Source organism: Halomonas sp. LBP4, assembly GCF_003202205.1.
Lineage (GTDB): Bacteria > Pseudomonadota > Gammaproteobacteria > Pseudomonadales > Halomonadaceae > Halomonas > Halomonas flagellata.
The window spans coordinates 1,058,112-1,114,600 of record NZ_PDOG01000001.1 but is presented as its reverse complement, the minus strand read 5'-3'; the positions used below and the strand labels follow the sequence as shown (position 1 = coordinate 1,114,600).

General features: G+C 64.8%; 53 protein-coding genes and 1 pseudogene (1 of these 54 only partly in view). 19 read left to right on the top strand and 35 right to left on the bottom strand.

From position 1 onward, the window contains the following. From CR157_RS05145 to CR157_RS05130, 5 genes are all read right to left on the bottom strand, one after another. Positions 1-214 carry the 5' portion of an ABC transporter permease gene (locus CR157_RS05145; protein WP_110282423.1) on the bottom strand. 491 nt of this gene lie to the left of the window's left edge, so 214 of the gene's 705 nt are visible here — the first part of the coding sequence; its start codon is at positions 212-214; its stop codon lies beyond the left edge, outside the window. A 24-nt stretch (positions 215-238) separates the two neighbouring features. After that, entirely contained in the window at positions 239-1,009 is a 771-nt protein-coding gene (locus CR157_RS05140) for an ABC transporter ATP-binding protein (protein WP_110282422.1), read from the bottom strand. 244 nt (positions 1,010-1,253) lie between these two features. Next, complete coding sequence (locus CR157_RS05135) at positions 1,254-2,243, bottom strand: succinylglutamate desuccinylase (protein ID WP_110282421.1); 990 nt, start codon at positions 2,241-2,243, stop codon at positions 1,254-1,256. Then, positions 2,233-2,370, bottom strand: a complete 138-nt coding sequence (locus CR157_RS22510; protein ID WP_181421967.1) for a hypothetical protein — start codon at positions 2,368-2,370, stop codon at positions 2,233-2,235. The genes CR157_RS05135 and CR157_RS22510 overlap by 11 nt, the downstream gene beginning before the upstream one ends. Positions 2,371-2,632: 262 nt before the next feature. After that, positions 2,633-3,709 (bottom strand): tartrate dehydrogenase, encoded by a 1,077-nt coding sequence (locus CR157_RS05130; RefSeq protein ID WP_110282420.1) that lies wholly within the window; start codon positions 3,707-3,709, stop codon positions 2,633-2,635. A 131-nt stretch (positions 3,710-3,840) separates the two neighbouring features. Here CR157_RS05130 and CR157_RS05125 point away from each other — a divergent pair, with 131 nt between their 5' ends. Together CR157_RS05125 and CR157_RS05120 are read left to right on the top strand one after the other, a co-directional pair. Then, positions 3,841-4,788, top strand: coding sequence for a LysR family transcriptional regulator (locus CR157_RS05125; RefSeq protein WP_110282419.1), 948 nt, complete (start codon positions 3,841-3,843; stop codon positions 4,786-4,788). Further along, positions 4,785-6,098, top strand: coding sequence for a glycosyltransferase (locus CR157_RS05120; RefSeq protein ID WP_110282418.1), 1,314 nt, complete (start codon positions 4,785-4,787; stop codon positions 6,096-6,098). The genes CR157_RS05125 and CR157_RS05120 overlap by 4 nt, the downstream gene beginning before the upstream one ends. A 7-nt stretch (positions 6,099-6,105) precedes the next feature. Here CR157_RS05120 and CR157_RS05115 read toward each other — a convergent pair whose 3' ends face one another. Genes CR157_RS05115 through CR157_RS05105 form a run of 3 tightly spaced genes read right to left on the bottom strand, consistent with a single transcriptional unit; the run spans position 6,106 to position 9,180 of the window. Then, positions 6,106-6,792, bottom strand: coding sequence for a TVP38/TMEM64 family protein (locus CR157_RS05115; RefSeq protein WP_110282417.1), 687 nt, complete (start codon positions 6,790-6,792; stop codon positions 6,106-6,108). Beyond that, positions 6,789-7,604, bottom strand: a complete 816-nt coding sequence (locus tag CR157_RS05110; protein WP_110282416.1) for a zinc-dependent peptidase — start codon at positions 7,602-7,604, stop codon at positions 6,789-6,791. The genes CR157_RS05115 and CR157_RS05110 overlap by 4 nt, the downstream gene beginning before the upstream one ends. A gap of 4 nt (positions 7,605-7,608) precedes the next feature. Beyond that, positions 7,609-9,180, bottom strand: a complete 1,572-nt coding sequence (locus tag CR157_RS05105) for a bifunctional GNAT family N-acetyltransferase/carbon-nitrogen hydrolase family protein (protein WP_110282415.1) — start codon at positions 9,178-9,180, stop codon at positions 7,609-7,611. 214 nt (positions 9,181-9,394) lie between these two features. Between CR157_RS05105 and CR157_RS05100 the strand changes: the two genes are divergently transcribed. The 4 genes from CR157_RS05100 (at position 9,395) to CR157_RS05085 (ending at position 13,782) form a co-directional block, all read left to right on the top strand. Further along, positions 9,395-10,588 (top strand): ABC transporter ATP-binding protein, encoded by a 1,194-nt coding sequence (locus tag CR157_RS05100; protein ID WP_110282414.1) that lies wholly within the window; start codon positions 9,395-9,397, stop codon positions 10,586-10,588. After that, a complete protein-coding gene (locus CR157_RS05095; protein ID WP_110282413.1) occupies positions 10,585-11,877 on the top strand; it encodes an ABC transporter substrate-binding protein in 1,293 nt (430 codons plus the stop codon). Before CR157_RS05100 ends, CR157_RS05095 begins: the two co-directional genes overlap by 4 nt. Before the next feature lie 146 nt (positions 11,878-12,023). Further along, on the top strand, positions 12,024-12,911 hold the full coding sequence (locus tag CR157_RS05090) for a carbohydrate ABC transporter permease (protein WP_110282412.1): 888 nt from the start codon (positions 12,024-12,026) through the stop codon (positions 12,909-12,911). 19 nt (positions 12,912-12,930) lie between these two features. Next, positions 12,931-13,782: a carbohydrate ABC transporter permease gene (locus CR157_RS05085; RefSeq protein WP_110282411.1), complete on the top strand. Its 852-nt coding sequence runs from the start codon at positions 12,931-12,933 to the stop codon at positions 13,780-13,782. On the opposite strand, the pseudogene CR157_RS05080 reads toward CR157_RS05085, so the two are convergent. Further along, positions 13,779-13,955 (bottom strand): annotated as a pseudogene (locus CR157_RS05080) (EamA family transporter); the annotation flags it as partial. The gene CR157_RS05085 and the pseudogene CR157_RS05080 sit on opposite strands and share 4 nt — an antisense overlap. Before the next feature lie 23 nt (positions 13,956-13,978). Further along, positions 13,979-14,245, bottom strand: coding sequence for a DksA/TraR family C4-type zinc finger protein (locus CR157_RS05075; RefSeq protein ID WP_110282410.1), 267 nt, complete (start codon positions 14,243-14,245; stop codon positions 13,979-13,981). Positions 14,246-14,563: 318 nt separating this feature from the next. Here CR157_RS05075 and CR157_RS05070 point away from each other — a divergent pair, with 318 nt between their 5' ends. Next, on the top strand, positions 14,564-16,195 hold the full coding sequence (locus tag CR157_RS05070) for a BCCT family transporter (protein ID WP_258364067.1): 1,632 nt from the start codon (positions 14,564-14,566) through the stop codon (positions 16,193-16,195). Between the two features lie 92 nt (positions 16,196-16,287). On the opposite strand, the gene betT is transcribed toward CR157_RS05070, so the two are convergent. From betT to betC, 3 genes are read right to left on the bottom strand one after another with little or no spacing between them, the layout of a single operon-like run. Continuing rightward, positions 16,288-18,342: a choline BCCT transporter BetT gene (betT, locus tag CR157_RS05065; protein WP_110282409.1), complete on the bottom strand. Its 2,055-nt coding sequence runs from the start codon at positions 18,340-18,342 to the stop codon at positions 16,288-16,290. A 12-nt stretch (positions 18,343-18,354) separates the two neighbouring features. Then, complete coding sequence (locus CR157_RS05060) at positions 18,355-20,004, bottom strand: SulP family inorganic anion transporter (RefSeq protein WP_258364066.1); 1,650 nt, start codon at positions 20,002-20,004, stop codon at positions 18,355-18,357. Beyond that, entirely contained in the window at positions 20,001-21,533 is a 1,533-nt protein-coding gene (gene betC, locus CR157_RS05055) for a choline-sulfatase (protein WP_110282408.1), read from the bottom strand. Before betC ends, CR157_RS05060 begins: the two co-directional genes overlap by 4 nt. Before the next feature lie 113 nt (positions 21,534-21,646). Here betC and CR157_RS05050 point away from each other — a divergent pair, with 113 nt between their 5' ends. Together CR157_RS05050 and metX are read left to right on the top strand one after the other, a co-directional pair. Then, complete coding sequence (locus tag CR157_RS05050; protein ID WP_110282407.1) at positions 21,647-22,564, top strand: choline sulfate utilization transcriptional regulator; 918 nt, start codon at positions 21,647-21,649, stop codon at positions 22,562-22,564. A 98-nt stretch (positions 22,565-22,662) separates the two neighbouring features. Then, positions 22,663-23,772: a homoserine O-acetyltransferase MetX gene (gene metX, locus CR157_RS05045; RefSeq protein WP_110282406.1), complete on the top strand. Its 1,110-nt coding sequence runs from the start codon at positions 22,663-22,665 to the stop codon at positions 23,770-23,772. Positions 23,773-23,783: 11 nt separating this feature from the next. Here metX and CR157_RS05040 read toward each other — a convergent pair whose 3' ends face one another. From CR157_RS05040 to glcD, 5 genes are all read right to left on the bottom strand, one after another. Then, the gene (locus tag CR157_RS05040; protein WP_110282405.1) at positions 23,784-24,893 is read right to left on the bottom strand and encodes a cobalamin-independent methionine synthase II family protein; all 1,110 of its coding nucleotides are present in this window, start codon (positions 24,891-24,893) and stop codon (positions 23,784-23,786) included. A 43-nt stretch (positions 24,894-24,936) separates the two neighbouring features. Beyond that, the gene (locus CR157_RS05035; protein ID WP_110282404.1) at positions 24,937-25,338 is read right to left on the bottom strand and encodes a GlcG/HbpS family heme-binding protein; all 402 of its coding nucleotides are present in this window, start codon (positions 25,336-25,338) and stop codon (positions 24,937-24,939) included. A gap of 193 nt (positions 25,339-25,531) precedes the next feature. Continuing rightward, positions 25,532-26,815 (bottom strand): glycolate oxidase subunit GlcF, encoded by a 1,284-nt coding sequence (gene glcF / locus CR157_RS05030; RefSeq protein WP_110282403.1) that lies wholly within the window; start codon positions 26,813-26,815, stop codon positions 25,532-25,534. Position 26,816: 1 nt separating this feature from the next. Then, entirely contained in the window at positions 26,817-27,938 is a 1,122-nt protein-coding gene (gene glcE, locus CR157_RS05025; protein ID WP_110282402.1) for a glycolate oxidase subunit GlcE, read from the bottom strand. Positions 27,939-27,956: 18 nt separating this feature from the next. After that, the gene (gene glcD / locus CR157_RS05020; protein WP_110282401.1) at positions 27,957-29,456 is read right to left on the bottom strand and encodes a glycolate oxidase subunit GlcD; all 1,500 of its coding nucleotides are present in this window, start codon (positions 29,454-29,456) and stop codon (positions 27,957-27,959) included. Between the two features lie 218 nt (positions 29,457-29,674). Here glcD and glcC point away from each other — a divergent pair, with 218 nt between their 5' ends. Next, positions 29,675-30,454 (top strand): transcriptional regulator GlcC, encoded by a 780-nt coding sequence (gene glcC, locus CR157_RS05015; RefSeq protein ID WP_110282400.1) that lies wholly within the window; start codon positions 29,675-29,677, stop codon positions 30,452-30,454. Positions 30,455-30,527: 73 nt separating this feature from the next. Further along, a complete protein-coding gene (locus CR157_RS05010; protein ID WP_110282399.1) occupies positions 30,528-31,052 on the top strand; it encodes a gamma carbonic anhydrase family protein in 525 nt (174 codons plus the stop codon). A gap of 81 nt (positions 31,053-31,133) precedes the next feature. Here CR157_RS05010 and CR157_RS05005 read toward each other — a convergent pair whose 3' ends face one another. Then, complete coding sequence (locus CR157_RS05005) at positions 31,134-32,834, bottom strand: L-lactate permease (protein ID WP_110282398.1); 1,701 nt, start codon at positions 32,832-32,834, stop codon at positions 31,134-31,136. Positions 32,835-33,198: 364 nt separating this feature from the next. Here CR157_RS05005 and CR157_RS05000 point away from each other — a divergent pair, with 364 nt between their 5' ends. The 3 genes from CR157_RS05000 to CR157_RS04990 all read left to right on the top strand — a co-directional run bounded on the left by CR157_RS05000 (position 33,199) and on the right by CR157_RS04990 (position 35,175). Further along, on the top strand, positions 33,199-33,906 hold the full coding sequence (locus CR157_RS05000) for a glutathione S-transferase N-terminal domain-containing protein (protein ID WP_110282397.1): 708 nt from the start codon (positions 33,199-33,201) through the stop codon (positions 33,904-33,906). Between the two features lie 48 nt (positions 33,907-33,954). Continuing rightward, entirely contained in the window at positions 33,955-34,644 is a 690-nt protein-coding gene (locus CR157_RS04995; RefSeq protein ID WP_110282396.1) for a glutathione S-transferase N-terminal domain-containing protein, read from the top strand. Positions 34,645-34,818: 174 nt separating this feature from the next. Further along, positions 34,819-35,175, top strand: coding sequence for a phasin family protein (locus tag CR157_RS04990; RefSeq protein ID WP_110282395.1), 357 nt, complete (start codon positions 34,819-34,821; stop codon positions 35,173-35,175). Between the two features lie 91 nt (positions 35,176-35,266). Here the strand turns inward: CR157_RS04990 and CR157_RS04985 are convergent, their stop codons facing one another. Then, positions 35,267-35,890, bottom strand: a complete 624-nt coding sequence (locus CR157_RS04985) for a phosphoribosyltransferase (protein ID WP_110282394.1) — start codon at positions 35,888-35,890, stop codon at positions 35,267-35,269. 188 nt (positions 35,891-36,078) lie between these two features. Beyond that, entirely contained in the window at positions 36,079-36,606 is a 528-nt protein-coding gene (uraD, locus tag CR157_RS04980) for a 2-oxo-4-hydroxy-4-carboxy-5-ureidoimidazoline decarboxylase (protein WP_110282393.1), read from the bottom strand. Between the two features lie 146 nt (positions 36,607-36,752). On the opposite strand from uraD, the gene uraH reads away from it, so the two are divergent. The 3 genes from uraH to CR157_RS04965 all read left to right on the top strand — a co-directional run bounded on the left by uraH (position 36,753) and on the right by CR157_RS04965 (position 39,232). Continuing rightward, the gene (gene uraH, locus CR157_RS04975) at positions 36,753-37,106 is read left to right on the top strand and encodes a hydroxyisourate hydrolase (RefSeq protein ID WP_110282392.1); all 354 of its coding nucleotides are present in this window, start codon (positions 36,753-36,755) and stop codon (positions 37,104-37,106) included. A gap of 61 nt (positions 37,107-37,167) precedes the next feature. Further along, positions 37,168-38,373 carry a urate hydroxylase PuuD gene (locus CR157_RS04970; RefSeq protein WP_110282391.1) on the top strand — a complete coding sequence of 402 codons (1,206 nt, stop codon included), beginning with the start codon at positions 37,168-37,170 and terminating at the stop codon, positions 38,371-38,373. 124 nt (positions 38,374-38,497) lie between these two features. Continuing rightward, a complete protein-coding gene (locus tag CR157_RS04965; protein ID WP_110282390.1) occupies positions 38,498-39,232 on the top strand; it encodes a GntR family transcriptional regulator in 735 nt (244 codons plus the stop codon). A gap of 73 nt (positions 39,233-39,305) precedes the next feature. On the opposite strand, the gene CR157_RS04960 is transcribed toward CR157_RS04965, so the two are convergent. The 3 genes from CR157_RS04960 to CR157_RS04950 form a co-directional block, all read right to left on the bottom strand. Beyond that, a complete protein-coding gene (locus CR157_RS04960; protein ID WP_110282389.1) occupies positions 39,306-40,352 on the bottom strand; it encodes a TRAP transporter substrate-binding protein in 1,047 nt (348 codons plus the stop codon). 82 nt (positions 40,353-40,434) lie between these two features. Then, positions 40,435-41,721: a TRAP transporter large permease gene (locus CR157_RS04955; protein WP_181421966.1), complete on the bottom strand. Its 1,287-nt coding sequence runs from the start codon at positions 41,719-41,721 to the stop codon at positions 40,435-40,437. Positions 41,722-41,730: 9 nt separating this feature from the next. Then, positions 41,731-42,243 carry a TRAP transporter small permease gene (locus tag CR157_RS04950; RefSeq protein WP_219999875.1) on the bottom strand — a complete coding sequence of 171 codons (513 nt, stop codon included), beginning with the start codon at positions 42,241-42,243 and terminating at the stop codon, positions 41,731-41,733. 513 nt (positions 42,244-42,756) lie between these two features. On the opposite strand from CR157_RS04950, the gene CR157_RS04945 reads away from it, so the two are divergent. Continuing rightward, positions 42,757-43,623 (top strand): DMT family transporter, encoded by an 867-nt coding sequence (locus tag CR157_RS04945; RefSeq protein WP_181421965.1) that lies wholly within the window; start codon positions 42,757-42,759, stop codon positions 43,621-43,623. Positions 43,624-43,635: 12 nt separating this feature from the next. Here CR157_RS04945 and CR157_RS04940 read toward each other — a convergent pair whose 3' ends face one another. The 10 genes from CR157_RS04940 to CR157_RS04895 all read right to left on the bottom strand — a co-directional run bounded on the left by CR157_RS04940 (position 43,636) and on the right by CR157_RS04895 (position 54,175). Continuing rightward, the gene (locus CR157_RS04940; protein ID WP_181421964.1) at positions 43,636-44,514 is read right to left on the bottom strand and encodes a MurR/RpiR family transcriptional regulator; all 879 of its coding nucleotides are present in this window, start codon (positions 44,512-44,514) and stop codon (positions 43,636-43,638) included. A gap of 183 nt (positions 44,515-44,697) precedes the next feature. After that, complete coding sequence (locus CR157_RS04935) at positions 44,698-44,949, bottom strand: hypothetical protein (RefSeq protein WP_110282386.1); 252 nt, start codon at positions 44,947-44,949, stop codon at positions 44,698-44,700. A gap of 80 nt (positions 44,950-45,029) precedes the next feature. Then, complete coding sequence (locus CR157_RS04930; RefSeq protein WP_110282385.1) at positions 45,030-46,505, bottom strand: amidohydrolase family protein; 1,476 nt, start codon at positions 46,503-46,505, stop codon at positions 45,030-45,032. Positions 46,506-46,520: 15 nt separating this feature from the next. Beyond that, positions 46,521-47,708, bottom strand: a complete 1,188-nt coding sequence (locus tag CR157_RS04925) for an amidohydrolase family protein (protein WP_110282384.1) — start codon at positions 47,706-47,708, stop codon at positions 46,521-46,523. A 17-nt stretch (positions 47,709-47,725) separates the two neighbouring features. Then, positions 47,726-48,397 carry a flavin reductase family protein gene (locus tag CR157_RS04920; protein ID WP_110282383.1) on the bottom strand — a complete coding sequence of 224 codons (672 nt, stop codon included), beginning with the start codon at positions 48,395-48,397 and terminating at the stop codon, positions 47,726-47,728. A gap of 33 nt (positions 48,398-48,430) precedes the next feature. Then, the gene (locus CR157_RS04915; protein ID WP_306766759.1) at positions 48,431-49,513 is read right to left on the bottom strand and encodes an ABC transporter ATP-binding protein; all 1,083 of its coding nucleotides are present in this window, start codon (positions 49,511-49,513) and stop codon (positions 48,431-48,433) included. Further along, complete coding sequence (locus tag CR157_RS04910; RefSeq protein WP_110282382.1) at positions 49,510-50,568, bottom strand: ABC transporter ATP-binding protein; 1,059 nt, start codon at positions 50,566-50,568, stop codon at positions 49,510-49,512. The genes CR157_RS04915 and CR157_RS04910 overlap by 4 nt, the downstream gene beginning before the upstream one ends. 11 nt (positions 50,569-50,579) lie before the next feature. Further along, the gene (locus CR157_RS04905; RefSeq protein WP_110282381.1) at positions 50,580-51,515 is read right to left on the bottom strand and encodes an ABC transporter permease; all 936 of its coding nucleotides are present in this window, start codon (positions 51,513-51,515) and stop codon (positions 50,580-50,582) included. Positions 51,516-51,526: 11 nt separating this feature from the next. Then, on the bottom strand, positions 51,527-52,516 hold the full coding sequence (locus CR157_RS04900) for an ABC transporter permease (protein WP_110282380.1): 990 nt from the start codon (positions 52,514-52,516) through the stop codon (positions 51,527-51,529). An 84-nt stretch (positions 52,517-52,600) separates the two neighbouring features. After that, complete coding sequence (locus tag CR157_RS04895) at positions 52,601-54,175, bottom strand: ABC transporter substrate-binding protein (RefSeq protein ID WP_110282379.1); 1,575 nt, start codon at positions 54,173-54,175, stop codon at positions 52,601-52,603. A 1,197-nt stretch (positions 54,176-55,372) separates the two neighbouring features. Between CR157_RS04895 and CR157_RS04890 the strand changes: the two genes are divergently transcribed. After that, positions 55,373-55,951 (top strand): hypothetical protein, encoded by a 579-nt coding sequence (locus CR157_RS04890; RefSeq protein ID WP_110282378.1) that lies wholly within the window; start codon positions 55,373-55,375, stop codon positions 55,949-55,951. A 78-nt stretch (positions 55,952-56,029) separates the two neighbouring features. On the opposite strand, the gene CR157_RS04885 is transcribed toward CR157_RS04890, so the two are convergent. Further along, positions 56,030-56,489 (bottom strand): cytosine permease (locus CR157_RS04885; protein WP_181421963.1); only part of this gene is annotated, 460 nt, incomplete at its 5' end.

The following is a 56,489-nucleotide window of genomic DNA, read 5'->3' as shown; positions in this document are numbered from 1 at the left end:
AGAACATCAGCATCATCAGTACCAGGTCGGGCACGCCGCGGATGACGGTGGTGTAGAGGGTACCGGTGCGGTGCAGCAACCAGTTGCGCGACATCTTGGCGCTGGCGGTCGCGAGCCCCAACACAATGGCCAGGATCAGCGACAGCACCGCCAGTTCGATGGTGATCAGCGCCCCTTCCAGCAGGCGCGGGCCGTAGCCATGGAGGTCGATCATGGAGTTCTCCTCATCCGGGCCGCCTCAGTGCTTGGGCGCCAGGAACTGCCTGAGACGCTCGGAGCGTGGGTTGCCCAGCACCTCGCCGGGAGGGCCGGCCTCTTCCACCCGGCCCTGATGCAGATAGATCACCTGGGAGGAAACATCGCGGGCGAAGGCCATCTCGTGGGTGACCACGATCATGGTGCGCCCCTCCTCGGCCAGGTCGCGCATGACCTTGAGCACGTCGCCGACCAGTTCCGGGTCGAGCGCCGAGGTGGGCTCATCGAACAGCATCACCTCCGGGTCCATGGCCAGCGCCCGGGCGATGGCGCCACGCTGCTGCTGGCCGCCGGACATCTGGGCGGGGTAGGCGTCGGCGCGTGCGCTCAGGCCGACGCGCTCGAGTAGCGCCCGGGCCTGCTCGACGGCCTCCTTCTTCGGCTTGCCGAGCACATGGACCGGGGCCTCGATGACGTTCTCGAGCAGGGTCATGTGGGCCCAGAGGTTGAAGCTCTGGAATACCATGGAGAGCTTGGCCCGCATGCGTACCACCTGCTTCCAGTCGGCGGGCTCGCGCCCATGCCGCGTCTGCTTGAAGTGGATCTTCTCGCCGTGGACGATCAGGTCGCCCTCGTCGGGCTGCTCGAGCAGGTTCATGCAGCGCAGGAAGGTGCTCTTGCCGGAACCCGAGGCTCCGATCAGGGTGATGACGTCCCCCTTGTGGGCCTTGAGCGACAGGCCCTTGAGGACTTCGGTGTCGCCGAAGCGCTTCTTGATGTCGTGCACTTCCAGCGGAATCGGGGTATCGGCCATGGAACGGGCTCCAGGTCAGGTAAGGTCGCCACGGGCGACGCGCCGCCAGGGGTGAGTGGCGCGAAAAGGGAGCGATTCTAACAGTCCGTCGGGCTTTCGGCAGCGGAGCGCTGAGGAACAGGTGTTCGACTTTGGTATGACTTTTGATGGATCATCATCATGATGTTGTCTCCGGTTTGTTGTAGTTTTGCCATGTTTTCGTCTGTGGATTCGTGTTTTTGCCACTGGATCCTGTGCGGCGCGATCAGGTCTCGGGTGCCGACGCGGGGCTGACCAGCAGGGCCGCCCGGGCTCCCGGCTCGACCTGGGCATTGGGAAAGACCACCCGCAGGGGCGTCGCGCCGACCCGGTAGTCGCCGGCCTTGCCATCCTCGGCCAGCAGGGTGCCGGGGGCGAACTCGGTGAAGTTGGGCGTGTCGTCGGGAAAGCAGAGCCGGAACGCCTCGGCCTCGCGCATCAACTCGTGCTCGACCTGGAAGAAGGCCATCCGCCCGGGGTCGCCGGCGGCCGGCTCGCGTCCGGCGATCAGCGACTCGAGCAGCCGCCCCATGGGGGCCAGGGCCGCCAGGTCGTTGTGGCCGAAGGGCAGGGCACGCCCGAGCTCGAGGGTGAAGGCCTGGGCGCCGTGATAGTGCTTCGAGTAGTGGGAGAAGGTCCAGCTGTGGCGGTGCTGGTGGAGCACCGCCTGGATGCCGGCGGCGGCGAACCAGCGCCACTGCTCGGGGGCCACGGCGGTCGCGGCGTAGGGGCTGACCACGAAGCATGGGTAGCGGCTGTCGCGGATCGCCGTATGCAGGTCATAGTGGAGTCGCGAGTGTGCCGGGTGGCGGGCATGGAAGCCGTCCACGGCGGCCATCAGCTCACGGGCCCGGTCGGGCTCCATCCCCACCTCATCGATATCGCGTCGGAACAGCCGGTTGAGGTTGGTGCTCACGTAGCGCTCGGCACGGCGGATCGCCTCGAGGTTGCCGAGGATCACCAGCACCGGCGCGCCCAGCCGGGTGAGACCCGCCTCGAGGCGTGCCAGGCACTCGCCGAGCAGTTCGATGGGGGCGGTCTCGTTGCCGTGGATGCCGGCCGAGAGCACGGTGGCGCGGGGCGCCTCGCCTGGCTGATCGGGGATGAGTTCGAGCAGCCCGGGGCCGAGCAGCCGGTAGCGCCCGCCGGGGATGCGACCTTCCGGACGCTCCGGGGTACGCGCCTCGAGGCTCAGCGTCAGCCACTCAGACAGCATGATCGCGGCGTACCTCGGTGATCTCGAGGCCCGGGTCGGCCTGCCGGGCGCCGTGGTGGTGGGTCATGGCGGTGTCGCGGTTCAGCAGGCGGGTGCAGTGCTGCGCGAGACTCGTGTCGAAGGGCATGGGGCCACCTTGGGGTCGGGTTGTCGGGCCGGTCGAGGAACACCTTCCATTGCCGGGTCCCGTGTCTCAAGGGGCGACGTCGGCCCGATGAAAGTGCCGGGTGCGATATTGAAACTCGGTGGATCGCGCCGTGACCTTGGCACGATGGGCGAGCATGTGGCGCGGATCGCCGCCCGCCTCGCGGGGTGATCGACCGCCTCCCCGAACGCACAGCGCCCCGCCCGGTTTCCCGGGCGGGGCGCTGTCGGTGACGGGGCGGGAATCAGCCGGCTGCCAGGCGCTCGGCGATGGCCCGGCCCAGGGTCTCGGTCGTTCCGTGGCCGCCGGCATCCGCGGTCAGCACCGCCGGGTCGGCCTCGGCCAGAACGGCCTCGAAGGCATCGACGATCGCCTTGCCGGCTTCCTTGTGGCCCAGGTGCTCAAGCATCATGGCGGCCGACCAGATCTGGCCGATGGGGTTGGCGATGCCCTTGCCGGCGATGTCCGGGGCGCTGCCGTGGACCGGCTCGAACAGGCTCGGGAACTTGCCTTCCGGGTTGATGTTGGCCGAGGGCGCCACGCCGATGGTGCCGGTGCAGGCCGGGCCCAGGTCGGAGAGGATGTCGCCGAACAGGTTGCTGGCCACCACCACGTCGAACCAGTCGGGGTGCATGACGAAGTTGGCGGTCAGGATATCGATATGGAACGCATCGACGCTGACGTCGGGATAGTTCGTGCTCATCGCCTTCACCCGCTCGTCCCACCAGGGCATGGTGATGGCGATGCCGTTGGACTTGGTGGCCGAGGTGAGCTTTTTCCGGGGGCGGGTGGCCGCCAGGTCGAAGGCGTATTTCAGCACCCGGTCGACGCCCACCCGGGTCATCACCGTCTCCTGGATCACCACCTCGCGCTCGGTGCCCTCGAACATCCTGCCGCCGACACTGGAGTATTCGCCCTCGGTGTTCTCGCGCACCACGTAGAAGTCGATGTCGCCGGGCCGGCGGTCGGCCAGGGGGCTCTTGATGCCCGGCAGCAGCTTGCAGGGCCGCAGGTTGATGTACTGGTCGAACTGGCGGCGGAACTGCAGCAGCGAACCCCACAGCGAGATGTGGTCCGGCACCTTCTCCGGCCAGCCCACGGCGCCGTAGAAGATGGCGTCGAAGTCCTTGAGCCGGTCGAACCAGTCGTCGGGGAGCATCTGGCCGTGCTCGAGGTAGTAGTCGCAGCAGGCGAAATCGAAGTGCTCGAGGGTCAGGTCGAGGTCGAAGCGCCTGGCGGCGGCCTCGAGAACCCGCAGGCCTTCCGGCATCACTTCGGTGCCGATGCCGTCGCCGGGGATGACCGCGATGCGATGGGACATGGAACTCCTCCTGGGGCAGGGACATGATCGAGTCAGTCCAGTCTAGTCTGTGACCATGACGAGATAATCGGGGTACAATGCAATTTATTGTTGAGTGAAAGTGGAGAGTGTCTTGATCGGGGGGAACGCTGATGGCCCAGTTCGACGACCTGGCCTTCTTCCAGCGCCTGGCCCATGCCGGCAGCCTCACCGCCACGGCGCGTGAGCTGGGGGTGTCGCTGTCGGCGGTGAGCAAGCGCCTCAAGCAGCTCGAGGGGCGGCTCGGGGTGGCGCTCGCCAGCCGCACCACCCGGCGCCTGACCCTGACCACCGAAGGTGAGCTCTATCTGGCTCGCGGGGCGGCGATCCTCGAGGAGCTGCACGAGCTCGAGGAGACCTTGGGCGAGCATCAGGCCGAGCTCTCCGGCCCCCTGCGGATCCACTCCACCTTCGGCTTCGGTCGCCGCCATGTGGCGCCGCTGCTCTCGGCGTTCTGCCGCGAGCATCCCGGCATCGAGGGGGTACTGGAGCTCTCCAACTTCCCGCTCAGCCTGGGCGACCAGGGCTTCGATATCGGCATCCGGGTGGGCGAGCCGCCGGACTCGCGGCTGGTGGCCCGGCGGATCCTCGCCAGCCGGCGGATACTCTGCGCCTCCCCGACCCTGGCGGCGACCCTCCCCCCGCTGCGCGCGCCGACCGACCTGACCCGACATGCCTGCCTGCTGCTGCGCGAGAACGACAGCGACTTCGCCGTGTGGCGTTTCCAGAAGCGCGGTCGCCCGGCGGAGGAGCAGGCGGTGAAGGTCGCCGGCCCGCTCGCCAGCAACGATGGCGAGGTGATCGTCGGCCTGGCGCTGGACGGCCACGGTATTGCCCTGCGCTCCTGGTGGGACGTGCACCGGCACCTGGCCAGCGGCGCCCTGGTCGAGCTGCTGCCGGACTGGCAGGGGGTGCGGGCCGACTTCCATGCGATCTACCAGCAGCGGCGCCATGTGCCGGCGCGCATCCGGGCGTTTGTCGCCTATCTTGAACAGGAGATGGTCAAGCGGGTGCCGCCTCTGCAGCCTGGCCCGCTTACCGGGAGTGGGGAGTCGCCGTGAATGTGCTGATGTTCACCAATACCTACCTGCCCATCGTCGGCGGGGTCAGCGAGTCGGTGCAGCGGTTGAAGCGCCGATTGCAGGCCGTCGGGCACCGGGTGCTGGTCGTGGCACCGAGGCTCGCAGGGCAGCCCGAGCACGAAACGGATGTGGTGCGAGTGGCGGCGGTACAGCATTTCAATGGCAGCGACTTCTCGTTGCCGGTCCCGATCCCGGGACAGCTCATCGATGCCATCGAGACCTTCGCACCGGACATCGTGCACTCCCATCATCCCTTCCTGCTCGGCGATACCGCGGCCCGGGCGGCGGAGACCTACGGCCTGCCATTGGTGTTCACCCATCACACACTCTACGAGCATTACACCCACTATGTGCCCGGCGACTCGCCGCGCATGCAGCGCTTCGCCATTGCCCTGGCCACCCAGTACACCTGGCTGTGCGACGAGGTGATCGCCCCGAGCGAAAGCATCCGCGACCTGCTTCGCGAGCGCGAGGCCAACCCGGCGCTCAGCGTGGTGCCCAGCGGGGTCGACACGCTAGGCTTCGTCCTGGGTGACGGTCGTGGCTGGCGGGAATGGCTGGGGATTCCGGCCGATGCCTATGTGGTCGGCCACCTGGGGCGCCTGGCCAGGGAGAAGAACCTGACCCTGCTGGCCGAAGCGGTCGCCAGGGCCCTGGCCGAGTTGCCCGAGGCGCATTTCCTGGTGGTTGGCGAGGGAGAGGCCCGTCACGCCATGTCGGCCATCGCCGCCGACCATGACGTGGCCGAGCGCTTCCACTTCACGGGAAGGCTGCACGGTCAGGCGCTGATCGATGCCTACCACGCCATGGACCTCTTCGCCTTCGCCTCGCACAGCGAGACCCAGGGGATGGTGATTGCGGAGGCGATGGCCGCGGGACTGCCGGTGGTGGCGATCTCCGCCCCGGGAGTACGGGAGGTGGTGCGCGATGGCTACAACGGACGCCTGCTGATCGGGGACGATGACGAGGCCATGGCCGAGGCCATCATCGAGCTGGCCCCGCCAGCGCGGCGCGAGCTGTTGCGCCGGGCGGCCCTGGCCACGGCAGAGGCCTTTGATGAGCGCCACTGCGCTGAGCGTTGCCTGGCGGTCTACCGGCGGGCGATTGCCCGGGGTGGCCCCTTCACCCACGCCGATGACGGCGGCTGGGAGTGGGTGCGGGGGCGCCTCGGTGCCGAGTGGCAGATGCTTCGCTATCGGGGACGCCTGCTGCGCCATCTGGTGCATGAGGAGTGGGAGCAGGAGCGCCCCTCCTGGTGGCCGGGCGGGCCCGGGCCGCCGCCGAAGTAGGGCCGGGTCAGGGATGGTCCCGACGACGCCGACGGTCGGCCCAGCGCTTGAGCCCGACCAGCAGCAGGACGCCGACGAGCAGTCCCCCCGCCGCCCACAGCAGTTCGCCGCGGCTCTCGGCGGTGGCCAGCTGCCCGAGCTGGCTGCCGAGCAGCGTGACCCCGGCCAGCCCCGGAATGATGCCGAGGGTCGAGCCGATCATGTAGTCGCGGAAGCGCAGGTGGAAGGCGCCGGCCATCAGGTTGGTCAGGGTGAAGGGGGCCAGCGGCAGCAGGTTCACCAGGGTCATGGTGCGGATGCCGCGGCCGGCAAGGTAGCGGGACAGGCCGTGCAGGCGGTGCCCGCCATGGCGCAGCAGGGCGTCCCGCCCCAGCCGGCGCCCCACCCACCAGGTCAGCATCGAGGCCGCCAGGGTGCCGGCCAGGGCGTAGGCGAAGCCCCACCAGGGGCCGAACAGCAGGCCGGTCAGGGCCACCAGCAGGCTCAGCGGGAACATCACCAGCGATGCCCCGGCATAGAGGCCCATGACCACCAGCACCGCCCAGGGGGCATCGCGCCAGGCCACCGAGCCCTTCACCAGCCTCATCAGGCTCTCCACCGTCAGCAGGTCCTGCATGGCCAGCCACTGCCACAGCACGCCCAGGGCTATCAGTCCCAGGACCAGCAGGAGGGGGATCGCCAGGCGTCGGCTCATGGTGTCGGTTCGCTCCGGGCGGGCTGCCGGGCCAGCGGATCCTGCCGGAAGTAGCGCACCAGCAGCGCATGGAGCTCGGGATAGGCCCGGTGGAGCACATCGGGGGCGGTGAAGAAGTGCTCGCAACACACCGCGAAGCACTCGCCCGGGTGGCTGGCGGCGTAGTCGTCGATGGGGGTGGCCTCGCCGTGCTCGAGCCGCGCCCGGAGATCCTGCCATACGCCCATGAACACCCGGTGCCATTCCCTGGGGTCGATCTCGCGAGGCAGCGGCGGAAAGCCGTCCACGTCGAGCGAGTTGCCCAGGTCGAGCTTGTGGGCCAGCTCGTGGATCACCACGTTGAAGCCGCTCCAGTCGCCGCTCTCCATCAGGTCGGGGAAGGCGACCACCACCGGGCCCTGGGAGGAGGTCTCGCCGGCTCGCTCGTCGACGTATTCGTGCATCACGCCAAACTCGTCCATCTCCTCGACCTGGCGCTGGAAGGCGTCGGGCAGTATCAGGATCTCGTGGACCCCGGCGAAGGCCTCTTCGTGTTCCGTTTCGCTCCAACCCAGGGTCAGCAGGCAGGCCTGGGCGGCCAGCGCCAGCTGCGCCGGCAGGTCGAAGGGAGTGGTCTCGACCAGCGCGGGATGCAGGCTGACCCGCTTGGCGTGCAGGAAGCGCCAGGCACGGCGCCCCAGTCGCCCCGCATCGTCGTCGCCGAGCGTCGCCAGCAGCGGCAGGCGCGAGCGGGCTTCCCGCCAGGCCTCCTCGGGGAAGGGGTGGCGGGCCTCGAAGCTCTTCGCCCGCCAGCGGCGCAGGTGGCCCAGCATGGCGTCAGCTCTCTTCCAGGTTCGCCCCGGACTTCCACGACCAGTCGCGCCAGCGCAGGTCGAAGAGGTCCTTGCGGCGATCCTTGAGGTTGGTCACCGAGCCTTCGGCACGCACCACCGTCAGCCGGGTCAGGTCCAGGTCCGAGAACATGATCATCTCGGTGTTGGGCGTGGTCTCGGAGAGCACCGCATCGTGGGGGAAGGCGAAGTCCGAGGGTGAGAAGACCGACGACTGGGCGTACTGGATGTCCAGGTTCTCGATGGACGGCACGTTGCCGACGCTGCCGCACAGCACCACGTAGCACTCGTTCTCGATGGCTCGGGCCTGGGCGCAGTGGCGCACCCGCAGGTAGCCGTTCTTGGTGTCGGTCCAGAAGGGCACGAAGAGGATGTCCATGTCCTGGTCGGCGAGCAGGCGCGAGAGTTCCGGGAACTCCACGTCGTAGCAGATCTGGATGCCCACTCGGCCGGCATCGGTCTGGAACACCAGCAGCTCGTCGCCCCCCTCGATCACCCAGTCGCGCCGCTCCTGGGGGGTGATGTGCAGCTTGGCCTGGCGCTCGATGCTGCCGTCGCGATGGCAGAGGTAGGCGATGTTGTAGAGGCGGTCGTCCTCGCCCACCTCGATCATCGAGCCGGCGACGATGTTGATGTTGTAGGAGACCGCCATGCGCGACAGCTCGGTCTTGAACTGGTCGGTGAAGCCGGCCAGGAAGCGCACGGCGGCCATCTGGTCCTGCTGGGCGGCGCGGTCCTGCAGGCCCATCAGCGGGGCGTTGAAGAGCTCGGGAAAGACTGCGAAGTCGCTCTGGTAGTCGGCCAGGGCATCGACGAAGTACTCGATCTGCTGCAGCACCGCCTCGACCGAGGCGAACTCGCGCATCTGCCACTGCACCGCGCCGACCCGCACCTGGGTGGGACGGTTCTCCAGCACCCGCTCGGCGGGCTCGAAGAGGATGTTGTTCCACTCGAGCAGGGTGGCATAGCCCTGGGACTTCTCGTCCTCCGGCAGGTACTTGCGCAGCAGGCGCTTGACCTGGAAGTCGTTGGCAAGCTGGAAGGAGAGGATGGGGTCGTGGATCTCCTTGCGCGCCACCTTGTCGAGGTATTCGGCCGGCGAGAGTTCGTGGGCGTGCTCGTGGTACTGGGGAATCCGCCCGCCGGCGAGTATCGCCCGCAGGTTCATCGAGCGGCACAGCTCCTTGCGCGCCTCGTAGAGGCGCCGGCCCAGGCGGTAACCGCGATAGTCCGGATGGATCAGCACGTCCAAGCCGTACATGGCGTCGCCGTCCGGGTCGTTGAGGATGGTCTCGCGCTTGCCGATCAGGTCATCGTAGCGGTGCGGGTTGGAGAAGGTGTCGTAGTCGACCAGCGCCGTCAGGGCCACGCCGACGATGGTGGCGTCGTCCTCGATGACGAGCTGCCCGTCGGGGAATTCCTTGATCAGCTTGTCGATGGTGGGTCTCGGCCAGGCGCCGCCGATGTCGTCGTAGACCCGATCCATCAACGCCTGGAGCTGCGGGTAGTCGTCCGGGGTCAGGTTGCGCAGGTTCAGATGCAGATCGTCGAGGGACATGGCGCGTCGGTTCCTGGTCAAGGTGAAAGGCGAATTCTAGCATGCCCGCAATTGCGCCCGGCTGTCATGCCTGGCTCATGGCCCTGTCATCGCGGTGTCACCCGGCCCATGGACGATGCCCGCAAACCGGTGGATCACCGGCTACGCTGTTCAAGGGAGGACGGGACGCCCGGCGGGTCGTCCTGCCCCCAGGCATTCGGGCAACGAGCACGCCATGCGCGACGACAAGAACGATCACCAGCGAATCCGGCTCGAGGCGGTGAGCAAGGTCTGGAGCGGCCAGGCGGCCGTCGACCGGATCTCCTTCGCGGTGGCACCCGGCGAGTTCGTGATCCTGCTGGGTCCCTCGGGCTGCGGCAAGTCGACCACCCTGCGGATGATCGCCGGCCTCGAGCCGGCGAGCGAGGGCCGTATCCACATCGGCGAGCGCGACGTTACCCACCTGCCCCCGGGAGACCGCGGCATCAGCATGGTGTTCCAGTCCTATGCGCTCTTTCCCCACCTCAGCGTGGCCGACAACATCGTCTTCGGCCTGCGCAGCCGCAAGGTGCCCAGGGCCGAGCGCGAGTCGCGGCTGGCCCGGGTGGCGCAGCTCGTCGACCTCGAGGCGTACCTCGAACGCAAGCCGGCCCAGCTCTCCGGCGGCCAGCGCCAGCGGGTGGCCCTGGCCCGGGCGATCATCTCCGAACACCCCATCTGCCTGATGGACGAGCCGCTCTCCAACCTCGACGCCCGGCTGCGCGGGGAGATGCGCCGCGAGATCAAGGCGCTGCAGCAGCGGCTCGGCATGACGGTGATCTATGTCACCCACGACCAGGTCGAGGCCATGAGCATGGGCGACCGGGTGATCCTGATGGAGGCGGGGGGCATCGTCCAGGACGGTACCCCCGGCGAGCTCTACAACCGGCCGGCCACGGCCTTCGCCGCGAGCTTCATCGGCAGCCCGGCGATGAACCTTGTGGCGCTTTCCGCCGCGGCCGATGGCGCCGTCATCGACGGCGAGCCGCACTGTTCCATCGCCTCGCACGAGGCCAAGGGCCACCTGCTGGGCGTGCGCCCCGAGGATATCGCCATCCTGCCCAGTGAGGCGCCCGGCGTGCCGGCCGAGGTGATCGACGCGGAGTATCTCGGCGCCGACAGCATCGTGCGACTCAAGGTCGGCCACCAGGAGCTGCGGGCCCGGGTCGACGGCGTGCCCGTGGTCGGAGCGGGGTCGCCCTGCCGGCTGCAATGGTCGCCCTCGGCGGCCCACTTCTGCAGCGCTGGAGACGGGCAACGCCTGGCACTCCAGGGATATGACCTCGCCGCGGCCCCCGGCCGGCTGTCGCAGCAGCACCCGGGGCAGAGACACGAGGCCCGGGCCTCGCCCAACCAGGTAGGGAACGACTCTCCAGGAGTGAACCGATGAACGCGCGACTTCCCCTCAAGACGAGCGGTCTGGCCGTGGCCGGGCTGCTGGCCGCCGGCTCGCCGTCCGCCCAGGCGCAGACCGAACTGACCATGTACTACCCGGTGGCGGTAGGCGGCGCCCTCACCGAGGTGATCGACGGCCTGGTCGCCGACTTCGAGGCCGAGCACCCGGACATCGCGGTGGACGCCATCTACGCCGGCAACTACGACGACACCCGGGTGCGGGCCATGTCGGCGGTCGAGGCCGGCGATGCGCCGCAGCTCTCGGTGATGTTCTCCATCGACCTCTACGAGCTCATCGACCAGGACGTCATCGTCCCCTTCGACGACCTGATCGAGACCGACGAGGAGCGCGAATGGCTCGACGGCTTCTATCCGGCCCTGATGGAGAACGGCCGGCTCGACGGCCAGACCTACGGCATCCCCTTCCAGCGTTCGACCATCGTCTTCTACTGGAACAAGGACGCCTTCGCCGCCGCCGGGCTCGACCCCGACACCCCGCCCGAGACCTGGGAAGAGATGGCCGAGATGGCCGCCGCCGTGCGCGAGGCCTCGGGGGGCGAGCAGTGGGGCGTGATGGTGCCCTCCACCGGCTACCCCTACTGGATGTTCCAGGCCTTCGCCTTCCAGAACGGCCACCGGCTGATGAGCGACGACGGCACCGAGGTCTACTTCGACGACCCGGCGGCCATCGAGGCGCTGGAGTACTGGGTATCGCTGGCCGCCGAGCATGACGCCATGCCCTCTGGCACCATCGAGTGGGGCACCCTGCGCCAGAACTTCATCGAGCAGTCCACGGCCATGATGTGGCACAGCACCGGCAACCTCACCGCGGTGCGAGGCGAGGCAGGCTTCGACTTCGGCGTGGCCATGCTGCCCATGAACACCCAGCCCGGCAGCCCCACCGGCGGCGGCAACTTCTACCTCTTCAAGGGCGCCAGCGAGGACGAGCAGCGCGCCGCCATGACCTTCATCCGCTGGATGACCGCACCGGAACGCGCCGCGACCTGGTCCATGGAGACCGGCTACATGGGCGTCAGCCCGGCGGCCTACGAGACCGAGGCACTGCGGGACTACGTCGAGGCCTTCCCGCCGGCGGCGGTGGCCCGCGACCAGCTCGAGCATGCTACCGCCGAGCTTGCCACCTACCAGGGCGGCCGCGTACGCCGGGTGCTGGACAACGCCGTGCAGGCGGCCCTCACCGGCCAGATGTCGCCCGAAGAAGCGCTGGCCCAGGCCCAGGCGGAAGCCGATGCGGCCTTGCGCCGCTATGCACGCTCGCGATGAGTTCTAGCGCAGCGTAATCAGGGCGCCGGGGGCAAGGGCGAAGAGGAGGTCATTTGCCAGGGATGGCAAATGTAGCGTCCAGGGAGGGATTCACAGCGCCTCCTCGTAGGCCTTGCCCCCGGATCAGCCCCCAGATAGGACATGTCATGGTGATCCAGAGCGCCGATCGGCGCATGCAGGTCTATGGCGCGCTGTTGCTGCTGCCGGCGGCGGTGCTGCTGGGTACCTTCGCCTACCTGCCGACCGTCGCCACCCTGATCAACAGCCTCTTCCTGCCCGGCTTTCGCGGCGCGCCGCCGGAGTTCGTCGGGCTCGAGAACTATGCGCTGCTGATCGAGGATCGCACCTTCTGGAAGGTCGCCCGCAACAACCTGATCTATGCGCTCGGCACCATCCCCACCTCCATCGCCCTGGCGCTGGGCATGGCGCTGTTCGTCAATGCCCGCCTGCCGGGACGCGGCCTGGTGCGCATGGCCTATTTCACGCCGACCATCCTGCCGATGATCGCCGCGGCCAATATCTGGATGTTCTTCTACGCGCCGCAGATCGGCCTGTTCAACAGCCTGCTGGGCTCGATCGGCATCAGCGGGCCGAACTGGCTGGGCGATCCGGGCGTGGCGCTCACCTCGGTGATCGTGATGACCGTCTGGAAGGAGGCCGGTTTCTTCATGATCTTCTACCTGGCGGCACTGCAGAGCATCCCGCCGGAGCTCGAGGAGGCCGCCACCCTGGAGGGCACCAGCCGCTGGAGCTTCTTCTGGCGGGTGACCTTCCCGCTACTGATGCCGACCACCCTGTTCGTGCTGATCAATGCGCTGATCAACGCGGTGCGGGTGGTCGACCACCTGTTCATCCTCACCAAGGGCGGGCCCAACAACGCCACCAACCTGCTGCTCTACTACGTCTACGAGAACGCCTTCTCGTTCTTCGACCGCACCTATGCCGCCACCATCACCGTGGTGATCCTGCTGGTGCTCGCCGTGGTGGCGACGATCAAGTTCCGCGTGCTCGATCCCCGCACGCACTACCAGTGATGATCTCGAGGAGCGGGCCATGACCACGCCTACCGCCGCCGCAGCCACGACCCCGACACGCCGACGGGTGCGTTTGCCCCGTCTGGAAACCACCGCCGCCTGGCTGCTGGCGATCATCTGGATCTTCCCGCTGCTCTATGCCTTCTGGGCGGCCTTTCATCCGCCGGCCTTCATGGTGCGCTTCGACCTGTTCGCGCCGCTGACGCTCGACAACTTCACCGACGCCTGGGAGCAGGCGCCCTTCGCCCGCTACTACGTCAACACCTTCCTGCTGGTCACCGGCATCGTCGCCGCCCAGTTCGTGGTGTGTACCCTGGCCGGCTTCGCCTTCGCGCGCTTCCCGCTCCCCGGCAAGGACATCCTGTTCATGCTGGTGCTGATCCAGCTGTTCGTGTTTCCCGAGGTGCTGATCGTCGAGAACTACCGTATCGCCAGCGCGTTGGGGCTGGTCGACACCATCACCGGCATCGGGCTGCCCTACGTGGCCAGCGCCTTCGGCATCTTCCTGCTGCGCCAGACCTTCAAGACCATTCCCCGCGAGCTGGAGGATGCCGCCCGGGTCGAGGGCTGCGGCTGGATGGCGATCCTGCTCAAGGTGTACGTGCCGCTGGCCAGGCCCACCTACCTGGCCTATGGCCTGGTCTCCATCAGCCACCACTGGAACAACTTCCTGTGGCCGCTGGTGGTCACCAACTCGGTGGAGAGTCGCCCGCTCACCGTGGGGCTCGGCATCTTCTCGGCGCCGGAGACCGGCGTCAACTGGGCCACCGTCAGCGCCGCCACCCTGCTCAGCATCGCCCCGCTGCTGGTCGCCTTCCTGCTCTTCCAGCGCCAGTTCGTGCAGTCCTTCCTCAGGGCGGGGATACGCTAATCGGCGATACGGTCCCTGCTTGCCTGCCTTGGTGGCAGGGTCAGCGTCTGGGCCATGATCACGCCGGCCAGCACCAGCACACCGCCGAGCAGGTGGAAGAGCGAGATGCGCTCGCCGAGGAAGGCCATGGCGATCAGCGCGCTGAACAGCGGCATCAGGGTGATGAAGATGGCGCCGCTCTCGTGCTACCCGTGTGTCAGCGCAGCTGGCTGTCCTTGCTGCCGCGTCGGTTGTAACCGCTGAAGGCGGTCCGCTGCTTGTCGCGCTCGCCCTGGCAGGCGATGCACAGCCGCACCCCCGGCACGGCCTCGCGGCGGGCCTGGGGGATCTCGTCGTCGCACTCCTCGCAGCGCTTCCGGCTCTCGCCCTGGGGCAGCTCGCTGCGCGCCCGCTCGAGCGCGTCCTCGACGGTGCTGTCGATCTGCTCCTGCACGGCGCCGTCCTTCGACCAGCCTCCCGCCATGATGTCGTCTCCTTCGGCTCTCGATGAGCCGTCTACCGGTCCTGAGAGTCTGGGCTATCCGGCTTGTCCTGACCAGTGGCATCGGGCCCCACGAGGGGGGCTGATGGCTGGGGCCTGCAGTCAGTAAGTTGTTGTCAAATTGAAAAGCTGGGATAGGGGCGATGGGAAGAATGGATTGAGTCTCGGATATGAAGTGGGAGGCCTTGACGCTCCTGCTTCTCCCTGTGGATCCAAGGTGCTGCAGCTATTCCATGAATCCAGGGCTTGTGAGAAAAAAGTCTATACTGCTCTACAACTTATAACAAAAGGGAGCCTCTCATGAGCGACCCGTTGCCGCCCCCCGTGACCAGCGACATGCAAACGGACTACGTCGTTGGCCAGGACAATATCGAAGGGCGACTGGGGCCCATCGGCTTCGATATCCACAACCGGGTCTTCGTCGTATCGGCACTCGCCTCGGTCGTCTTCATCGTCCTCACTCTGTTGTTTCCGGAAAGGGCGGGGAGCCTTTTCCAGTCCATTGTCGGTTTCTCCACCGGGACGCTGGACTGGTATTTCATGATCGTGGTGGATTTCTTCATCCTGTTCTGTATAGCGCTCGTCGTCCTGCCCTATGGATCGGTCAGGCTGGGTGGTCCCGATGCCCGACCGGAGCACAGTTACCTGTCCTGGTTTGCGATGCTGTTCACTGCCGGCATCGGAATCGGACTGCTGTTCTTCAGTGTGCTGGAGCCGGTCTATCATGCCAACGTCTCCTTACCATTGGGCATTCCTTCACCTTTCGGGGCCGATGGTGAACTCAATCCGGAGGCCATTCCCGAAGCAACCGCCCTGGGCCTTGCCGGCACCTTTCTCCATTGGGGCATCCATGGCTGGGCCGTCTATGTGGTGATGGCGTTGGCGCTGGCCATCTTTACCTATAACAAGGGCCTGCCATTCTCCATTCGTTCGGCGTTTTTCCCGATCCTTGGCGAGCGTGTCTGGGGCTGGTGGGGGCATGCGATCGACATCCTGGCGGTGTTTTCCACCTTGTTTGGACTGGCCACGGCGCTCGGACTCGGGGCACAGCAGGCCAATGCAGGGATGAATTTCGTCTTTGGTCTGGAGATCAGCACCACCTTTCAGGTCATCGTTATCCTCCTGGTAACGGCAGTGGCACTGGTATCGGTCTGGCGGGGACTCGAGGGCGGCGTGAAGAAGCTCTCCGAGATCAATATGGTCCTGGCCGTGTTCTTCTTCTTCTTCGTGCTGTTCGCCGGCCCGACCCTGGTGGGCCTGAACGGGTTCTGGTCGGGGCTTTCGACCTATGTGAAGGACTTCGTCCCGTTGTCGGCCCCCTTCGGTCGTGACGATGATGCCTATCGTCAAGCATGGTCAGTCTTCTACTGGGCCTGGTGGGTCAGCTGGGCACCGTTCGTCGGCATGTTCATCGCTCGGGTATCGCGTGGGCGCACGGTTCGGGAGTTCGTGCTCTGCGTGCTGGTGATTCCCAGCCTGTTCATCTTCATCTGGATGGGCGTCTTCGGTGGCATCGCGCTCGATCAGCTCTATGCCGACCCCGGCAACAGCCTGGTCAAGGAGTACGTGATCGACAATTACAGCCCCGAGCTGTCGCTGTTCGGCATGCTGAATGAACTGCCGCTGACGGGCCTGATGTCGACCCTTGGCATCACTCTGGCGTTGATTTTCTTCGTCACCTCGTCGGATTCCGGCTCCCTGGTGATCGATACCATCACCGCCGGCGGCAAGATCGATGCTCCCAGGCCTCAGCGGATGTTCTGGGCAACGGTGGAGGGCTTGATTGCCATCGTGTTGCTTCTCGGCGGCGGCCTGTCGGCGCTTCAGGCCGGAGTGACGGCGACGGCGATTCCGTTTTCCATCGTGATGCTGTTGATGTGCTACTCCATCATCAAGGCGCTGAATGGCGAGTTGCGCCGCAAATCCGCCTGAAGAACGCCGAGCTGGAACGCCTGATAAGGGTACAGGCCCCACCGAGGTGGGGCCTGTCGGGCCAGGGGAGGTGCGCCAGCGCGGGCGATTAGCTACCGCGCGGGCTCGATGTCGGGAATGACTTCGCCTTCCATGACGTGGCCGGGAATGGTGTCCAGATTGCCGTCTTCACTGGCTTGGGCCAGGAAGCGCAGGTGGCGCTGGTATTCGTTCAATGCGTCATGCACCACCTGCAGGCGCGTATAGCCGTTGAGGTCTTGCCCGAGGCCGCCCTCGGCGAGATGCACGTCGAGGCGCAGATAGTAGTCGTCGTCCGCGGGCAGGAAGCTCGGTGGCTGCAGGCGTTGCGGGCGTATCCCGTAGATGAAGCTGGGGGCGCCATCGAAGTCGACCTGCAGGGTGGGGCAAAGCAACTGCGTGTCGTCCATGGCCTGTTCGGTCACGGTGGCGCGTTGACCGCGCCGCGTCAGTTCCTCGGCCAGTTCGATCAGGGCCGGCCGGATGGCGTGGCGCAGCGTGGCCTCCGCGCCGTTCTGCGTGGTGCCGTCCAGGGTGCGGTCGAGTCGCTCGCGCCAGTCGCTGGCGGCGACTCCGCTGGCGACCACCTGTTGGCGGGCATCGGCCTTGCCGGTCTCGACCTTCAGCGAGCGATACATACCGATCATGGTCAGGAAGATCACCGCCGAGAAGGGCAGGGCGGTGATCACCACGGCGCTCTGTAGGGTCCTCAGGCCGCCGGCCATCAGCAGCGCCAGGGTGATCAGGCCGATGATGGCAGACCAGAAGATGCGCAGCCGCACCGGCGCGTCGTGGTTTACGTCGCGCAGCACATAGGTGAAGTTGGACAGCACCAGGGCGCCGGAATCAGCCGAAGTGACGAAGAACACGATGCTCAGCAGCGTCACCAGGGTGGCGGTGAGACCGACCCAGGGCAGTTGCTCGAGGAAGGTGTAGATACTGGCCTGCGGCATGTTCACGGCCTGCTCGCCGAGCACCACCAGGCCCTGTTCGACCATGTCGATGCCGCTGTTGCCGAACACGGACATCATCACCATCACGAAGATCAGCGGGATGAACAGGGCACCGGCGACGAACTCGCGGATGGTGCGGCCCCGCGAGATGCGCGCCAGGAACAGGCCGACGAACGGCGCCCAGGCGATCCACCAGCCCCAGAAGAACACCGTCCAGCCGCTGAACCAGCCCTGTGCTTCGGGCGCGTAGGCGTAGGTGTCGAAGCTCAGGCCGGGGAAGGCGGCCAGGTAGTCGCCGGTGTTCATCACCAGGGCATTGAGCAGCTTGAGGGTGTCGCCCTGGAGCAGTACGAACAGTACGAGACCGGCGATCAGCAGCAGGTTGAGCTCCGACAGCCGGCGGATGCCGCGCTTGACGCCGCTCACCACCGACAGGGTGGCCAGGGTCACCACCAGCAGGATCAGCATGATCTGCGCAGGCAGTCCTTCCGGCACGCCGAACAGGTAGGTCAGCCCGTAGTTCATCTGCATCACGCCGATCCCCAACGCGGTGGCGATGCCAAACACGGTGGCCAGCACGGCGGTGATATCCACGGCATTACCGATCGGCCCGTAGATGCGCTTGCCCAGCAATGGATAGAGCGTCGAGCGAATCGCTAGCGGCAGGCGGTGACGGTAGCTGAAGTAGGCCAGCGCCATGCCCATCAGCACGTAGAGCCCCCAGCCCGAGATCCCCCAGTGCATATAGGTCTGCACGACGGCACGGCGCTGGGCTTCGGCGGTGCCGCCTTCGCCGAGCGGTGGGTTCAGGTAGTGAGTCAATGGCTCGGAGACCACGAAGAATAGAATGGCACCACCCAGGCCGGCGGCGAACAGCATGGCCGACCAGGACAGCAGCGAGAACTCCGGTCGCGAGTGATCGGGGCCCAGGCGGATCTTGCCGAATCGCGAGAAGCCGATCATGACCACGAAGACCAGATAGGCGACGATCGCCAGCATGTAGTACCAGCCGAAGGTATTGCCGATCCAGCCAAGGCCGGCGTTGAAGAATGCCGTGGCGTGGTCGGTGAAGGCGATCGCATAGATCAGGAAGATCAGGATACCCGCCACCGAGCCGTGAAAGACGATTGGATTCAGGCGGTTGCTCTGTTCAGGTTCGTAGTGTCTGTGTGTCATGGGGGGTGCCTCTCATATTGTTATTGCCATGGGCTTGTCGTGGTGGTGCTCGTTGTCGACGAGACCGGCCCGTTGCAAGCGGGCCATGACGTCGGGCTTGGTCCAGGCCAGGTACAGCCGTCCGCCGCGAGCATGGCAAAGACGTGCCTGGCGCTGGAGTAGATGGATGCCGCTCAGGTCGATGAAGTTGATGCCTGCGGCCAGAATCACCAGGTTCTGCCGATCGAAGCGCTCGAGCCGTCGGGCGACCGACTCGCAGGCACCGAAGAACAACGAACCGTCGATTCTGACCACCGCACAGCACGGCGCCTCCATGGCCTGCTGGATCGTTTGGGGCGCTTGTGACAGCATGCACTCGACCACCGGCGGGCGAGTGGTGCGGCGCAGGTAGAGCACCAGCGAGGCCAGCACGCCGAAGTAGATGGCGAATTCCAGTGCCAACAGCAGGGTGCTGAAGAAAGTGATCAGCAGTACCGCCGTTTCCGAACGGCTGGTGGTCAGTGCCTCGCGGATGCTGTGTCGATCGACCAGCCTGGCGGCGACCAGCAACAGCAAGCCGGCCATGGCGGGCATCGGTACGTAGTGGAGCAGCGGCGCCGCCAGCAGCACGATCGGGATCAGGAACAGCGCGGACAGCACCGCTGCCAGCGGCGAGCGTGCCCCGGCACTGGCGTTGAGTCCCGAGCGGGTGAACGATCCCGACGAGACATAGCCGGAGAAGAAGGCACCGCCGAGATTGGACAGCCCCTGGCCGATGAACTCCTGATTGCTGTTCAGCCGCTCGCCCGAACGCGAGGCGAAGGCCCGTGAAATCGCCGCGGCTTCGACCAGGCCCAGCAGCCCCAGGGCGATGGCGCCGGGCGTCAGCATGCGCAGGGTATCGAGGGAAAGGTCCGGTGCCGAGAGCGGTGGCAGGCCGGCCGGCACCGCGGCGATGCGCAGGATCTCGACCTGCCCTGGGTCGAGCCAGGCGGCCATCAGCGAGGCGGCCACGAGCGCCAGCAGCATGCCCGGCCAGCGTGGCAGCCAGTGCCGCAGCGCCAGGCAGGCGGCGAGCGTAAACCCGGCGATCAGCAACGATCCGAGCCGGATATCCTCGAACCGCTCGAACAGTCGTGGCCAGAGTTCGAGAAAGCCACTGCTCCCCACCGGCGCGAGCCCCAGCGCATAGGGTAGCTGGCTGGTGGCGATGATCAGCGCGGCGCCGGCGGTGAAGCCCGTCACCACCGAATGCGAGACGAGATCGACCAGCGCCCCCAGCCTTGCCAGACCCAGCAATAGCTGGAAAGCGCCAGCGAGGAAGGTCAGGGTCAGCACCAGGGTGATGAACTCACTGCTTCCTGCTTCGGCGAAGGGCTGCAGGGTAGCGAACAGCGCGATCGACAGTGCCGCCGTCGGCCCGCTGACCATTTGTCGCGAAGAGCCGAATAGTGCCGCTAGCATGGCCGGGACGATGGCGGTATACAGGCCGTACTCGGGGGGCAACCCGGCCAGCAGGGCATAGGCTACCCCCTGAGGCACGACCAGCACCGCACCGGTCAACCCGGCGATGGCGTCGGCACGCAGCGAATGCGAGGTCTGCTGCGGCAGCCAGCCGAGAAACGGCAACCAGCGTTGCAGCCTGGCCGGTTGCCGGCGTATGTCGGTCGGCGACGTCATCATGGCTGGTCGGAAGAGACTACGGGGAAGCGCGCTCGCCGCTCGAGATCGTCCAGGTCGATGGTGTTGCGCATGTACTGGGTACTGGCATCGAACAGCGGCTGGTGGTCCCAGGGCGTGACCTTGCCCTGCATGAGCGCCCGCGAGACCAGCTTGCGGCGCCGCTGGCTGGCGATCACCTCGCCGTGCAGCCGCTCATAGTCCCAGCGACTTGCGATCTCGTTGCGGAACTGCTTGCACAGGTCCAGGTGCGCCGGGTCCTCGGCCAGGTTGTTGAGTTCCAGCGGATCGGCCTCGAGGTCGAACAGCTGGTCTGGATCCGGTGCCGTGTGGACGAATTTGTAGCGGCCGCGGCGGATCATCAGCAGCGGTGCGATGGCGCCTTCGCCGAGGTATTCGCCGATCACCTCGTCGTGGCCGCCGCGGCCGGTCAGATGCGGCAGCAGGCTGCGGCCGTCGATGGGCACGGCATAGTCCGGCGCCTCGCCGTCATGGGCGATCTCGGCAAAGGTCGGCAACAGGTCCATGGTCGACACCGACTCGCGAACCCGGCCCGGGGTGAAGCGGTCCGGCGCGTGGACGATCATCGGCACCCGCGCGGAGTCCTCGAACCAGCTCATCTTGTACCACAGGCCGCGCTCGCCGAGCATGTCGCCGTGGTCGCCGGAGAACACGATGATGGTGTCGTCGGCAAGCCCGGTCTCGCGGAGTGTCTCCAGCACGGCGCCGAGCTGGTCGTCGACGTAGCTGAGCGCCCCGTAGTAGGCATGACGCGCGTTGCGGATCTGCTCGTCGCTGATGGTGTCCTCGTCGAGCTGATAGACATGACGCAGGCGCTCGGAGTGCGGATCCATCAATTCCCGCGAGTAGGGCACGCGCGGCATGTCGATGTCGTCGTGGTCGTAGCGGTCCCAGTACTCCTGCGGAATGGTGTAAGGATCGTGCGGGTGGGTCAGCGACACGGTCAGGCAGAAGGGGCGCGGCTCGCCGTTGCGCGCATAGTCGTAGAGGAAGCGCTTGGCGCGGAAGGTGACCTCGTCGTCGAAGTCGAGCTGGTTGGAGCGCACGCAGGGGCCGGCCTGAATCACCGAGGACATGTTGTGGTAGTAGCTCGGCCGCTCGTCGAAGTTTTCCCAGTCGACGAACCAGCCATAGTCGGCCGGGTAGATGTCGGTGGTCAGGCGCTCCTCGAAGCCGTGGAGCTGATCCGGGCCGCAGAAGTGCATCTTGCCCGACAGCGCGGTGTAGTAGCCGGCATCGCGCAGATAGTGGGCGAAGGTGGGAGTGTCGGCCGGGAAATCGCCGGCATTGTCGTAGCCACCGATGCGCGACGGCAGCTGGCCGGCCATCAGCGTGAAGCGCGACGGCGCGCACAGTGGGCTGTTGCAGTAGGCCGAGTCGAAGACCACGCCCTCGGCAGCCAGGCGCGACAGGTGCGGTGTCTTGACCAGCGGATGGCCGTAGACGGGCAGGGCCGATGCCCTCATCTGATCGGCCATCAGGAACAGGATGTTGGGCTGCTTGCGGGTCATGGGGCCTCCACTTGTTGTCGATACGAGCCTGAACTGGCTGCGGATACAGTCTCTCTGCTAATCTCATAGCCTGTAAACTCGCTAAATTTTTATGGGAGGCATTAGTTAACCTAATGTCGTGGATAGCCAGGGCGGCGTCGCCCAACAGCCTGCGGGTGTTCGAGGCGGCGGCCCGCCACCTGAGCTTCACTGCCGCGGCACGCGAGCTGCGCTCGACCCAGTCGGCCGTCAGCCAGCAGATACGTACCCTGGAAGAGAACCTCGGCTTGCCGTTGTTCGAGCGTATCTATCGCGGAGTGAAGCTGACCGAGGCGGGGCAGGCGCTGTTCGTCGGTGTGCAGGAAGGCTTCGCGACCATCGATCGCACCATCGACCGGCTGCAGCACAAACATCGCCATCCACACGTGAATATCCTCACCGACTTCTCGTTCGCGGCTTACTGGCTGATGCCACGCCTGCCGCGGTTCCGGGAGCAGCATCCGCAGATCGACGTGCGCATCGTGACCAACCAGGGCGTGCTCGACTGGCGAACACAGGAGGTCGACGTCGCGATCGTGTTCTGCGACGAGCGCACCCTCGCGGCTGGCGTGCCGCGACTGTTTCACGAAGAGGTCTTCCCGGTCTGCAGCCCTGGCTTCCTGCGGCGGCACGGGCCGATCGCGTCCCCCGAGCGACTGGCCGAGGTGCCGCTGCTGACCCTGACCGCCGATCAGGGGCAGAGCTGGCTGGACTGGCCGAGCTACTTCGAGCAGCTGGCGGGCATCGGTTACCTGGAATCGTCGGAGCTGACGTTCAACAACTACACTTTGCTGATCCAGGCGGCGATCGCCGGGCAGGGTATCGGGATGGGGTGGCTAGGGTTGGTCGACGACATGCTCGAGAGTGGCATGCTGGTCGGCCTGCACGAGTTGGGGCTGCGTTCGTCGCGTGGTTATGGGCTGATCGATGCGCGGCCGGACTCACCCGGGGAGGCAAAGCGGGCACTGCAGGAGTGGGTGTTGACCTGTGCAGAACCTTCGAGTCGAGAATAATGTCACCTCGAGCGGCTGACCCGTGTCGGCTTGGCGTTGGCGTCGAACTCTGGGACGATTCCTAATATGACGACTGGCCGGCGAGGAGCGAATCACCGATGCCCGATGCGCGCCGCTTCACTGAATGGCAAGGTCCCGTGCCGATGTATCGCGGTGGTGAACTGCCATCCGTAACCATCGCTTATGAAACCTGGGGCGAGCTTCGCGGCCGGGGCGACAATGCGCTGTTGCTGTTTACCGGCTTGTCGCCGAGCGCGCACGCGGCGTCCTCGGCGGCCGACCCTTCGCCCGGCTGGTGGGAGTACATGATCGGGCCGGGCAAGCCCATCGACACCGAGCGGTTCTTCGTCATTTCCATCAACTCCCTCGGCAGTTGCTTCGGCTCCACCGGCCCCGCCTCGATCGATCCGGCATCGGGGCAGCCCTACCGGCTCGACTTCCCCAAGCTCTCCGTGGAGGACATCGCGGCAGCCGCCCGCGGCGCCTGTCAGGCGCTGGGCATCGACCACGTGCACACCGTGGCCGGCGCCTCGCTCGGCGGCATGGATGCGCTCGCCTATGCCGTGATGTATCCGGGCACCTACCGCGATGTCATCAGCATCTCGGCGGCCGCCCAGGCGACGCCGTTCGCCATCGCCCTGCGCTCGATCCAGCGCGAGGCGGTGCGTGCCGACCCGGCCTGGGCCGGGGGCCACTATGCGCCGGGCCAGGGTCCGAAAGACGGCATGCGCGTGGCGCGCCAGCTCGGCATCCTTACCTACCGCTCCGCCCCGGAGTGGCTGCAGCGCTTCGACCGCGAGCGTATCGAAGGCTCGGACGCCAGCCCCGATCCGTTCGCCATGGCGTTCCAGGTGCAGTCCTACATGGACGCCAACGCACGCAAGTTCGCCGACAGCTTCGATGCCAACTGCTATCTCTACCTGTCGCAGGCGATGGACCTGTTCGACCTGGCCGAGCATGGCGACGGCTCGCTGGAGTCCGCCATCCGCAAGGTCGACGCGAGGCGGGCGCTGGTCGCCGGGGTGACCACCGACTGGCTCTTCCCCCTGTGGCAACAGCGGCAGGTCGCCGAACTGCTGGAGCACGCGGGCGCCACCGTCAGCTACCACGAACTCGACTCGATCCAGGGCCATGACGCCTTCCTGGTCGACAGCGACCGCTTCGCGCCGATGGTGGCGGCGTTCCTTGCCGGCATGCCGGAGGCCTGACAATGGCTGGGTCAGGCCGAGAGGCGGGCGGCGACGTCGCACACCAGGCGTAGCTTCGCCGCCTGCTCGTCGATGGTGAGCCTGTTGCCGACGATCGAGGTGCCGAAGCCGCACTGCGGGCTGATCGCCAGGCGCTCGCGGTCGATATGATCGCTCGCCTCCGCCACGCGGGCGAGCAGTTCGTCCGGGTCCTCGAGCGTACCTCGCTTGGAGGAGACCAGGCCGAGCACCACCACCTTGTCGTCGGGAACGGCGGCCAGCGGCGCGAAGCCGCCGGAACGTTCGTCGTCGTACTCGAGCAGCAGCCGGTGGGCTGCGGTACGCTGGAAGATCGGCTTGGCGATCGGCTCGTAGCCGCCGGCGACGAGCCAGCGACTGCCCTGGTTGCCGCGGCACAGGTGCAGGCCGAAGGTGACGCCATCGATGTCCTGCATCACGACATTATCGAGGGCAACGCCAAAGTCCAGCCACTGCGCCGTGCTCCAGCCCTGGGCCTCATAGAAAGCGCGAGTCTCCGGGTCGAGCAGCAGGGGGTAGTGCGGGGCGTCGAGCTGAATGTAGCTCGCGCCGTAACCGGCGAGCTCCTCGACCTCCTCGCGCAGGATCCGGGCCACGTCCTCGAGAAACTCCCGCAGGGAGGCGTAAGCGCCCGCCGAGTGCTGCGGCGACCAGAAGTTGGCGAACAGGCCCGGGCTGGGCAGCGACACCTTCGGCGTGCGCGTCGTCCGCGCGCGCAGATAGACGAACTCCTCCGCCGACAGGGAACGTCGGCGGCGCAGCGGCGCGGTGACGGCGAGTTCGTGCGGTCGCTCCTGGTGCCAGTCGCCGATGTCGTCGTCGCCATGCCATTTGCCCCACAGGAAGGCGTCGAGATCCCAGTCTCCGAAGCCTTCGACCGCCTGCACCAGCTGGCTCTGGAAGGACAGCCGGCGCATTTCGCCATCGGTGACCACCTCGAGTCCGGCCGCTTCCTGGAGCGCAATCGCCGCGTCGACGGCGCGGTCCTCGACCCGCTTGAACGTGGCCTCACTTATGCTCCCGGCCCGCCGTCGCTCCTGAGCCTCGAGCAACCAGCCGGGGCGAAGCAGACTCCCGACAACGTCGGCGCGTGCCGCAATCATAAGGCCTCCTCACGGCAGCTTGCCGTTGCACATGACCAGGAAATCAGCCGACGGCGGCGACCCCGGCCCTGGCGATCTGTACATCCTGGTCCGGTTTTACGCCGGAGACGCCCACGGTGCCCGCGACCTGGCCGTCGACCAGGACCGGCACGCCGCCGGAGAGCAGCCCCTGCATCGGCACGGAGAGGAAGGCGTCGCGACCGCCGTTGATCATCTCCTCGAACAGTTGTGTCTCGCGGGCACCCAGCGCGGAACTGCGGGCCTTCTCGGTGGCAATGCCGGGCGTCATGGCCGGGGCGCCGTCGAGGCGGCGCAGACCGAGCAGGTGGCCACCGTCGTCGGCCACGGCGATGGTCACCGCCCAGCCGTTGGCTTCGGCCTCCTGCTGGGCGGCATCGAGGATGGCGTTGACGTCGGCCAGGGTGAGTACGGACTTGGTTTTCATTGTGGTGCTCCTTGGTTGATATTGGCTTCGGGCTTCTTTCACAACTAAGCAGAGAGATGAGCTTTCCCGGCGCCAAGCCTCCGCGAGGGCGCTGTAAACCCGTCCATGGGCGCTACTTTTGCCATCCATGGCAAAAGACCCTCGCTCCGCCTTGTCCCCGGCGCTCATCTCACTCGGCGTTTGGAAATGCGCTCTAAGGGCTGCTTGTGGCTCGCAGCTCGTTGCTAGTAGCTGGTGTTAATGCCTCATCGACAATTTCGATCCAATGCCTGACTGGCGTACGCCCGGCCCCGGCAAGGTGCGTCTGGCAGCCGATATTGGCGGTGACGATCACCTCGGGGTCGCCGGCCTCCAGGTTGTCGAGCTTGTTGTCGCGCAACTGGGTCGCCAGTTCGGGCTGGGTGATGGAGTAGGTGCCCGCCGAACCACAGCATAGATGGGCATCCTGCACCGGCGTCAGGCTGAAACCGAGCCGGGTGAGCACATCCTCCACGGCCCCGCCGAGCTTCTGGGCGTGCTGCAGGGTACAGGGGCAGTGGAAGGCCAGGCGCTTGCTTTCCTTGATGGCCAGGGCATCGAGGTCCTCGTCGCGCAGGATCTCCACCAGATCCTTGGCCAGTTCGCTGATGCGCTTGGCCTTCTCGGCGTACTGCGGGTCGCCTGCGAGCAGTTCGCCGTACTCCTTGACGAAGGCGCCGCAGCCGCTGGCGGTCTGGACTATTGCTTCAACCCCGGCCTCGCCCGCTTTCTCGATATGCGGCCACCAGGCATCGATATTGGCGCGCATGCGCGCCCGGCCGTCGTCCTGGGCGTTGAGGTGGTAGTCGATGGCGCCGCAGCAGCCGGCTTCCGGGGCCGGGGTCAGGCCGATGCCCAGCCGGTCGAGCACCCGGGCGGTGGCGGCGTTGGTGTTGGGCGAGAGACCGGGCTGCACGCAGCCCTCGAGGATCAGCATCTGGCGGGTGTGGCGCTTGCCCTCGGGGCGGGTGCCGGCATCCACCGGTGCCGGCGGCATCTTGTCACGGAGCTGACCGGGCACCAGCGGCTTGAAGGTCAGGCCCAGCCTGAGCAGGGCCTGGAAGCGCTGCGGGTCGACCAGGGCCTTGCGCAGCCCATAGCGCAACGCGCGTTCGCTGGCCTTGCGCGGCACCCGGCGCTCGATCTCGGCGCGGCCGATGTCGAGCAGCTTGTGGTACTCCACGCCCGAGGGGCAGGTGGTCTCGCAGTTGCGGCAGGTGAGGCAGCGGTCCAGGTGCAGTCGGGTCTCCTCGGTGATCCGGTCGTCGTCGTCGCGGCTCTCCAGCAGCTCCTTCATCAGGTAGATGCGTCCGCGGGGACCGTCGCGCTCGTCGCCCAACAGCTGGTAGGTGGGACAGGTGGCGTTGCAGAAGCCGCAGTGCACGCAGGTGCGCAGCACGCGGTCGGCCTCGCGGATATGCGGCTTCTTGAGGTCTTCCTCGGTGAAGTGTGTCTGCATGTCAGAGCTCCGCGTAGAGTCGGCCCGGGTTGAAGATTCCCTTCGGGTCCAGCTCGGCCTTGAGGTTGCGGTGGTACTTGGCCACCACCGGCGCCAGCGGGGTGAAGGGCTCGGCCGTTCCTCCGGTAGCGATGTGAGGGCCATAGCAGGTGGCATGACCGCCGGCACGGGTGCAGGCCTCGCGAATCGTCTTGTCGTCGAGCTCGCTGCGTAGCCAGCGCTGGGTGCCGCCCCAGTCGTAGAGCGGGTCGCTCTCCTTGACGCCCGGCAGGTCGAGCACCGGCGTGTGGTGGGGCAGCGCCAGTCGCCACAGGGGACGCGGGTCCTCCTTCGAGAAGAACGCCAGCCGCTGTTCGCGAAGCGCGGTCCAGAAGTCGTCCCTGAGCTCGTCGCCGCCCAGCCGGTCGGCGGTGGCGGCCACGGAGCTCGGCCCGCCCTCGAGGCGCAGGTGCAGGGCGCCGTCGAGCCAGGCGGCGGCGGTGATCGGTAGCGGCTGGCGGCCCCACTCGGCGAGTTTTTCCAGGGCCTGGGGTAGCGGCATGTCCAGGTGCAGGCTGCGCGTGACGCCGGGGCGCGGCAGCACCTTCATGGTGACCTCGGTGAGCAGCCCTAGGGTACCCTGGGCACCGACCATCAGCCGCGACAGGTCGTAGCCGGCCACGTTCTTCATCACCTGGCCACCGAAGCGTTGCTCGCTGCCTTCGTGGTTGATCACCCGGGTGCCGAGCACGAAGTCGCGTACGCTGCCGGCCCAGGGGCGCCGCGGGCCGGAGAGCCCGGTGGCGACCATGCCGCCGACGGTGGCGTCATCGCCGAAGTGGGGCGGCTCGCAGCCCAGCATCTGGCCGTTCTCGGCCAGCGCGGCCTCGAGCTCGGCCAGCGGCGTGCCGGTGCGCACCGAGACGATCAGCTCCACCGGGTCGTAGTAGGTGATGCCGCGGTGTTCGCGGGTGGAGAGGGCGTCGGCCTCGACGGTGCGGCCCCGAACGTGAAAGCCATAGAAGGCCTTGGTGTCGCCGCCGACGATGCGCAGGGGCCTGCCCTCGGCGTCGGCCCGGCGGATGCGTTCGGCCAGTGCCTCGCTGGCATCGTGTTCCCGGGGGGAGTGCTTGGTATCCGTCATGATCGTTTCCTGATTGCCTCAGAAGCGCGGCAGGTCGGGGTGCGGCAGCTGGTTGGCGTGCACGTGCATGGCGCCGAACTCGGCGCAGCGGGCCAGCGTGGGGATGTTCTTGCCCGGGTTGAGCAGCCGCTCCGGGTCGAAGGCGGCCTTCACCGCGTGGAAGGTGGTGATCTCGTCGGGGCTGAACTGGGCGCACATCTGGTTGATCTTCTCGCGGCCCACGCCATGCTCGCCGGTGATGGAGCCGCCGACCTCCACGCAGAGTTCGAGGATCTTGCCGCCGAGCGCCTCGGCCTGATCGAGCTCGCCCTCGCGGTTGGCATCGAACAGGATCAGCGGGTGCATGTTGCCGTCGCCGGCGTGGAAGACGTTGGCCACCCGCAGGCCGTACGCCTCGGAGAGGTCGGCGATGCCCTTGAGCACCCGGGGCAGCTCGCGGCGGGGAATGGTGCCGTCCATGCAGTAGTAGTCCGGTGACATGCGGCCCACGGCGGGGAAGGCGTTCTTGCGCCCGGCCCAGAACTTCGCCCGTTCGGCCTCGTCGCGGGCCTGCTGGATGCCGGTGGCGCCGGCGGCCTCGAGTACCCGGCGCACCGTCTCGCAGTCGTCGTCCACGTCGGCTTCCACGCCGTCGAGCTCGCAGAGCAGGATCGCCTCGGCCTCGACCGGGTAGCCGGCGCGGATGAAGTCCTCGGCGGCGCGGATCGCCAGGTTGTCCATCATCTCCAGCCCGCCGGGGATGATGCCCGCGGCGATGATATCGCCCACGGCCCGCCCGGCCTTCTCCACGTCGTCGAAGCTGGCCATCAGCACCTTGGCGGTCTCGGGCTTGGGCAGCAGCTTGACGGTGATCTCGGTGACCACCCCGAGCATGCCCTCGGAGCCGGTGAACAGTGCCAGCAGGTCGAAGCCCGGGGCATCCAGCGCCTCGGAACCGAGCGTCATGCGCTCGCCCTCGATGGTCAGTACCTCGACCTTGATCACGTTGTGGACGGTGAGGCCATACTTCAGGCAGTGCACGCCGCCGGCGTTCTCGGCCACGTTGCCGCCGATGGAGCAGGCGATCTGCGACGAGGGGTCCGGGGCATAGTAGAGACCGTAGGGAGCGGCCGCCTCGGAGATGGCCAGGTTGCGCACCCCGGGCTGGAGGCGGGCGGTGCGGGCGTCGGGATCGATGTCGAGGATGCGATCGAAGCGCGACATCACCAGCAGAACACCCTGCTCGAGCGGCAGGGCGCCGCCGGAGAGGCCGGTGCCGGCGCCACGGGTGACCACCGGCACGCCCAGGGCACGGCAGCGCTTGAGCAGGGTCGCGACCTGCTCGAGGGTCTCGGGCAGGGCGACCAGCATGGGCAGCACCCGGTAGGCGGAGAGGCCATCGCACTCGAACGGGCGCAGGTCCTCCTCGCGGTGCAGCAGGGTCAGGCCGGGGGCCGCCCGCTGGAGCTCGGCCAGCACCGCGGCCTTGTCGATGCGCGGCAGCTCTCCGTCGAGCCTGTCGTCATGGAGGATATTCATGGTGACTCCCCGTGCGTCTCGGTAATGAGCGTCTCGGTAATTCTGTGACAGCGGGCGACAATCTGTGGTTTTGTTGCACGCCTGTCCAGCCTATGGTGTGGTGGTCAGACCAGTAATTCGTCTATTATATGGAAAGTATTTCCACTCTATCCCCCTGCAGCGTAAACGGCCAGTCGCTGGTTTACCACTGCGATCGGGCAACCCAAGAGGAGCATGCGATGGCTTTCCCGACCGACGACATGCGCCGTGGCACGCGCACCCCCGACAGTGTCGCGGCCAAGCTCGAGCAGCTGATCCTCGATGGTGTCTTCCGTCCGGGGCAGTTGCTGCCCTCCGAGCGGCGCCTCTGCGACAAGCTGGGGGTGTCGCGCGCCTCGCTCCGCGAGGGACTCAGGATCCTGCGCAGCAAGGGGATCATCGCGACCCGTCATGGCCATGGCTCGACGGTGGCGCACCTGCTGCCCGCGCAGGACCAGAGTCCGCTGATGCACCTGTTCAAGAGCCATCCACGGACGCTGTTCGACCTGCTCGAGGTACGGGCGCTGCTCGAGGGAGAGTCTGCACGGCTGGCGGCCAGTCGCGGCACCCCGGCGGACCGGGTGCTGATCACCCGCCGCTACCAGGAGATGGCGGACTATGTGGAAGGGGCCGACGCCATCGACGTCGAGCACCTGGCCCGGCTCGATCACGGCTTTCACCTGGCGATCTGCCAGGCATCGCACAACCCGGTACTGGTGCACACCCTGCAGAGCCTCACGGACCTGCTGCTGAGCTCGGTCTTCGCCTCGGTGAAGCACCTCTACCATCGCCCCGGCCCCCGGGAGATGATCAACCGTCAGCATGCCCGCCTGCACCGGGCCGTGGTGCAGGGCAAGCCCGAGCTGGCGCGGCGCGTGGCGCTGGAGCATCTCTCCAGTATCGGCGACAACCTGCGGGAGATCGAGGCCGAGAGCGAGCGCCTCGAGCGCTCGGCCATGCGCCTGGAAGGCTGGGAGTGAGGGCGGCGCAAGGCGTCTCTCCGTCGGCTGGCACGCTTGAACGGTGATACAAACCAACCTAGAGGAGAACCCCATGGCGATCTATCAATACGGCGAGCAGGTTCCGGTCATCGGCGAAGGCGTCTACGTGGCCGAGACGGCCGATGTGATCGGCCAGGTGACCCTCGAGCGCGACGCCAGCGTCTGGTATCAGGCCGTGCTGCGTGGCGATACCGACCACCTCGAGGTCGGCGAGGGCAGCAATATCCAGGATGGTGCCGTGCTGCATGCCGACCCCGGCTATCCGCTCAAGGTCGGCCGTGGCGTGACGGTGGGGCACCAGGCCATGCTGCATGGCTGCACCATCGGTGAGGGCAGCCTGGTCGGTATCCAGGCGGTGATTCTCAATGGCGCGGTGATCGGGCGTAACTGCCTGGTCGCGGCCGGGGCGGTGGTCAAGGAGGGGGCCGAGTTTCCCGACAATTCGTTGATCGTCGGTGCGCCGGCTCGGCTTGTCAGGGAGCTTTCCGAAGAGCAGATCGCCGGGCTTGCCAGGAACGCGGCGGGCTATGTGGAGCGCGGCCGACTGCATGCCAGCCAGCTCAAGCGTATCGACTGATCCCCTCCATGGACAGTGCAACGACACCGCCCCCATGGCCATGCCATGGGGGCGGTGTCGTTGCGGGGTCGCGGTGACGTATCACCCGGCACGCAGCAGCGAGTCGCTGATACCGAGCAGGTAGAAGGCGGTCAGGGCGATCAGGCCGGTGAACACCAGGTAGTAGAGCGTCGGCAGGATGGTCTTGCGGATGGTGATGCCTTCGCGGCCGAGCAGGCCCACGGTGGCCGAGGCGGCGACCACATTGTGGATGGCGATCATGTTGCCCGCCGCGGCCCCCACGGCCTGCAGGGCGACCATGAAGGCGGTGGAGACCCCCAGCGCCTCGGCCACGTTGAACTGGAACTCCGACAGCATCAGATTGGAGACGGTGTTGGAGCCGGCGATGAAGGCACCGAGGGCGCCCACGGCCGGAGCGAAGAAGGGGTAGACCCCGCCCACGCCGTCGGCGACGAACTGCGCCATGGCCACCGGCATGGAGACCAGGTCGGCGGCGTTGACCCCGGAGTTGATCAGGATCCGCACCATGGGGATGGTGAAGATCAGCACGAAGCCGGCGCCGAAGATGGTGCGGGTGGACTCGCCGAAGGCGGCCTTGAGCTCACCGGCACTCATGCGATGCAGCACCGCGGTGACCAGCACCACCATCAGCAGGATGCCGCCGGGCAGATAGAGCGGCTCGATGCTGCCGGACACGCCGGCCTCACCGAGGATGTTGCTCCAGCCGACGCTCAGGGAGGTCAGAGCCTGCTTGAGCGGGTCGATGGTGCGCGAGGCCACCAGGAAGATGGCCAGCAGCACATAGGGAACCCAGCCCATGAGGGTGGTGATCGGCGTCTTGCCCACGACATCCTCGGTCTTGATCACCAGCTTGCCGATCCATTCGTCCGGCCAGGACGTACTCTCGGGGAAGTCCCAGGTGTCCTTGGGCAGCAGGAAGCCCTTGCGTGCCGCCGGCACGACGATGGCCAGGCCGACCATGGCACCGATCATCGAGGGGAATTCCGGACCCAGCAGCACACCAGCCAGCATGTAGGGCACCACGAAGCAGATACCGGCGAAGATCGCGAAGGGCGTGATGGAGAGCCCCTCCTTCCAGGAGCGGTTGGCGCCGAAGAAGCGCACCATGATCACCACCATGATCAGCGGCATCAGGGTGCCGACGATGCCGTGGACGATGGCCACTTCGCCGGCGATCAGGCGGAAGTACTCGGTCCAGGTCGCGCCGTCGGCGGCCAGGCGCTCGGTGATCGCATCACGGTTGATGCCCCCCGAGACACCGACCACGATCGGTGTGCCCACCGCACCGAAGGAGACCGGCGTGGACTGGATCATCATGCCCACCACCACGGCGGCCAGGGCGGGAAAGCCGAGCGCGACCATCAGTGGGGCGGCCACGGCGGCCGGGGTGCCGAAACCGGAGGCCCCCTCGATGAAGCAGCCGAACAGCCAGGCCACGATGATCGCCTGGACACGGCGGTCGGGGCTGATCCCCGAGAAGCCCTTGCGGATCGCGGTGATGCCGCCGGAATGCTTCAGGGTGTTCAGCAGCAGGATGGCGCCGAAGATGATCCACAGGATCGAGACGGTGAGGATCAGCCCCTGGAAGGTCGAGGCGAGCACCCGGTTGAAGGTCATCTCCCAGGCGAACAGGCCGATGAGGGCCGTGACCACGAAGACTATCGGCATGGCGGTCCTGGCGGCCATGCGCAGGCCAATCAACAGCACACCGGCCAGTACCAGGGGCACGAAGGCGAGTAGGGCAAGAGTGGTATCAGTCATGAGGCTGGTTTCCTCGGTTTGTTGTCTGGTCTTGCGCTTGAAGAACGAGTGAGCGGGTTTGCTGCCGTCGGGGCGGCGGGCGGTCGCAAGATACGCGCAATCCGACCGAGGTGGCCAGATGTGGAAAATTGGTATGACCAATCATCGGTGAGCTGGCGCGCACGACGGGGATGACGAATCCCCTTGAAAATACAGCCCTTTTTTCCTCCTCGGGAGGGCGGCTTCTGGCTGCGGAGGGGCACCGTGCTTAGACTAATGGACAAGCCAGTGTCGTATGGCGACCCGGGTGTGGTCACCGGTTGGCGGGGCTCGGCAAAGCCTGGCACTATCGAACCATGAACATCATCGGATGCGAGGAGTCGGCATGACACGGGTACTCTACGATCTCTGCGGTATCGACGAGGGGCTGCGATTCTCGCCCTACTGCTGGCGGGTCAAGTTTGCCCTGGCCCACAAGGGACTGGACGTGGAGACGCGGCCCTGGCACTTCACCGACAAGGAGGCCCTGGCCTTTGCCAGCCACGACAAGGTGCCGGTGCTCGTCGATGGTGACGAGGTGGTGACCGAGAGCTACGAGATCCTGCGCTACCTGGACCGCGCCTACCCGGAGGCTCCGCTGCTGGGAGAGGGGATCGCCGAGGCCCGGGCGCGCTTCTTCAAGTACTACGCCGAGCGCTCCCTGGCGCCGGCGATGCTGCGCACCATCATCATGGACCTGCTCAACGCCATCCATCCCGACGACCGCGACTACTTCCGCGAGACTCGCGAGAAGCGCTTCGGCCGCACCCTCGAGGAGTTCCATTCGCCGGCCAAGGGCCTGGCCCAGCTCGATGCCGCCCTGGAGCCGTTGCGCGGTCAACTCACGGAGGCCGACTATCTTGATGGCGATGCACCGGCCGCTGCCGACTACCTCGTTTTCGGCAGCTTCATGTGGGCGCGCTGTGTCTCCAGCGCCGATCTGGTCTCCAATGCCGACCCGGTCTACGCCTGGGTCGAACGCATGCTCGACCAGCATGGCGGGCTGGGGCGCAGCGCCATGCGAGTCACCGATGTCGAGGGCGCCTACCGCTGAGGCGCCCCTGCATCGGCCGGGACCGCAGGAGCATGCAAGGAGAGGACGATGATCGAGCTCTACTACTGGACGACCCCCAATGGCCACAAGGTCACGATCTTTCTCGAGGAGACGGGGCTCGACTATGAGGTTCGCCCGGTCAATATCGGCCGGGGCGAGCAGTTCACCCCCGAGTTCCTGACCATTGCGCCCAACAACCGGATTCCGGCCATCGTCGACCGCATGCCGGCCGACGGCGGGCAGCCGCTGGCGCTGTTCGAGAGCGGGGCGATCCTCGAGTACCTGGCCGACAAGACCGGAAGCTTCCTGCCACAGGGCGGCCGCGAGCGCTATGTGGTGCTGCAGTGGCTTTACTGGCAGATGGCCAATCTCGGCCCGATGGCCGGCCAGAGCCATCACTTCCGCAACTACGCGCCCGAGAAGATCGAGTACGCCATCGAGCGCTATGTGGGGGAGACGTCGCGACTCTATAGCGTGCTCGATCGGCGGCTGGACGACCACGAGCATGTCGGCGGTGACGACTACTCGATCGCCGACATGGCCATCTACCCCTGGGTGAGGTCCTGGGACAAGCAGGGGCAGGACATCGAGGAGTATCCCAACGTGCTGCGCTGGATGCGCGCCATCGAGGAGCGCCCGGCGGTGCGGCGCGCCTATTCCCTGGTGGAGGAGGTCAACCCGAACGATGGCGTGGAGATGGACGAAGAGGCCCGCAAGTATCTGTTCGGGCAGCGCTGAGCCGCCGTCTTCCCTGCACGTGCATGACCGACGCCCGGCCCCTGGCCTGGCGCTGTCTTCCGGGGACCTGGAGAACCGTGTGATAGGGTGTTGCGGCGCACAATCAGCCCTGCTATGTTGCGATGCAACGCAAGGCGTTCTGCCTTGGCTTGCCACCCAGACGGAGGTCACCCCATGAGCAAAGCAACCACCGAGAAAGCTACCGAGCAGTTCCAGAGCGTGTTCGTCGAACCGGCGCGTGCCTATGGCTCGCTGACCCTGGAGTACAGCGAGAAGCTGCTCTCTGCCCAGTTCGATGCGGTTCGTGCCTTCACGGACCTGGGCCTGGCCCAGACCCGCAGCTGGCTGGACGTCAAGGATCCCGAGAGCTTCAAGAAGGTCCTGGAAGGCCAGCAGAAGGCCGCCCAGGACATGGGTGAGCGCTTCAAGGGCGATGCCGAGAAGGTCGTGGCGCTGAGCCAGGAGTACCTGCAGAAGGGCCAGAAGCTGGTCGAGGACAGCGTGAAGTCGGCCACGGCCGCCACCAAGTAACGCCGTCGGCCGTCCAGGCGGCCCCATGACAAGAACGGGCCGCCTCCCTTTGGGGAGGCGGCCCGTTCTTGTCATGGGGCCAGGGTGCCAGTCACTGGCCGCTGCCACCGAGCAGGGCGATGACCTCGTCATCCTCCACCTGGCCGAAATCGGCGAAGAACTGCCCCACGGCCTGGAAGTGCGGAGGGGCGTCCAGGCAGACCACCTCGTCGGCCAGGGCGGCGAGTCTCTCCACGGTATCGGGCGGGGCGCAGCCGATGGCGGCGATCAGCCGGGCGGGGTCGCGCTGGCGGAGGGTGGTCAGGGCGGCGGCCATGGTGGCGCCAGTGGCGCTGCCGTCGTCGACCACCACCACGATGCGCCCCGTCGGGTCGATGGGCGCGCGCACCGGGGTGTAACGGCGGCGGCGCTCGGCGATCAGCTCGCGCTGGCGCTCCACCTCGGCGGCAAGCACGTCCTCGTGGCAATGGCGGGCCACCTCTCCCAGGTGCACGCTGCCGTCCTCGCTGACCGCGCCGATGGCGAACTCCGGGTTGCCGGGGGCACCGATCTTGCGTACCAGCACCACATCCAGTTCGCCCTCCAGGGCATCGGCCAGCTGCCGCCCCATGGGCACGCCGCCACGCGGGATCGCCAGCACCAGCGGATTCCGGCCCCTGAGGTGGGCGAGCCGCTCGACCAGTTGCCGGGCGGCATCGAGTCGATCACGGAACATGGCGAGTCTCCTGCGTGGTTCGCTCTGCCTTTAGTGTAGGCAGCCGGAGCACTGGTGGCTCGTGCCACCGAACGCCGGCGCCGCCAGCGGGGCCGGCGGCGTCGGTCAGGGCTCAGGCCTTGGACTCTGCTCCCTTGCCCGCCGAGGCGATCATGCCGAACATCACCCCCCGGCGCCGCCGGTAGCGATCATCCCTCGGCCCTGGCCTCGAGACGGAAGCGGGCAATCCGGTTGATCTGCTCGATGGCCGTACGGCGCTCCTCGTCCTGGTCGTTCTCCAGGCGTGTCGCGAAGGCCGCCAGGATGGCGTGGCGGTCGTTGCCCTTCACGGCCATCACGAAGGGGAAGCCGAAGCGGGCCTTGTAGGCCGCGTTCAGGCGCTCGAAGCGAGCCATCTCCTCGGGGGTACACTGATCCAGGCCGGCGCCGGCCTGTTCGCGAGTGGAGTCATCGGTCAGCTCGCCGGCGATGGCCGCCTTGCCGGCCAGGTCGGGGTGGGCGCGAATCACCTCCAGCTGGCGCTCCGGGCTCGCGTCACGCAGCACCCGGCCCATGGCCTCGGCCAGGCCTGCGGGGGTGTCCTGGGCCTCACCGAGGCCCTGTTGCCAGGCCAGTTCGGCGACCCAGGGCGAGTGCTCGTAGATGTCGCCGAAGCGGCTGACGAAGTCGTCCAGGCCGAGTCGGCTGGGGCGGGGTGTCAGGATCTTGTCGCTCATGGGTGGGCCTCCTGGGGCTCGTCACGGTTCATTTGATGGTCGCACCTCTAACTGTATACAAAAAATATTTTGAAATGTACTCCATTTGGAGCTAAAACTGTTCTCATGGATCGGGCCGATCACACCATCATAGAGGAGAGTGACAAATGGGACGCTTGACCACCCATGTGCTGGATACCGCCCAGGGCCGCCCCGGCCAGGGCATTCGCATCGAGGTCCTCCGCCTGGAGGGGGAAACCCGTACCCGGCTCAAGGAGGTCGTCACCAATGACGATGGCCGCTGCGATGCCCCGATCCTCGAGGGCGACGACTTCCTCGCCGGCGAGTACGAGCTGGTGTTCCACGCCGGTGACTACCTGCGTCGCCAGGGCGTCACGGCCAGCGAGCCGCGCTTCCTCGACGTGATCCCGCTGCGTTTCGGGGTGTCCGACGCCGCCCAGCACTACCATGTGCCGCTGCTGTTGTCGCCGTACGGCTACTCTACCTACCGCGGCAGCTAGCCTTGGACCGAAAACTGGTCGTCGGTCACCAACAACAATGCAATGAGTTGAGGGTTCCCTCATGCAAGCGTACATCCTGGACTTTGCCAACTTCATGCTGAGGTGGTTGCATGTCATCGCCGCCATCGCCTGGATCGGCGAGTCGATCTACTTCGTGATGCTGGACAACAGCCTGAAGCCCCCGAAGGACGAGAGCTGCCGGAAGAAGGGCGTGTTCGGCGAGATGTGGGCCGTACACGGCGGCGGCTTCTACCACAACCAGAAGTACGCCACGAGCCCCGAGGCCCTGCCCGACGATCTGCACTGGTCGTTCTGGAAGTCCTACACCACCTGGCTGTCGGGCTTCGCCCTGTTCGTCATCCTATACATGGTCAATCCGGGCTTCTATCTGGTGAACCCCGACAGCGACTGGGCATGGGCGGCGGGCATGACCGGCTGGCAGGCCAATGTCCTGTCGCTACTGTTCCTGCTCGGTGGCTGGGTCGTATACAACGAGCTGTGCAAGCGCATCAGCCCCGACATGCAGCGCGACGGCTTGCTGAGCCTGGGGGTCGCCGTGCTGATGGTGGTGGTGGCGTACCTGAGCACCCAGATGTTCGCCGGGCGCGCGGCCTTCCTGCTTACCGGTGCGGTGATGGCCACCGCCATGTCGGCCAACGTCTTCTTCTGGATCATTCCCGGGCAGCGCCGCATGGTGGCGGCGATGAAGGCAGGCGAGACCCCCAACCCCCTCGACGGCAAGCGCGGCAAGCAGCGTTCGGTTCACAACACCTACTTCACCTTGCCGGTGGTGCTGCTGATGATCAGCAATCACTATTCCTTCGCCTACTCCCATGAGTACGCCTGGGTGATCATGTCGCTGTTCATCTTCGCCGGCGCCCTGATCCGCCAGTTCTTCGTGCTGATGCACTCGGGAAAGATCCAGCCGGCCTATCCCGCCGCGGGGGTGCTGTTGCTCGCCGTGGCGCTGTGGATCGCCGCGCCGGCCAGCGGTCCAGCGGTGGCGCGCGACACCGCCGATGCCGGTCCGAGCCTGGAGGAGGTGCATGCCATCGTCGAGAATCGCTGCGTGGCCTGTCACTCCCGGGAACCCAGTCAGCCCGGCTTCGGCTCCGCACCGGCCGGTATCACCTATGACACCGAGGACCAGGTCCACCGTCAGATGGAGCAGATCAAGCAGGTGGTGGGGAGTGGCTACATGCCGCTGGGCAACATGACCGGCATGACCGACGAGGAGCGTGCGACCATCGCCGCCTGGAGCGACTGATACCGCCATGGATGCGCCTCTCGACGGCCCGCCGCTACGGCGGGCCGTCGTGTTCGAGACAGTCGTCGATCGGGGCGCTTAGCGTATACAATGAGAGCAGTCAGGGGTCGAAGGAGAGAGCTTCATGAACCAGCGCCAGACCGTGGCCGAGCGCAAGCCTGCCGGAACTCGCCTGGGCAAGAATGGTGATGGTGCCGAACGCCATGATGCCATCTACCGCTCTATCAGCGATGCCATCATCGAGCACCGGCTCAAGCCGGGGGCTCGCCTGCGCGAGGATGCGTTGTCGGAGGTGTTCGGCGTCAGCCGTACCGGCATTCGCAAGATCCTCCAGCGCCTGGCCCTGGAACAACTGGTCACCCTGACGCCGCGGCGTGGCGCCAGTGTCACCCGTCCCACGGCCGACGAGGCCAAGGACGTCTTCGACGCCCGCCAGATGATCGAGTGCGGCCTGATGCCGGAGGTCGCCCGGCGCATCACCGAGGCCGACGTGCGCGAGCTGCGTGATATGGCACGGCGCGAGCGCGAGGCGCTGAAGTCCGGCGAGCAGAGCACGGCGATCAAGCTCTCCGCCGCCTTCCACGAGCGCCTGGCCCGGCTTTCGGGCAATGCCACCCTGGCCGAGTTCGTCGGTCGGCTCTGCTCGCGCTCCTCGCTGATCCTCGCCGTCTACGGCAACGCCGGCCACCTGGGCTGCGAATCCCATGACCACGACGACCTGATCGGCCACCTGGAAGCCGGCAATGGCGAACGCGCCCAGGCCTTCATGAGCCGCCACCTCAAGGCCATCGAGGCCTCGCTCTCGATCGTCGAGGAGGAGGACGAGGCGCCCGACCTGCACCATATCTTCTCGGGCTGATCCTCCCAAGCGGTAACGCAACGCGACGGCGCCAGCCGGCCGAGGCCGACTGGCGCCGTCGCGACAGGGGGCATTAGCGCTGTGCAGCGTGGGCCTCCTCGATGGAGGAGAGCATCGCTTCGAGCAGGGCAACCCCCTCCTCGCCGTATGTTTCCTCGATGACCTGGCGCACGGCCGGCTGGGCCGAGGCGGCGAAGGCCTCACGCTGTTCCGGCGTGATGGTGTTGACCTCCATGGAATCGGCCAGCTTGGGCAGGCCCTGGTCGGAGGCCTCGATGATCCGGGACATGGCGCGGCCGGCGTCGACGGCGACCTTGGAGGCCCAGTCGATGATGCGCTGATGCTCTTCGGGCAGGCCGTCATAGAAGTCCTGGTTGACGAACCAGACATAGGGGGTGATCAGGTGATTGCTGATCGTCAAGTAGTCCTGGACCTCGTCGAACTTGGCGAAGGCGGTCTGCTGGATGGGGTTCATCTGCCCATCGGCGACCCCGGTCTGCAGGGCGGTATACACTTCTGCCCAGGCGAGGGGCGTGGCCCGGGACCCCATTGAATTGATAAGGGCCTCGTGGGTGGGCAGGGTCATCGTTCTGATGCGCAGTCCGTCCATGTCCTCGGGTGAGGTGATGGGACGCTGGGAGTTGGTGAACTGGAAGAAGCCGCCACTGTCCAGCAAACCGAGCACCTTCAGCCCGGTCTCCTCGTTGATATCTTCGGCCAGCATCTGGCCGAACTCGCTCTCCAGGGAGATGACCTCGTTGGCCACGCCGATGTTGGGAAAGGCGAAGGGGATGTCAAACACACCGATCCTCGGGTAATGCTCGGCAACGCCACCGGCGGTGGAAATCGAGGACTCGATGATGCCTTGGCGCACCTGGGCGATCGCCTCCGCATCCTTGCCGAGCTGGCCGGCCGGATAGATGGTCACCTCGATCTCGCCGTTGCTCGCGGTCTCGACGAGTTGCTTGAACACCGCCGATAGGGCGCCGGCGTTGCTGGCCATGATTTCCGGCGGGTTGACGTGGGCGATGCGCATGGTGGTCTCGGCGGCCGCGGCGGCGCCGGCGATCCCCAGGGCCAGGCCGAGGCCGGTGAGGGTAGTGGTAATCCGTGCTTTCATGATGCTTCTCCGGTGGTGTTGTTGTTGCGATGCATGGTGGGTGGAGATCCCCCGTCCGCGGGCGGGGTAGCAGCGTCGCGCCCTAGTTGGCCAGCCCCAACAGGCGGGGTATCGTCAAAGCGATCGGTTCCCAGTAGGCCACGGCGAGCAGCACGCCGATCTCGACGAGGATGAAGGGCCACAGGGATTTGGTGATTTCCTCGATACGCTCGCCGGTGACCGATGCCAGGACGAACAGGCAGGCGCCGACCGGTGGTGTCATGAGCGAGATGGTCAGGGCAAGGATGATGATCATGCCGGCGTGCACTGGCTCGAGGCCGATGGTCAGGGTCAGGGGGGCGAGCACGGGCGCCAGGATGATCAGGGCGGCGTTGATGTCCATGAACAGGCCGATGACCAGCAGCAGGGCGATGATCATGGCGACGATGGCGGCCGGGCTGTCCGAAATGGACAGGAAGCCGGCGGCGATCAGCTGGGGGATCTGGTTGAAGGTCATCCACCAGCCGAGAATGGTCGCCGACGCGATGATCAAGAAGATCACCCCGGTGATCAGCGCCGTGCGCGCCAGCATCTCGTACAGGTCCTTCCAGGTGATGTTGCGATAGATCACGCCGCCCACCACCAGCGCATAGAGTACGGCCAGGGCCGCGGCCTCGGTGGGCGTGGTGATCCCGGTCAGGATGGCACCGAGGATGAACACCGGCAGGATCAGGGCCAGCAGGCTGCCGCGGAACTCCTTGAGGATGAGGGTCAGGCTGGGCCGCTGATCGGACTTGGGCAGCCCTAGGCGACGCCCGGTGGCGGCGATCAGGCACATGCATACCAGGCACAGCAGCAAGCCCGGGATGATGCCGGCGGCGAACAGTCCTGCGATGGACACCCCCATCAGGGAGCCATAGATGATGGCCAGGGTGGAAGGCGGGATGATCGGGCCGATGATCGAGCCCGCTGCGGTCACCGCGCAGGCATAGGGGCCGGTGTAGCCGGCCTTCTTCATGGCCGGTACCAGGGTATTGCCGAAGGCCGCGGCATCGGCGGTGGCCGAGCCGGTGAGGCCGGCGAAGAGTACCGACGCCAGCATGTTCGAGTGTGCCATGCCGCCGCGCAGCCAGCCCACCAGGGACTGGGCGAAATTGACCAGGTTCAGGGTCAGCCCGGAGCGATTCATGATCTCGCCGGCGAGGATGAAGAAGGGCATGGCGAGAAACGGGAACAGGTTGAGCCCCGAGAAGAAGCGGTCCGGCACCATGGCCAGGAAATGGCCGCCGCCCATGTCGATGATGCCGACCAGGCCGGCCACGCCCAGCACGATGCCGACCGGCATGCCGAGTATCAGGAGTCCGAAGAAGATGATGGCTACGATGATCATGACGTTACCTCAGGCTCGTTCCGCCGCGGGGTGCGGGTCGGGGGCGAAGAAGTCGTAGACGGCGACGAGGGCAAACTGCAGGCAGGCCAGGCCCGAGGCGACGGGAATGATGAGGTAGGGATAGCCCCTGGGCATGCCGAAGATCATGGTCAGTTGCGAGAAGCCGCGCTCCACGTAGCCGAGGCCATAGAAGAACATGAAGGCGAAGAAGGCGAAGCCGATCACGTCGAAGCTCAGGGCCAGGAATTTACGCATCGGGCGCGGGAAACAGTCGAACAGGATGAGCACGCCGACGTGCTGCCGATAGCAGATGCCGGTCGAGATGGCGAGGAGCGCGACCCAGATCATCAGGTAGCGGGCCAGTTCCTCCGTGAAGGTGAGATTCCAGGGCAGGACGTAACGGGCCAGGATCCCCAGCCATACATCGAGAACCAGCACGATCACCAGGGCCACGCACAACCGCTCGACCCAGCGGTTGAGGGACCGGCTCATTGCCAGTGCCTTGAGGCTGACCTTTTCCACCTTCTCCTCCTCGGACACGACGCGGGATCGCCGGGACCTTTTGGTTGTTGTTGTAGATTCAGGTTTAAAACATGAATTTCGTATTGTCAATGTATTTGGTTCCAATGTTTCAGGGCCGATCCGGTCGGCCCAAGGAGGCTTGCGTTGCCTTGAGAGGGTTGTCGGAATGTGGTTAATAAACTGATATATAAAATCTTTAACTTATTGATAATTTTTTGTATACTAAAACATGTGACGATGGCGCTGATTCGAGTTCCACTTGGTATACGAAAGAAAATGAGACAATAATTTCTTGAATGAGCCGCATTGAAAATGTAGTGCTGATGGAGAGAGGATCACCGAGGCCTTCCCCCTCGATCCGGGTCAGAGGGCTCATCCAACAGTGATCAGGCGATCCTTCGCTTGTCGCGACGACAGGGATGAGCGGTCTCGTAATGCTGACGCCAGGCCAGCGGGTGGGAGGGAAGGATGCAGGATGAGTCGAATCGAAGCGCTCGGATCTGGCAGGGAGGCATGCTGGCCCTGCTGGCCACCACGATCTGGGCAGGCAACTTCGTTGCCGCTCGGGCCGCTTCGGCCAGCATCGATCCCATCGCTCTCACCTTCCTGCGTTGGAGCCTGGCCACGGCATTGCTGTTGCCGTTCATGGCGAACCGTTTGCTTGCGGCTCGGCGGGCTCTGGCAGTGAGCTGGAAAGGGATCGTGGTGGCCTCCTTCTTCGGCATCACCGCCTTCAACACAAGCGTCTATATTGCCGGCAACCATATCGGCGCCACCCATATGTCCCTGGTGAACGCCGCCGCACCGATCCTCATTCTCTTGCTGTCGGTGATTCTCCTCGGGGAGCGGGTGTCTTGGATGGGTATTCTGGGCATGCTGCTGGCGGCGGGCGGCATCCTGTTGTCTGCCCGGGATGGTGGCTCCGCCGATCTGACCGTGGACATGGGACGTGGGCTGGGTTGGATGACCCTGGCGGCCAGTTGTTTCGCGATCTACACGGTGATGTTTCGGCGGTTACTCGGCAGGCTGCCCTTCATGGTACTGATCGGGAGTTCCTTCCTGATGGGAACCTTGCTGCTGCTCCCGCTGTTCGCTTGGCGAGTCGCCGTCGTGGGCATGCCGGAATGGAGTGGCCAGAACCTCTTTCTCATCGGGTATGCGGGCATCGCGGCGTCGTTGGTGGCGTTCGTCTGCTGGAACCGGGCCGTGGCTCTGATCGGTGCCGCCCAGGCCGGATACGTCTATTACCTGGTGCCGTTCCTCAGCGCCGCGCTCTCGGTCGTCTTTCTCGGTGAACTGCCGGGCCCCTGGACGCTGGTCGCCGCCCCCCTGGTGATCCTGGGCATCGTGCTCGCGGTCCGCGACGCAAGGCGTGCCTAGGGAGAGTGGCTGTCAGTCGAAGTCACGGACCTGCTCGTGGGCGATCTCGATGTCCTCCAGGCGAACGCGGCCCGACTTGCCGGCCAGTCGCACCGCCTGGACGCTGAGGTAGTGGATAAGCCCCATGGGGCCGACATAGGTATGGAAGAGGAAGCTGCTCGAGATGTCGCAGCTCAGCGTCCAGGTGGCGACGGGTTTCTTGTCGCTGGACAGGGAGTCCGTCAGATAGAGCACGGGCACCCCGCGCTCATGGGCGGCGTGCATGACGCGTGCCAGCTCCGGGACACGGCGACGCATGCCCACCGCGATCAGGAGATCATCTTCTCCGAACTCCGTGACATGCTCGCCGAACGTTTCCCCGGCATGGGGAAGCAGGTGGACCTGCCGCCGGAACTGAATGAACTGCCAGCGTGCATAGGCGGCCATGAAATAGCTGTTTCGAAAGCCGACCAGCCAGATGCGGCGCGCCTCGACGATGCGGTGCAGGGCGGCCTCGATGTCCTCTTCATCCAGTTGCTCGAAGGTCCGCGTCAGGGCCGCGACATGATCGCTCAGGAACGACTGGCTTTCCGAGGGCAGCGGGGACGAGTCCTGTTGACGCTCATGCAGATAGATCGGTGAGCCCCACTGCTTGATGTCGCGGACCAGGCGGCGAGCCTCCTCGAAGTTGGCAAAGCCTAACCGCTTGAAGAGCCGCGATGCGGCGGCCTTGGACACTCCTGCTAGCTTGGCCAGTTCCGTGGCGTTATAGGCCGATAGCTCCCCCGGGAAGTCGAGGATCAGCTCGGCCAGCTTGCGTTCGCTGGAGGGCAGCTCGGAGAGGTGTTCCTGGATCCTGGCCTCGAGGGAGCGAGGTCTCTCCGGGGTGTTCGGTGCCTTGCCGTTCATCATCTGTCCTCTTGGCAGCGAGGCGTTATGGCGCGTCATGCGAGTACCGTGGGAGACGGCATCACGCCCTTCGTTTTCTCAACCTAACACAGAAGCGCCGGCCCTGAAATTTCAATTTCATGGCCGGCGGCTCACGTCATGATTCAGTTGGCTCGGCCTTGCGCGCCTTGCGCAAACCGGCTGGCCTCATTCCGCTAAGCGAGCGCCTTGCGTCGCGGTGCCGTGGCCACGCATCAGCAGATAGTAGTAGAAGAGCTCGCCCCGGTCGGCGCCGATCAGCCAGGCGTAGCCGCCGAGCGCCTCCAGTGCCGGACCCCCGACCGAGGAAATCGAGTACAGCGCGGTGAGGACGAAGGCGCCGATCGCCCGCTGGTTCCAGCCCTTCACGTAGTGGTAGGCCCCGTCGGGGTCGGCGGAGAACATGTCCCGGATGTTCAACTGATCATCCGGGATCCTACATCTAGCCAATATGTCGTTAGAGGTGATCTCTCGTGGATTATTTATCCGGGAGTCTACAATTATATACCTTTCTTGATTGATGGGAATGAACTTCGGAATATTTCGTCCTCTGGGGGGTGGAGGTGAGTACGCTCTGGGTAGGAGCTTCTCAGTCGATCAAATTGTTGTTGTGCCTCACTTGCAAGATCTTTAAGGTCTATACCTTCGATCTGTCGCTCTTTCATAACAGTCTTTCCATTTACTATTACTAGTGTAAAGTCTTGTCCAGAACCACTCATCACCATAGTCTGAATAGGGTCAATTAGTTGCCCGAGATGGAATCCACTCAGATCGAAGACTGTGATATCGGCTTTGGCTCCCGGTGCAAGTCTTCCCAAATCAGGACGATTCAGAGCATTCGCTCCACCCAACGTGGCGGCGTTGTAGTAGTCGGCTGCCGAACAGGCCGTTTCATCCCCTTCCAGAAGCCGAGTGATCATGATACCGGCATGCATGTTCGTGACGATATCGGGAGGATACGTATCCGTGCCCATGCCGACATTGATGCCGTAACGTTGCATCTTGGCGAACGAGTTCATAACGCGCCCCATTCGTGCACTGACCAGTGGACAGTGCACGAGTGACGCTTTACTGCTCTGGAGCATACCTAGGTCTCGCTCCACCGAACCTTCCGTAGGGTGTCGTCCCCCCAGGTAGATACCGTGAGGCAGCAGGACACGGTGATCGAGGAATCCGCTGTGATCCAGCAGTTCGATCGAGGACTGGCCGAAGCGCGCCTCCACGGTCTCGACTTCCAGGGGGGATTGACAACAGTGGAGGCGCACGGGGCAGTCGAGGGCGCTCGCTGCATCGGCTGTGCGTTCGAGAAGCTCCTGAGTACAGCACTCGATGCGGTCGGGGGCCAGCATCCCGCGGATCAGGCCGTTGGCTCTCCCATCGTAGTCCTTGACGAACTCGATGGCTTCCTCGAGGCCTCGCATGCCGCGCGGTTCATCCCAGTGAATATCGAAATGCCCTTCCGGGTGAATCATGGAGGCGCCGGTACGGTAGGCCGGCCCCAGGTAAAGGCGCAGACCATAGTCGGCACCGATGGCCGCGGCACGGGCGAATTCCTCGTAGGTTTCCCCCCATTCCCGATACAGCAGTGACGTGATGGGCAGCGCCGTGGTGATGCCATTGAGGAGGAGCTGGGCGAAGGCATAGCGCTTCTTGGCATCCTCCTCTTCCGGCGTGTAAGCGTCGCGGGGCCCTCGTTCGACGTAGGTGCTCGCCCAGACTCGACCGTGACGCCACCCCGGGGCGTTATCGAAGCCCAGAATGGTCGAGTCCAGGTCCGCCAGGGCATCGAGGTCGATGAAGCCCGGACCAACCACGGCATTACCGGCATCGATGCGGTAGTCGAGAGGCCCCTCATAGCCGAAGCCGACATGAACGATGGTGTCGTTCTCGTAGACGACCTCGCCGTTGTGGAGAATTTCATGGCCGGTACCGTCGAAGCCAATGACGTAGCGGCCGGTGATCATCGTCCTCGTCATCGCGGTCTCCTTTGTTCAGACAAGGCATTCGCCATCGGTGGCGACCAGACGGCCGCCCTTGACCACGGCGATGCGTGATGTGCGATTCATGATCGCCTCGACCCGTGTCTCGCCGGCCACGATAGTGAAGTCGGCCCGGCAGCCCGGGGCAATGCCGTAATCCGCGAGCCCCATCACGTGCGCGCCACCGCGGGTGACGATATCCAGTACCAGCTCCAGATCTTCATCCCGGCGAAAACCGCTGCGGAAGGCCAGCAGCATGGCGCGCTCGAGCATGTCGGCGTTGCCGTAGGGGCCCCAGGAGTCACGGATCCCGTCGGAGCCACAGCACAGCGTGACTCCGGCCTCGTGCAGGCGCCGTACCGGGGGGAAGACGATGTCGCCGGGGCCATGGGTCATGATGGCGATGCGGTTATCGATCAACAATCTGGTGAGGCGCTCGAGGTAGGCCTCATCCACCATGCCCAGGCAGAAGGCATGGCTCACGGTGACCCTGCCCTGCATGCCCAGTGCCGTCGTGCGTTCGGCAATGAGTTCCAGGGCGAAGGCGCCGAGCATGCCGGGTTCATGGAGGTGGATATCGATGCCCACGCCGGCCCGGTCGGCGATGGCGAAGATGGTGTCCAGATGGCGTACCGGATCGCGGTCCATGCTGGACGGGTCGATGCCACCGACGAGGTCGGCTCCCATCCTGATCGCCTCGGCCATGAGGGCCTCGGTCCCAGGACGGACCAGTAGGCCGCTCTGGGGGAAGGCCACGACCTGCAGGCTGATCGCTTCCTGGAAGCGATCCCGGGTGGCCAGCACCCCCTCGAGATTGGCCAGGCCGATCTCGGTGTCGATATCGACATGGGTCCGGATATGGGTCGTGCCCATGGCGATAGCTTGACGCACCTGATTCGTCGACTGCTCTTCCGGTGAGTAGCCGAGGGCCTTCCTGACGTGGCGTTCATCCTCGATGCGCTCCTGGATCGTGGGGCCGGCGCTGTGTCGATGCCACGCCTGCCCCCAGTGGGTCTTGTCCAGGTGGGTGTGGGCATCCACCAGACCGGGCAACAAAATGCCATTGCATCCATCGACGACCCTGCTGCCCGGTGCCTCGAGGCCGGCGCCGACCTGTTTCACCACGCCATCGATCACCAGGACGTCGACGCGATCACCCTCGAGCGGGCGTACGTTCTGCAACAGTAATGATTCAGCCATGACCGTCTCCCTGCCAATCAGTTGATGCCGTCGTCCACGGACAGCGTGTCTTCGCAGGCTTCCCGCTCGCGGGAGGCCAGAAATGCCTCGAGGCTCGGGCGTGGCAACTCGAACTGGGCCTGGGCAAGCAGGTAGGCGTCGGCGTGGAGTCGGGCCAGAGGATGATAGGCCTCGGGACGAACCCTGAGGGTCTGGGGGTCGATATACTCATCCTGGACGTGCATGTGCAGCACCTCGCCGACGATCACCGAGCGATTGGGGTATTCCAGCGATTCGGTCTTGCGACACTCCATTGCCACCGGCGCTTCGAGGATGCGGCCGGTACACAGTGTGCGGCTGGGTGTCAGGGTCAAGCCCGCGGCGGACACCTCGTTCTCCTCGGGAGGAAAGTCCAGGGAGGTGGTGATCATCGGGTGAGCGATGTGCTCATTGACCAGGTTGACCACGAACTCACCAGTGTCGTGGATGTTCCGGGTGGTGTCCTTGTAGCGCCCGTCCGGACGGTGCTGGATACCCAGGATCAGGATCGGGGGGTCGTCGCCGAAGACGTTGAAGAAGCTCATCGGGCCGGCATTCGAGATGCCTGCTCGATCGGTGGTGGTCACCAGGGCGATGGGCCTGGGGACGACGAAGCTGACCAGGAGCTTGTAGCGCTCCTTCTTGCTCAATTGGCTGAAGTCGAATTCCATTGGGATTCCTTGAGTTGTCTCGAGGTGGCTGTCTCAGGCCTTGGTGATGAGTCGGCCTTCCTCAACGGCATGACAGGCGACGAAGCCGTGCGCGACATTGTGGATCGGACTGGGCTGTTCCCGTTTGCAGCGCTCGTTGGCGTGGGGACAGCGGGGATGAAAGGCGCAGCCGCTCGGGGGAGCGAGCGGGCTCGGCACCTCGCCGCCGACCGGGGTGCGGGCGCGCCCGGTCATCTCCAGGTCGGGAATGGAGTCGAGCAGCATGCGGGTGTAAGGATGTTGGGGGCGTCGAAAGAGCTCATGCTTGGTGCCGACTTCCACCAGCCGCCCCAGGTACATGACGCCGATCCGATCGGAGATGTGGTAGACCACCGACAGGTCATGGCTGATGAACAGGTATGTTAGCGAAAATTCGCGCTGCAGGTCCTTCATCAGGTTGAGGATCTGGGCCTGCACGGAAACATCGAGCGCCGATGTGGGCTCGTCACAGACGATGAACTCCGGATTGCTGGCGAGGGCCCTTGCGATGGAGATGCGCTGGCGCTGGCCACCGGAGAATTCGTGGGGATACTTTTCCCCATCCTGGGAATTGAGTCCCACGCATTCCAGGAGTGCCGTCACACGCTCGTCGATGACCTTCTTGCCATCGAGCAGGCCGAAGACGTGGAGCGGCTCGGCGATGATATCCCGAACCCGCCACCGAGGATTGAGGCTGGCATAAGGATCCTGAAAGATCATCTGAAGGCGATGGCGGACGGCATCCATGTCCTGGCGGCTATGCGTCGCGATATCCTTCCCCTCGAACTCGATACTGCCCTCGGTGGTTTCATTCAGCCCGACTACCAGCTTTGCGATGGTGGACTTGCCGCAACCGGATTCCCCGACCAGGCTGAAGGTCTCGCCGCGATAGATATCGAAGCTGACACCGTCCACTGCCTTGACCACCTGTCTTTCCTTGCGCTCGAGCAGTCGGTTGAGCAGGGGAGGGGACACATCGAAATGTCGCTTCAGGTCGGTAATACGGAAGATGGGAGCCTGTGTCGACCTGCTGGATGCGTCCTCCAGGGAGTCAGTCTGCGTTCCCGTGGCCCTGTAGATTTCCTGCGTCATGTTCATGCGTTGGCTCCTCGGCAGTGATCGGCCACGGGGCCGGTGGTTGGGGTGGCCGGCGTGTGTCGCTCGTGGATCACCGGGTTTTCGACGAGCCAGCAGGCGGCTTCACTGTTCTCCACGGCGATCAGGTCCGGGCGCTCGGTCCTGCAGCGTGAGAGGACATGGGGGCAGCGTGGATTGAAGGCGCATCCGTCCGGGATGGCCGCCAGTCTTGGCATGGAGCCCTCGATCTGCTCCAGCCGATCGACATCGTTGAGGATGGTGGGAATGGAGTTCATCAACCCCCGCGTATAAGGGTGCTTGGCCTGCTTGACGACATCGGCCACGGGGCCGACTTCCACCAGGCGGCCGGCATACATCACGGCGACGCGGTCGGCTGCCTCGGCGATCACGCCCATGTCATGCGTCACCAGCATGACCGCCGTGCCTTTCTCTCTGCAGAGTCGCTTGAGTACCGCAATGATCTGGGCCTGGACCGACACATCCAGCGCCGTGGTCGGCTCGTCGGCGATGACCAGCCTCGGTTCCACGCACAGGGCCAGGGCGATGACCACGCGCTGCCGCATGCCGCCAGAGAACTGATGGGGATACTGGTCGATCCGCGTCTCGGGGGCGGGAAGCCCGACTTCTTCCAGCATGCGTATGGCGTGCTGACGCGCTTCCTTCATACTCATGGGCAGGTGGGTGCGAATCGTCTCCACGAGCTGGTGCCCGATGGTATACAAGGGGTTAAGGCTGGTCAGCGGGTCCTGGAATATCGCGCCGATCTCCCTGCCACGCAGACGTCGCATCTGCTCCTGAGAGAGGTTGTCGATGCGCTTGCCTTCCAGCCGGATCTCTCCGGTGCTGATGCGCCCAGGCTTCTCCAGCAGGCCCGTGATCGCGGTTCCGGTCAATGACTTGCCGGCTCCCGATTCGCCCACGACACCGAGGATTTCTCCCGGCGCTATCTGCATGGAGACGCCATCAATGGCTTTCAGAACCCCGCGTCGCGTATCGAACTCGATGTGTAGATCACGGATATCCAGGACCGGGGGGGTTGCCTCTTGTGCAGTCATGAACGTTACCCTCAGCGAAGTTTGGGGTTGAGCGCATCGCGCAGCCAGTCGCCCAGCAGGTTCACCGACAGGACGAGCAGTACCAGCACGATGGAGGGGAAAATGACCACCCACCAGACACCGGAGAACAGGAACTCGTTGCCGATCCGGATCAGGGTGCCGAGAGATGGCTCGGTGGGGGGCATGCCGACACCCAGGAATGACAAGGCCGCCTCGATGAGGATGGCAATCGCGAGATTGACGGTGGCCACCACCAGGATGGGACCGATGACATTGGGCAGGATGTGCTTGGCCATGATCGTGCGGGAGCGCAGGCCGATGACCCGGGCGGCAAGCACATATTCGCGATTCTTCTCGACCATGGTGGAGCCACGTACGGTACGTGCATACTGAACCCAGGTGGTCAGCCCGATGGCGAGGATGAGCACGAAGATGACGGCATCATGCTGCATTTCCGGAGGCAGGATCCCTCTGGCGACACCGTTGATCAGCAATGCCACCAGGATCGGAGGGAAGCTGATCATGATGTCGGCAATACGCATGATCGTGGCATCGACCGCTCCCCCGACATAGGCGGCCAGCAGACCAAGGCACACGCCCAGTACCATGGCGAAGGCCACGCTCGACAGGCCCACCAGGATGGAGATACGTGCACCGTAGAGCATTGCCGACAGTACATCTCGGCCCTGTCCATCGGTACCGAGCAGGAAGGTCGCATCCCCTCCCTCGACCCATGCCGGCGGAAGCTCGCTGTTGAGTAGGCTCAAGGTGCTGACGTCGAAGGGGTCGTGTGGTGCGATCCAAGGGGCCAGGAGCGCGGCAAGGATCAGGGTAAATACCACGACGGAGGCGACGATAGTGACGGGTGAGCGGCGAAAGCTATAGAGCAGGTCGCTATCGATGAACCGGTGCCAGCCGCTGTTGAGTCTTTGCGTTTCGGAATTCATGGATAAGCTCCTCAGGCGCCAGCCTTGTTCTGTCCTGTATCGACACGGAGTCGCGGGTCAACCACGAAATACAGCATGTCGACGATGGTATTGATCACCACAAAAATCAGCGAAACCATGACCAGGTAGGCAGACATGACGGGGATATCGACGAAGCTGACGGCCTGCATGAAAAGCAGCCCCATCCCCGGCCACTGAAAGACGGTCTCGGTGATGATGGCAAAGGCGATCAAGGCACCGATCTGCAACCCGGTAATGGTGATGACAGGCATCAGGGTGTTTCTCAGCGCATGGCTGAAATTGACGACACGATTTGTCAATCCGCGTGCTCTGGCAAAGCGGATATAGTCGGTCTTTAGCACCTCCAGCATTTCGGCTCTCACTAGGCGCATGATCAATGTTATCTGGAAGAGTGATAGTGTGATGACCGGCATGATCATTGCCTTGATACCACTGACCGTCAACAGGCCAGTACTCCACCAGCCAAGCTCTACCACTTCCCCGCGTCCAAAGGAGGGAAGCCAGTTCAGCCATACCGAAAACACCAGAATCAGCAGGATGCCGGTCACGAAGGTAGGCACGGATATACCCGTCAAGGAGAGTGCTTGTAACAGATGGCTAAGCCAGCTATCTCGTTTGAGAGCCGTATAGACCCCCATTGGGATGCCGATGACAAGCGACATGACCACTGCAGCAAACACCAGCTCCATCGTGGCGGGAAACCGCTCGGCGATGAGGTCCGATACTAGCCTCTGGTTACGATAGGAAATGCCGAAGTTTCCCTGGACCGCATTCGTGACGAATTTCCCGAACTGTACGGGTAGCGATTCATTCAGGCCGAGTCGCTCCTGAAGTGCTGTGCGCTGTTCCAGGGTCGCATCCTGGGGGAGCATGTTGGTGACGGGGTCACCAACGAAGCTGAACATCGAAAAGGCAATAAAGGCGACGGCTAACATTACCATCGATCCTTGCAGGAGTCGGCGTATTAGAAATGCAATCATTGTTATGCCCTTTACCGTTGCCAGGTCAGAGTCTGAGTGGTGGCAGCCAGCAATGGCTACCACTCATTGACGAATACCCGAAGATCACTCGACGGTTGCGTACCAGAGCCTGACCTTGTTGTCCGGCGTCTGCGGTACATTGATATTGTCCTTGGTGGCCCAGATCAGCGGTTGCTGATGGAGAGGAATCAACGGTATATCGGCCTTGGAAAGCTCGAACGCTCTGGCAATCATCGCAAGTCGCTCTTCTTCATCCTGGGCGACCGCGATTTTCTCGATGAGGGAGTTGACCTCATCATTCTGATAGTTTCCCGGGTTCCAGGCGCCGTAGTTGTTGTTGGGGCTGGAGATGACCTGAGAAAGGATGCTGAAGGAGTCGAGCATCGGCAGGGTCGCCCAGCCAAACATCCAGATATCAGATCCACCGTTAAGCGCCTCCTGCCAATGGTTGCTCGAGTTGCGTGCATTGACCCTGGCATTGACGCCAACCCTCGCCCACATGGCGGCTATCGCCTGGCAGATTTCCTCATCCCTCACGTATCGGTCATTGGGACAGTCAAGTCCGACAGTGAACCCGTCCGGGTAGCCGGCTTCAGTGAGCAGCTGCTGGGCAGCATCCGGATCATGAGGGAAGCGCTCGTCAAGTGATGCATCGTAGCCCGGTACGGCTGGAGCGACGGGCAAGGCCGTGTTACGTGACTTTCCACGCATCAGCCTGTCACGAATCAGGTCCATGTCGATGGCCTGGTAGAGCGCCTTGCGGACTCTCAGGTCTTGTAGGGGGTTACTGTCCAGGCCATTCTGGCCAAGCCTATCCGCCGATTGATTGAGAGCCAGCATGATGGTGCGGAGTCCGGCAATCTCATGAACTTGATAACCTTGGGAGCTCTCCAGTCTCGAGACATCCTGGAGTGGAACACTCAGCATCATGTCGATCTGCCCAGAAAGCAAAGCTGAAACGCGTGTTGCATCTGACGAGATGGGGGTGAACTCGATTCGGGTCAGGTTATGCTGAGCATCGTCCCACCAGTCCTCATTGATGGTGAGTATGGTTTCCGCATCCGGTCTACGTGACTCGAGAACGAAGGGGCCGGTGCCGTTGGTGTTTGTCGTACTGTAGCTCCTGTCCCCCTTGGTCGGGTCTACGGGGTCAAGGGCTCCATGCTCGGTCATCCAGTCCTTGTCGAGAATGTAGACATTGGTCAAGTCGTTCAGCAGAAGGGGGTAGCTGCCATTCAGCTCAATTTCAACAGTGTGGCTGTTTACCTTCCTGACATCGGAGACGGCGGGAAGGTTGCCTCTTAAGGGAGAGTCTGGGTGGATGGCTCGCTTGAGTGATGCAACGACATCGTCGGCATCAAAGCTATTTCCATTGTGGTAGGTGACACCTTCGCGCAATGTGAAACGCCACAGGTCCGGGCGAACCACCTCCCAGTCTGTCGCCAGAGAGGGTTCGATCTCAAGTTCCTTGTTGTATCGAACTAGAGGTTCGTAGATATGATGCAGGAATGCTAGGGTCGGACTGATAGCCTGTCCGTGTGGGTCCATGGAGTAGATGTCAGAGGTGTCAGACCATGTAATGGTGTTGGCCTGAACCGTTGTAAATAATGTGCTGCTGGTGATTATGGGTAGTACCAGATACTTGTTGATTTTGTTCATTTTTTCTCCTTGACTCTTTTGTCTTTTTCGGGTTGCAGTTTATTGTTTTGCTTACTCTTCCTCTTTGCTGTCGTCGAGTGTTGATGGCCAGGGTATGGGGGGTGGTGGTTGTCTGATTGTTTTTAGAATATAGGTTGAAAATCTTGGTGTTTGATAGGGCCAGTTCTACGCGTTGAATGGTGCCAGAAGGGGGTTGGGAATTTCGTTTATATTACGGGCACACCAAATAAACCTTGGCTGACTATGGTCGCCAAAGTGAAAGTGACTCATGAAAAGTTGGCTGTGCCTCTAAGCGATGGATGTCGAGAGTGTGAAGCTCCTGTTGTGCTTGTTGGTTCCCAGTGTCGCCCAGCAGAAGGTGCCTCCGTCATGTTTGACGAAACCAATCTTGGCGATTTTTCGCTTTTTTGATTTAGCCGATTCTATGCAGCCAGTTGCTGCTCGATGAGGGCTATTATGGGGGGCAGTCTGCGAGTTTACTTTCATGGATGCTTGTTGGCATTAAACAGGTTCGACTCGGGCTATCCATCATGATTACCTCTGCTTCTCTCGAGGATCCGATGATCTCATTGGAATATCCGGCGGTGACGGATGACGTGCCGCACGCGGGACACTCGCCGTGGTCACGGTGAGGAGAACTCCATGCCATGGTGTCTCCCTGCCAGCCTGGTCAGGCAGTCTGCCGTATAGGAGAAGGGAGCTGGCGAAGACATCGGTGGCGATCTCTTGATCCTTTGTTTTGTGAACAATGATCTTTTGATACGTGTACAGGATAGACAATGGGATTCATGCTTGCAAGGTTTTGTTTCTACCATGTCGACAAAAAGCCTTTTATAAACAATGAGGTGTGACATGTTGTTGATTGTTGTCGCAGCTCATTTAAGTATACAATAAGTGGGTGCTTCTCTGCATGGCATATGTCGTATATTGCCTAATTTACTGTATACAGGCAGCCGTTCTGAACCTGTCGCCGCTCCGCAACGGCTGATTCCGACTGCACTGACTGCTGGCCAGTCGGCGCCGCTTGCGTGCACCGCCACTTCAAGGCCAGCGAGGCGTCGCTCTCGAGCGTCGAGGAAGAGGAAGAGGCGCCCGGTCTGCACAAGCATCTTCGGCGCCTGAGGGCGCGGCGCTGGCAAGCCCTCCCGGCCACGCCATACTGAGATCATTGGTCGAGCCTCTCGGGGGGGTACTGCCGTGCCCCTACCGCCAGATGACGCACCGGAAGAGATCACCCTGGGCCGGGTCTATGAGGAGTACGTGCGGCTCAGTGAGGTCTGCAACGACTATATCCACCGTTCGCTGGGGGATATCCGCCTGTTCGGCTCCATCGGGGCCCTGTTGGCGTGGGATCCCCTGGCGCGCCTGTTCGAACTGGATGCCCAGCTTCAGCAGCCGGTGACCCCGGTCGGCTTCCTCGTCCTGCTGCTGGTGATCGTGCTGGTGATGTTCTTCGACCTGCTCAAGCAGTCGATCTTCTTCTTCCATCTGCAGCGCATGCAAGCGCTGGAGCGGGTCCTCAACCGTGCCGCCGGTGATCGAGGCGAGTTGTTCCATATCGCCGGCGGCTGGCCGGACTGGTTCCGGCGCTACCACGCCCACGCGGCCCATGGCTTCTGGGGCGTCTTCTATCTGCTGGTGGTGGTGTTTCCGTCGATCATTCTCTACCGGCAGGAGTATGCGGGTTGGCTGTTCGTGTACCTGCCGACCACCGTCGTCCTGCTGGGACTGCATGCGTGCTGTGCCCTGCGGGTACTGAACTCACTGGAACCGTAGCCGTTTCCGTCCGCTTCCCGGGCGACACCCCCGGGCCAGCCGGCTCGGGGGTGTCGCGGCCAAGGGGCAGGAGCGCGCTTACGGCCGGGTCGGGGCAATCATGACCTTGTGGTTGCGCATCAGGAAGTAGTAGAACAGGCCGCCGAGCCCGGCGCCGATCAGCCAGGCATAGCCGTTCAGCGCCGCCAGGGCCGGGACCCACACCGAGGAGATCGAGAACAGCGCGGCCCCCCCGAACGCCATCAGGGCCTTGTGGTTCCAGCCCTTGACGTAGTAATAGGCACTGTCGGGGGCCGAGGAGAACATCTGCTGGATATCCAGCTGCTGATGCCTCACCAGGTAATAGTCGACCACGATGATGCCGTAGAAGGGGGCGATGATGGCGCCGAGGGCATTGACGAAGCCGGGCACGCCGATCTGGCTGATCACCGAGACCCACAGCGCGCCGATGAAGAAGGCAATGATCGCCGTGATCAGCCCGCCCATCTTGAAACTGATCCTGCTGGGAAAGAGGTTGGCCAGGTCGTAGGCCGGCGGA

Coding starts and splice junctions, on each gene's coding strand:
- CR157_RS05035 (WP_110282404.1), bottom strand. CDS start 25,338: ATGAAAACCAAGTCCGTACTCACCCTGGCCGACGTCAACGCCATCCTC.
- CR157_RS04985 (WP_110282394.1), bottom strand. CDS start 35,890: ATGTTCCGTGATCGACTCGATGCCGCCCGGCAACTGGTCGAGCGGCTC.
- CR157_RS05040 (WP_110282405.1), bottom strand. CDS start 24,893: ATGATTGCGGCACGCGCCGACGTTGTCGGGAGTCTGCTTCGCCCCGGC.
- CR157_RS05125 (WP_110282419.1), top strand. CDS start 3,841: ATGGCCCAGTTCGACGACCTGGCCTTCTTCCAGCGCCTGGCCCATGCC.
- CR157_RS04990 (WP_110282395.1), top strand. CDS start 34,819: ATGAGCAAAGCAACCACCGAGAAAGCTACCGAGCAGTTCCAGAGCGTG.
- glcC (WP_110282400.1), top strand. CDS start 29,675: ATGGCTTTCCCGACCGACGACATGCGCCGTGGCACGCGCACCCCCGAC.
- CR157_RS04920 (WP_110282383.1), bottom strand. CDS start 48,397: ATGGAATTCGACTTCAGCCAATTGAGCAAGAAGGAGCGCTACAAGCTC.
- uraD (WP_110282393.1), bottom strand. CDS start 36,606: ATGAGCGACAAGATCCTGACACCCCGCCCCAGCCGACTCGGCCTGGAC.
- CR157_RS04960 (WP_110282389.1), bottom strand. CDS start 40,352: ATGAAAGCACGGATTACCACTACCCTCACCGGCCTCGGCCTGGCCCTG.
- CR157_RS05010 (WP_110282399.1), top strand. CDS start 30,528: ATGGCGATCTATCAATACGGCGAGCAGGTTCCGGTCATCGGCGAAGGC.
- CR157_RS05110 (WP_110282416.1), bottom strand. CDS start 7,604: ATGCTGGGCCACCTGCGCCGCTGGCGGGCGAAGAGCTTCGAGGCCCGC.
- CR157_RS05105 (WP_110282415.1), bottom strand. CDS start 9,180: ATGTCCCTCGACGATCTGCATCTGAACCTGCGCAACCTGACCCCGGAC.
- CR157_RS05070 (WP_258364067.1), top strand. CDS start 14,564: ATGAGCGACCCGTTGCCGCCCCCCGTGACCAGCGACATGCAAACGGAC.
- CR157_RS04995 (WP_110282396.1), top strand. CDS start 33,955: ATGATCGAGCTCTACTACTGGACGACCCCCAATGGCCACAAGGTCACG.
- CR157_RS05115 (WP_110282417.1), bottom strand. CDS start 6,792: ATGAGCCGACGCCTGGCGATCCCCCTCCTGCTGGTCCTGGGACTGATA.
- CR157_RS04900 (WP_110282380.1), bottom strand. CDS start 52,516: ATGATTGCATTTCTAATACGCCGACTCCTGCAAGGATCGATGGTAATG.
- betT (WP_110282409.1), bottom strand. CDS start 18,342: ATGACACACAGACACTACGAACCTGAACAGAGCAACCGCCTGAATCCA.
- CR157_RS04930 (WP_110282385.1), bottom strand. CDS start 46,505: ATGACGAGGACGATGATCACCGGCCGCTACGTCATTGGCTTCGACGGT.
- CR157_RS04910 (WP_110282382.1), bottom strand. CDS start 50,568: ATGACTGCACAAGAGGCAACCCCCCCGGTCCTGGATATCCGTGATCTA.
- CR157_RS04945 (WP_181421965.1), top strand. CDS start 42,757: ATGCTGGCCCTGCTGGCCACCACGATCTGGGCAGGCAACTTCGTTGCC.
- uraH (WP_110282392.1), top strand. CDS start 36,753: ATGGGACGCTTGACCACCCATGTGCTGGATACCGCCCAGGGCCGCCCC.
- CR157_RS05060 (WP_258364066.1), bottom strand. CDS start 20,004: ATGATGACGTCGCCGACCGACATACGCCGGCAACCGGCCAGGCTGCAA.
- CR157_RS05085 (WP_110282411.1), top strand. CDS start 12,931: ATGACCACGCCTACCGCCGCCGCAGCCACGACCCCGACACGCCGACGG.
- CR157_RS05090 (WP_110282412.1), top strand. CDS start 12,024: ATGGTGATCCAGAGCGCCGATCGGCGCATGCAGGTCTATGGCGCGCTG.
- betC (WP_110282408.1), bottom strand. CDS start 21,533: ATGACCCGCAAGCAGCCCAACATCCTGTTCCTGATGGCCGATCAGATG.
- CR157_RS05075 (WP_110282410.1), bottom strand. CDS start 14,245: ATGGCGGGAGGCTGGTCGAAGGACGGCGCCGTGCAGGAGCAGATCGAC.
- CR157_RS05005 (WP_110282398.1), bottom strand. CDS start 32,834: ATGACTGATACCACTCTTGCCCTACTCGCCTTCGTGCCCCTGGTACTG.
- CR157_RS05135 (WP_110282421.1), bottom strand. CDS start 2,243: ATGCTGTCTGAGTGGCTGACGCTGAGCCTCGAGGCGCGTACCCCGGAG.
- CR157_RS04940 (WP_181421964.1), bottom strand. CDS start 44,514: ATGATGAACGGCAAGGCACCGAACACCCCGGAGAGACCTCGCTCCCTC.
- glcF (WP_110282403.1), bottom strand. CDS start 26,815: ATGCAGACACACTTCACCGAGGAAGACCTCAAGAAGCCGCATATCCGC.
- CR157_RS04965 (WP_110282390.1), top strand. CDS start 38,498: ATGAACCAGCGCCAGACCGTGGCCGAGCGCAAGCCTGCCGGAACTCGC.
- metX (WP_110282406.1), top strand. CDS start 22,663: ATGCCCGATGCGCGCCGCTTCACTGAATGGCAAGGTCCCGTGCCGATG.
- glcE (WP_110282402.1), bottom strand. CDS start 27,938: ATGACGGATACCAAGCACTCCCCCCGGGAACACGATGCCAGCGAGGCA.
- CR157_RS04955 (WP_181421966.1), bottom strand. CDS start 41,721: ATGATCATCGTAGCCATCATCTTCTTCGGACTCCTGATACTCGGCATG.
- CR157_RS04895 (WP_110282379.1), bottom strand. CDS start 54,175: ATGAACAAAATCAACAAGTATCTGGTACTACCCATAATCACCAGCAGC.
- CR157_RS04905 (WP_110282381.1), bottom strand. CDS start 51,515: ATGAATTCCGAAACGCAAAGACTCAACAGCGGCTGGCACCGGTTCATC.
- CR157_RS05140 (WP_110282422.1), bottom strand. CDS start 1,009: ATGGCCGATACCCCGATTCCGCTGGAAGTGCACGACATCAAGAAGCGC.
- CR157_RS04915 (WP_306766759.1), bottom strand. CDS start 49,513: ATGAACATGACGCAGGAAATCTACAGGGCCACGGGAACGCAGACTGAC.
- CR157_RS04925 (WP_110282384.1), bottom strand. CDS start 47,708: ATGGCTGAATCATTACTGTTGCAGAACGTACGCCCGCTCGAGGGTGAT.
- CR157_RS05050 (WP_110282407.1), top strand. CDS start 21,647: ATGTCGTGGATAGCCAGGGCGGCGTCGCCCAACAGCCTGCGGGTGTTC.
- CR157_RS04970 (WP_110282391.1), top strand. CDS start 37,168: ATGCAAGCGTACATCCTGGACTTTGCCAACTTCATGCTGAGGTGGTTG.
- glcD (WP_110282401.1), bottom strand. CDS start 29,456: ATGAATATCCTCCATGACGACAGGCTCGACGGAGAGCTGCCGCGCATC.
- CR157_RS05130 (WP_110282420.1), bottom strand. CDS start 3,709: ATGTCCCATCGCATCGCGGTCATCCCCGGCGACGGCATCGGCACCGAA.
- CR157_RS05100 (WP_110282414.1), top strand. CDS start 9,395: ATGCGCGACGACAAGAACGATCACCAGCGAATCCGGCTCGAGGCGGTG.
- CR157_RS05000 (WP_110282397.1), top strand. CDS start 33,199: ATGACACGGGTACTCTACGATCTCTGCGGTATCGACGAGGGGCTGCGA.
- CR157_RS05095 (WP_110282413.1), top strand. CDS start 10,585: ATGAACGCGCGACTTCCCCTCAAGACGAGCGGTCTGGCCGTGGCCGGG.
- CR157_RS22510 (WP_181421967.1), bottom strand. CDS start 2,370: ATGCCCTTCGACACGAGTCTCGCGCAGCACTGCACCCGCCTGCTGAAC.